Source organism: Acidocella sp. (assembly GCF_035535915.1).
Taxonomy (GTDB): domain Bacteria; phylum Pseudomonadota; class Alphaproteobacteria; order Acetobacterales; family Acetobacteraceae; genus Acidocella.
In genome coordinates this window covers 1-43490 of the sequence record NZ_DATLPB010000031.1, presented here as the reverse complement: position 1 = coordinate 43490, position 43490 = coordinate 1, and the positions used below count along the sequence as shown (strand labels likewise).

Annotated in this window: 38 protein-coding genes; 18 read left to right on the top strand and 20 right to left on the bottom strand. The window is 61.6% G+C overall.

What is annotated here, in order from left to right; all coding sequences use genetic code 11:
- From VNC39_RS04500 to VNC39_RS04485, 4 genes are all read right to left on the bottom strand, one after another.
- The coding region (locus VNC39_RS04500) for a redoxin domain-containing protein (RefSeq protein WP_325396606.1) at nucleotides 1–479 on the bottom strand (479 nt) is incomplete at its 3' end.
- Between the two features lie 138 nt (nucleotides 480–617).
- Nucleotides 618–1952 (bottom strand): MFS transporter, encoded by a 1335-nt coding sequence (locus VNC39_RS04495; RefSeq protein WP_325396604.1) that lies wholly within the window; start codon nucleotides 1950–1952, stop codon nucleotides 618–620.
- A 200-nt stretch (nucleotides 1953–2152) separates the two neighbouring features.
- Nucleotides 2153–3322: an FMNH2-dependent alkanesulfonate monooxygenase gene (gene ssuD / locus VNC39_RS04490; protein WP_325396602.1), complete on the bottom strand. Its 1170-nt coding sequence runs from the start codon at nucleotides 3320–3322 to the stop codon at nucleotides 2153–2155.
- An 11-nt stretch (nucleotides 3323–3333) separates the two neighbouring features.
- Nucleotides 3334–4275 carry an aliphatic sulfonate ABC transporter substrate-binding protein gene (locus tag VNC39_RS04485; protein ID WP_325396600.1) on the bottom strand — a complete coding sequence of 314 codons (942 nt, stop codon included), beginning with the start codon at nucleotides 4273–4275 and terminating at the stop codon, nucleotides 3334–3336.
- 170 nt (nucleotides 4276–4445) lie between these two features.
- Between VNC39_RS04485 and VNC39_RS04480 the strand changes: the two genes are divergently transcribed.
- Together VNC39_RS04480 and VNC39_RS04475 are read left to right on the top strand one after the other, a co-directional pair.
- A complete protein-coding gene (locus VNC39_RS04480) occupies nucleotides 4446–5171 on the top strand; it encodes an ABC transporter permease (protein ID WP_325396598.1) in 726 nt (241 codons plus the stop codon).
- 11 nt (nucleotides 5172–5182) lie between these two features.
- Complete coding sequence (locus tag VNC39_RS04475) at nucleotides 5183–5932, top strand: ABC transporter ATP-binding protein (protein WP_325396596.1); 750 nt, start codon at nucleotides 5183–5185, stop codon at nucleotides 5930–5932.
- Between the two features lie 152 nt (nucleotides 5933–6084).
- Here the strand turns inward: VNC39_RS04475 and VNC39_RS04470 are convergent, their stop codons facing one another.
- The 3 genes from VNC39_RS04470 to VNC39_RS04460 form a co-directional block, all read right to left on the bottom strand.
- Nucleotides 6085–6717, bottom strand: a complete 633-nt coding sequence (locus tag VNC39_RS04470; RefSeq protein WP_325396594.1) for an SCO family protein — start codon at nucleotides 6715–6717, stop codon at nucleotides 6085–6087.
- A 103-nt stretch (nucleotides 6718–6820) separates the two neighbouring features.
- Nucleotides 6821–8101: an MFS transporter gene (locus VNC39_RS04465; RefSeq protein WP_325396592.1), complete on the bottom strand. Its 1281-nt coding sequence runs from the start codon at nucleotides 8099–8101 to the stop codon at nucleotides 6821–6823.
- 279 nt (nucleotides 8102–8380) lie between these two features.
- Nucleotides 8381–8641, bottom strand: coding sequence for a hypothetical protein (locus tag VNC39_RS04460; protein ID WP_325396590.1), 261 nt, complete (start codon nucleotides 8639–8641; stop codon nucleotides 8381–8383).
- Between the two features lie 348 nt (nucleotides 8642–8989).
- Here VNC39_RS04460 and VNC39_RS04455 point away from each other — a divergent pair, with 348 nt between their 5' ends.
- Entirely contained in the window at nucleotides 8990–10867 is a 1878-nt protein-coding gene (locus VNC39_RS04455; RefSeq protein ID WP_325396588.1) for a methyl-accepting chemotaxis protein, read from the top strand.
- Between the two features lie 299 nt (nucleotides 10868–11166).
- A complete protein-coding gene (locus VNC39_RS04450; RefSeq protein WP_325396586.1) occupies nucleotides 11167–11676 on the top strand; it encodes a c-type cytochrome in 510 nt (169 codons plus the stop codon).
- Between the two features lie 47 nt (nucleotides 11677–11723).
- On the opposite strand, the gene VNC39_RS04445 is transcribed toward VNC39_RS04450, so the two are convergent.
- On the bottom strand, nucleotides 11724–12101 hold the full coding sequence (locus VNC39_RS04445; protein WP_325396584.1) for a hypothetical protein: 378 nt from the start codon (nucleotides 12099–12101) through the stop codon (nucleotides 11724–11726).
- Between the two features lie 247 nt (nucleotides 12102–12348).
- Between VNC39_RS04445 and VNC39_RS04440 the strand changes: the two genes are divergently transcribed.
- The 6 genes from VNC39_RS04440 to VNC39_RS04415 all read left to right on the top strand — a co-directional run bounded on the left by VNC39_RS04440 (nucleotide 12349) and on the right by VNC39_RS04415 (nucleotide 20766).
- Complete coding sequence (locus VNC39_RS04440) at nucleotides 12349–13122, top strand: AraC family transcriptional regulator (protein ID WP_325396583.1); 774 nt, start codon at nucleotides 12349–12351, stop codon at nucleotides 13120–13122.
- Nucleotides 13123–13149: 27 nt separating this feature from the next.
- Nucleotides 13150–13602 (top strand): DMT family transporter, encoded by a 453-nt coding sequence (locus VNC39_RS04435; RefSeq protein WP_325396581.1) that lies wholly within the window; start codon nucleotides 13150–13152, stop codon nucleotides 13600–13602.
- A gap of 171 nt (nucleotides 13603–13773) precedes the next feature.
- Nucleotides 13774–14646 (top strand): DUF2189 domain-containing protein, encoded by an 873-nt coding sequence (locus VNC39_RS04430; RefSeq protein WP_325396579.1) that lies wholly within the window; start codon nucleotides 13774–13776, stop codon nucleotides 14644–14646.
- Between the two features lie 328 nt (nucleotides 14647–14974).
- Entirely contained in the window at nucleotides 14975–18196 is a 3222-nt protein-coding gene (locus VNC39_RS04425) for an efflux RND transporter permease subunit (RefSeq protein WP_325396577.1), read from the top strand.
- Complete coding sequence (locus VNC39_RS04420; protein WP_325396575.1) at nucleotides 18189–19370, top strand: efflux RND transporter periplasmic adaptor subunit; 1182 nt, start codon at nucleotides 18189–18191, stop codon at nucleotides 19368–19370. Before VNC39_RS04425 ends, VNC39_RS04420 begins: the two co-directional genes overlap by 8 nt.
- The gene (locus VNC39_RS04415) at nucleotides 19360–20766 is read left to right on the top strand and encodes an efflux transporter outer membrane subunit (protein ID WP_325396573.1); all 1407 of its coding nucleotides are present in this window, start codon (nucleotides 19360–19362) and stop codon (nucleotides 20764–20766) included. The genes VNC39_RS04420 and VNC39_RS04415 overlap by 11 nt, the downstream gene beginning before the upstream one ends.
- Nucleotides 20767–20914: 148 nt before the next feature.
- Here VNC39_RS04415 and VNC39_RS04410 read toward each other — a convergent pair whose 3' ends face one another.
- A complete protein-coding gene (locus tag VNC39_RS04410) occupies nucleotides 20915–21271 on the bottom strand; it encodes a copper resistance CopC family protein (protein WP_325396571.1) in 357 nt (118 codons plus the stop codon).
- 65 nt (nucleotides 21272–21336) lie between these two features.
- On the opposite strand from VNC39_RS04410, the gene VNC39_RS04405 reads away from it, so the two are divergent.
- Both VNC39_RS04405 and VNC39_RS04400 read left to right on the top strand, forming a co-directional pair.
- Nucleotides 21337–21603: a hypothetical protein gene (locus tag VNC39_RS04405; protein WP_325396569.1), complete on the top strand. Its 267-nt coding sequence runs from the start codon at nucleotides 21337–21339 to the stop codon at nucleotides 21601–21603.
- A gap of 68 nt (nucleotides 21604–21671) precedes the next feature.
- Entirely contained in the window at nucleotides 21672–22103 is a 432-nt protein-coding gene (locus VNC39_RS04400; protein WP_325396567.1) for a hypothetical protein, read from the top strand.
- A 109-nt stretch (nucleotides 22104–22212) separates the two neighbouring features.
- Here VNC39_RS04400 and VNC39_RS04395 read toward each other — a convergent pair whose 3' ends face one another.
- Nucleotides 22213–22404: a hypothetical protein gene (locus VNC39_RS04395; protein ID WP_325396566.1), complete on the bottom strand. Its 192-nt coding sequence runs from the start codon at nucleotides 22402–22404 to the stop codon at nucleotides 22213–22215.
- 244 nt (nucleotides 22405–22648) lie between these two features.
- Between VNC39_RS04395 and VNC39_RS04390 the strand changes: the two genes are divergently transcribed.
- Nucleotides 22649–24883 carry a two-component system response regulator gene (locus VNC39_RS04390; RefSeq protein ID WP_325396564.1) on the top strand — a complete coding sequence of 745 codons (2235 nt, stop codon included), beginning with the start codon at nucleotides 22649–22651 and terminating at the stop codon, nucleotides 24881–24883.
- A 150-nt stretch (nucleotides 24884–25033) separates the two neighbouring features.
- Nucleotides 25034–27493 carry a hybrid sensor histidine kinase/response regulator gene (locus tag VNC39_RS04385; RefSeq protein ID WP_325396562.1) on the top strand — a complete coding sequence of 820 codons (2460 nt, stop codon included), beginning with the start codon at nucleotides 25034–25036 and terminating at the stop codon, nucleotides 27491–27493.
- 47 nt (nucleotides 27494–27540) lie between these two features.
- Here VNC39_RS04385 and VNC39_RS04380 read toward each other — a convergent pair whose 3' ends face one another.
- The 3 genes from VNC39_RS04380 to fghA all read right to left on the bottom strand — a co-directional run bounded on the left by VNC39_RS04380 (nucleotide 27541) and on the right by fghA (nucleotide 30793).
- Nucleotides 27541–28533 (bottom strand): crotonase/enoyl-CoA hydratase family protein, encoded by a 993-nt coding sequence (locus tag VNC39_RS04380; RefSeq protein WP_325396560.1) that lies wholly within the window; start codon nucleotides 28531–28533, stop codon nucleotides 27541–27543.
- 623 nt (nucleotides 28534–29156) lie between these two features.
- Nucleotides 29157–29573 carry a CBS domain-containing protein gene (locus VNC39_RS04375; RefSeq protein ID WP_325396558.1) on the bottom strand — a complete coding sequence of 139 codons (417 nt, stop codon included), beginning with the start codon at nucleotides 29571–29573 and terminating at the stop codon, nucleotides 29157–29159.
- 377 nt (nucleotides 29574–29950) lie between these two features.
- Nucleotides 29951–30793 carry an S-formylglutathione hydrolase gene (fghA, locus tag VNC39_RS04370; RefSeq protein WP_325396556.1) on the bottom strand — a complete coding sequence of 281 codons (843 nt, stop codon included), beginning with the start codon at nucleotides 30791–30793 and terminating at the stop codon, nucleotides 29951–29953.
- Between the two features lie 160 nt (nucleotides 30794–30953).
- Between fghA and VNC39_RS04365 the strand changes: the two genes are divergently transcribed.
- On the top strand, nucleotides 30954–32441 hold the full coding sequence (locus VNC39_RS04365) for an ATP-binding protein (protein WP_325396554.1): 1488 nt from the start codon (nucleotides 30954–30956) through the stop codon (nucleotides 32439–32441).
- 296 nt (nucleotides 32442–32737) lie between these two features.
- Here the strand turns inward: VNC39_RS04365 and VNC39_RS04360 are convergent, their stop codons facing one another.
- From VNC39_RS04360 to VNC39_RS04345, 4 genes are all read right to left on the bottom strand, one after another.
- Complete coding sequence (locus tag VNC39_RS04360) at nucleotides 32738–34153, bottom strand: multicopper oxidase family protein (protein WP_325396552.1); 1416 nt, start codon at nucleotides 34151–34153, stop codon at nucleotides 32738–32740.
- A 186-nt stretch (nucleotides 34154–34339) separates the two neighbouring features.
- On the bottom strand, nucleotides 34340–34633 hold the full coding sequence (locus VNC39_RS04355; protein WP_325396550.1) for a DNA-binding protein: 294 nt from the start codon (nucleotides 34631–34633) through the stop codon (nucleotides 34340–34342).
- Complete coding sequence (locus VNC39_RS04350) at nucleotides 34581–35462, bottom strand: bifunctional helix-turn-helix transcriptional regulator/GNAT family N-acetyltransferase (RefSeq protein WP_325396548.1); 882 nt, start codon at nucleotides 35460–35462, stop codon at nucleotides 34581–34583. Before VNC39_RS04350 ends, VNC39_RS04355 begins: the two co-directional genes overlap by 53 nt.
- An 80-nt stretch (nucleotides 35463–35542) precedes the next feature.
- Complete coding sequence (locus tag VNC39_RS04345) at nucleotides 35543–36346, bottom strand: methyltransferase (RefSeq protein WP_325396546.1); 804 nt, start codon at nucleotides 36344–36346, stop codon at nucleotides 35543–35545.
- A gap of 516 nt (nucleotides 36347–36862) precedes the next feature.
- Here VNC39_RS04345 and VNC39_RS04340 point away from each other — a divergent pair.
- Nucleotides 36863–38284 carry a catalase gene (locus VNC39_RS04340; RefSeq protein WP_325396608.1) on the top strand — a complete coding sequence of 474 codons (1422 nt, stop codon included), beginning with the start codon at nucleotides 36863–36865 and terminating at the stop codon, nucleotides 38282–38284.
- A gap of 582 nt (nucleotides 38285–38866) precedes the next feature.
- On the opposite strand, the gene VNC39_RS04335 is transcribed toward VNC39_RS04340, so the two are convergent.
- Both VNC39_RS04335 and VNC39_RS04330 read right to left on the bottom strand, forming a co-directional pair.
- On the bottom strand, nucleotides 38867–39175 hold the full coding sequence (locus VNC39_RS04335; RefSeq protein WP_325396544.1) for a hypothetical protein: 309 nt from the start codon (nucleotides 39173–39175) through the stop codon (nucleotides 38867–38869).
- A 9-nt stretch (nucleotides 39176–39184) separates the two neighbouring features.
- The gene (locus tag VNC39_RS04330; RefSeq protein ID WP_325396542.1) at nucleotides 39185–40033 is read right to left on the bottom strand and encodes an HNH endonuclease; all 849 of its coding nucleotides are present in this window, start codon (nucleotides 40031–40033) and stop codon (nucleotides 39185–39187) included.
- A 452-nt stretch (nucleotides 40034–40485) separates the two neighbouring features.
- Here VNC39_RS04330 and VNC39_RS04325 point away from each other — a divergent pair, with 452 nt between their 5' ends.
- Both VNC39_RS04325 and VNC39_RS04320 read left to right on the top strand, forming a co-directional pair.
- Complete coding sequence (locus tag VNC39_RS04325) at nucleotides 40486–40800, top strand: 2Fe-2S iron-sulfur cluster-binding protein (protein ID WP_325396540.1); 315 nt, start codon at nucleotides 40486–40488, stop codon at nucleotides 40798–40800.
- Nucleotides 40801–40922: 122 nt separating this feature from the next.
- A complete protein-coding gene (locus VNC39_RS04320; RefSeq protein WP_325396538.1) occupies nucleotides 40923–42137 on the top strand; it encodes an NAD(P)/FAD-dependent oxidoreductase in 1215 nt (404 codons plus the stop codon).
- A 127-nt stretch (nucleotides 42138–42264) separates the two neighbouring features.
- Here VNC39_RS04320 and VNC39_RS04315 read toward each other — a convergent pair.
- A partial coding sequence (locus VNC39_RS04315; RefSeq protein WP_325396536.1) for an amidase occupies nucleotides 42265–43490 on the bottom strand: 1226 nt, incomplete at its 5' end.

Genomic DNA, 43490 nt, shown 5'->3' with positions numbered 1-43490 from the left:
ATGATCTCGTCGAAATTGCGGCCGGTCGTCATCGGATAGGTCATCATCAATTTGATCTTCTTGTCGGGGCCGATGATGAAGACGGAGCGCACCGTGGCATTGGTCGCGGCGGTCCGTCCTTCCGACGTGCCGGCCTCTGCGGCCGGCAGCATGTTGTAGAGCTTCGCGACCGTGAGGTCGGTATCGCCGATCATCGGGTAGTTAACGGCAGCGCCTTGCGTTTCCTCGATGTCAGCGGCCCATTTGCTGTGGTTTTCCACGGGGTCGACGGACAGCCCGATGAGCTTGGCATTGCGCTTGGTGAATTCCGGCTCGATCCTGGCCATGTATCCCAGCTCGGTCGTGCACACCGGCGTAAAATCCTTGGGATGAGAAAAAAGTATGGCCCACTGGTCGCCGATCCATTGATGGAAATTGACGGTTCCCTGAGTGGTTTTCGCCGTGAAATCCGGCGCGGTATCATTGATTCGCAGCGACATTTTGCTCTCCCGAAACTGGATCTGGTGCGTTGAGCTTAGAGTATTATGGCCTCGCGTGGAATCGTCGGACGCCCCGGAAGGGCACGAAATTGCGCGCCCTCCCGCCGGAGGCGTCCGCCCGGCAAAGCGTGGCAGCGATCAGCTCGGCGCGGTTGACACGTGAAGCGCCGCCCGCCGGCGGACGCCGGCCCGCGTGCCGCCGACGACCGCGAGGGAGAGAAACGCGGCGGCGATCAAATAGAGGGCGGGAATGAGGTCGCTCCCGGTGGCGTGGATCATCCAGGTGATGGTGAGCGGCGAGAAACCACCGAAGATTGTGACCACGACATTGTAGGAGATGGCCATGCCGGTGGACCTCACCGAGACCGGAAAGAGCGAGGCGAGCATGCCCGGCGCCAGGCCGGCGAGCAGGCCGAACAGAGTGAGGGCAACGAGCTGAGCCTCGAGCAGGCGGGTGAAGCTGGGCCCGGCGAGGACGTAAGCGAACAAAGGATAGGAGACCAGGGCGGTGACCGCCGTCAGGCAGAAAAACATCCGGTAAGCCCCGACCCGGTCGGCGAGCCAGCCGCCCAGCATGCAGATGAAAATATCGAGCGCCGAGGTCAGCACGACGCCGAACAGATCCTCCCAGAGCGGGAGGTGCAACTCGCGGACGACATAAACCGGCAGATAATTATTCCACACATAGGTGTTCGCCGTGCCGACGATGACGAGGCCGAACGCGCACACCAGCGGAACGCCGAAGCGCGACAGAACGGTGCGCACCGGGGCCTTCACCAGATCGGGCGTGGCGTCCTGCAAATGCTGAAATTCCGGGGATTCCGCCAAGCGGTAGCGGATATAGAAACCGAACGGGCCGACCAGCGCGCCGATCAGGAAGGGCAGGCGCCAGGCCCAGGCATGGATGGTGGCGGGCGGGAAGGCCGTAATCACCAACAGTCCGATCCCCGCGGCGAAGACACGGCCAACCGCCTGCGCGGACATCTGGAAACTGCCGAACAGCATGCGCCGATTCTCCGGCACATATTCGACGAGCAGGGCGGTTGCGCTGGCGAACTCGCCGCCGATCGAAATGCCCTGGACGATGCGCCCGGCAATGACGATCAGCGGCGCGGCGATGCCGATGGTCGCGTAGGAGGGGGTGAGGCCCAGGGTCAGGGTGCCGAACGCCATCATGCCGATCAGCAACGAAAGCGCCCGGCGTCTTCCATGCCGGTCGGCATAGGCGCCGAGCACGATGCCGCCGACCGGCCGCACCACGAAACCGATCGCGAAGGTGGCGAAGGTGAGCATGATGGACAGGAAGGAAGAGGTTGGGAAGAAGGCCCGCGAAATCATCGTGGCGAAATAGCCGTAGGAGACGAAATCGAACCATTCGAGGCCGTTGCCGATCACGGAAGCGATGACCACCTTCCGGAGGGCGGATTTCGCGACCGGGTTTTGCGAAGCTGTCGTTCTAGCAATGCGATCCAATTACGTCTCCAATTTCAGCCGCCCGGGTAGGGTAGGAAAGGGAGGATAAGGAAAAGGTTATTTTTTGTGAACAAAAAGTAGCAAAAAACTCTGTTTGTTCTGGTTTGTGCTGATTTCGTAGGCATGGGGTTAATTTAACGGCATGATTGCGTCGCTTCTGATTGAAATGGCGTCATTTTTCTTCCTTGCGGCCTGTGTGCCTACCCGGCGGCGCGGGCTCCGGGGGCATAAAAATTGCCGACCATCTCCCCGAACGGGCCATGATTGGCGGTGCCGGTGGGGGGCATGACGGAATGGCGGATCGGGAGTCTTGGAAAGACCAGTTCCGCGAAGCGGTAGGCCTCTTCCAGATGCGGATAGCCCGAGAGAATGAAATGGTCGATGCCGAGTTCCATATATTCGTGGATTCGCGCCGCCACCTGGTCCGGGTTGCCGACCAAAGCGGTGCCGGCGCCGCCCCGCACCAGCCCGACCCCGGCCCAGAGATTGGGTGAAACCTCCAGCCGCTCGCGGGAACCGCCATGGAGCGCCGCCATGCGCTGCTGCCCTACCGAATCCATGCCGGCAAAGCGCTGCTGCGCTTTGGCGATGGTTGCATCGTCGACATGGCGGATCAGATCCTCCGCCGCTTCCCAGGCCGCCTGCGTGGTTTCCCGCACGATCACATGCAGCCGGATGCCGAAATTCAGCCGGCGCCCGCGCGCCTCCGCCGCCTGCGCCACGCGGCGGAGCTTTTCCGCGACCAGGGCAGGGGGTTCGCCCCAGGTCAGATAGGTGTCGACCAATTCGGCCGCGACATCGATGCCGGACTCCGAGGAGCCGCCGAAAAACAGTTTCGGGTGCGGGCTCTGCACCGCGGGAAACAGGATTTTTCCGTTTTCGATGCGCAAATGTTCGCCGGTATAATCGACCGTCTCGCCGTTCAGGAGCGATTTCCAAATCTTCAGGAATTCCCGGGTGATTTCATAACGGGCATCGTGGCCGAGAAAGATGCCGTCGCCGGTATTCTCGGACGGGTCGCCGCCGGTGACGATGTTGATCAACAACCTGCCGCCGGAGATGCGGTCGAACGTTGCGGCCATTCGGGCGGCGAGCGACGGGTTGAGCAGGCCGGGCCTAAACGCGATGAGATAGCGGAGCGTGTCGGTCAGCGGCACCAGCGACGAGGCGACCACCCAGCTATCCTCGCAGCTGCGGCCGGTGGGGATCAGAACGCCATAATAGCCGAGCCTGTCCGCCGCGCGTGCGACCTGCGAAAGATACGCGTGATCCACGTCGCGGGCGCCGATCTGCGTGCCGAGATAACGGCCATCGCCATGCGTCGGCAAAAACCAAAGAATATTCGCATCATTTGCAGGTTGCAGGGACATTCATGTTCTCCTCAAGCGTTCCAGGCGGCGTTGGAAACATCGATTCGGTTGGGAATCAGGCCAAGCTTGAAAAACGCATCGGCGATTTTCTGTTGCCCGACGAAAATCTCAGGAGTGAGCCCGTACACGCCATATTTCTGGCGATCGAACCAGGTTTTCAGCACCGGGGCGGGCAGGCCGATTTGCGGCGCGATATCCGCCGCCGACTCGGCGATATGCTGCGCCTCCCAGGCTTCCACTTGGTTGATCACGTCGATCGCCGCCTTCAAGGCATCGGGATGGCGCGTGGCAAAATCCCGTGTCGAGGAATAGAAAGCGCGGTTCGGCATCAAGCCGGTGCCATCGGTGAGCACCTGCGCGCCGGCCGCCTGCGCTCCGGCATAATACGGGTCCCAGATCGACCAGGCATCGACATCGCCGCTGCTCAAGGCCGCGCGTGCATTGGGCGGCTGCAGAAATATTTTCGTGACCTGCTGATAAGGCACACCGGCCGTGGCGAGGGCGGCGGCGAGCAGATAATGCGCGCTCGAGCCCTTGGCGACGGCGACTTTTTTGCCGGCGAGGTCATGCACCGAGCGCAGCTGGCTTCCGGCCGGTTTCAAGATCGCGACGGCGCGCGGGCTCGGATTGGTCGCGGCCACATAGACGATTGGCGCGCCGGCCGCCTGGGCAAAAATCATGGGCGGCTCGCCGGTGAATCCGAAATTCACGGCGCCGGCATTGAGCGCTTCGAGGAGCGGCGGGCCGGAGGTGAATTCGGCCCAATCCACATCATAACCCAGCCTGTTCAGTTTTTGTTCGAAAACGCCCTTGTTGCGGGCCAGGACGAGGGTAACCGAGGCCTTCTGATAACCGATCCGCAACACGCCTCGTTGCGCTGCCGCGGCATAACGGCGCGTCATCAGCATCGGGGCGGCCAACGAGGCGGTGACAAGAAGAGAACGCTTACGCATGGCTTTGCTCCACACTACCAACAAAATCCAAATTGCATATAAAATCTATATATGCAATAGGATTTAATGGTAATGTGAGGGGTGCCGTGATGCCAATTCTATCCCAGACAATTTCCGCATCGCCGTCTGCCTGGCGTCCACCCGCCGGTTTGCGCCGCGCCGTGGCCCCAATGGCGTTGCTGGCCCTCTGGCAGGCGGTGGCCGCGCTCGGCTTCACCAGCCCGCAAACGATGCCGGCGCCATCGCTGATCCTCGCCAGCCTGTGGCAGTTGATCATGTCCGGCCAGCTCGGCCCGAACCTGCTGGCCTCGCTGTTTCGGGTGTCGGTAGGTCTGGCGGCGGGAATTGCCGCCGGCATCATGCTCGGCCTGGCGGCCGGCCTCAGCCGCTTGGGTGAGGATTTCATCGACCCGACGGTGCAGATGGCGCGCACTTTGCCGCACCTCGCTTTGCTGCCGCTGATGATCCTGTGGTTCGGCATCGGCGAGACGCCGAAAATCGTCATTATCGCCCTCGGCGCCAGTTTCCCCATCTATCTGAATTTGTTCGCGGCGATCCGCGGCACGGACCGCAAATTGTTGGAGGCGGCCGGCATGCTGGGCCTCTCCGCGTGGGAGGTGATCTGGCATGTCGTGCTGCCCTCGGCTCTGCCGAATTTCCTGGTGGGGTTGCGTCAGGCGCTCGGGCTGGCCTGGATCAGCCTGGTCGTGGCCGAGCAGATCAACGCCACCTCCGGCATCGGCTATCTCGTGATGAACGCGCAGGAATTTCTGCAGACCGACGTGATTTTCGACGGTTTGCTGGTTTACGCAGCACTCGGCCTCGCCACCGACCGTCTGGTCCGTAGCCTGGAACGAAGGCTGCTGGCTTGGCGCCCCGCCCTGCTTGCAAATTGAGGGAGAATTTCATGAACGCGATCACCGACGCGGCCGTCCGTGCCTCCAATCTCCCTGAAGCCAGCACTGACTATGCCGTCGAACTGCGCGGCCTGACACGCCGCTTCGGTACGAACGTCATCTTGCAGAATCTCGACCTCAAGATCCGCTCCGGCGCGTTCGTCGCTTTGCTCGGCCGCTCCGGCTCGGGCAAATCCACCTTGCTGCGCACGCTGGCCAGGCTCGACCCGGCGACGGCCGGTACGCTGCGGGCTCCGGCCGCCACGACCGCCGTGTTCCAGGAACCACGGCTGCTGCCATGGAAGCGCGTGTGGCGGAACGTGGCGCTCGGCCTGCGGGTGGCAGCCCCGCGCGAGCGTGCCGAGGCGGCGCTCGACGAGGTCGGGCTCTCGCATCGCCACCAGGCCTGGCCTCTCACTTTGTCAGGCGGCGAGGCGCAACGCGTCGCCTTGGCGCGCGCGCTGGTGCGCGAACCGGAGCTGCTGCTGCTCGACGAACCGTTCGCGGCGCTCGATGCTTTGACGCGGTTGCGCATGCAGCTTCTGGTCAGCGCCTTGTGGCAGGCGCATCGCCCCGCCGTGCTGCTGGTGACGCATGATGTCGACGAAGCCCTGCGCCTCGCCGACAGGGTTTTGCTCCTCGACCAAGGACGGATCGCACTGGATATCGACGTCGATGCGCCCCGGCCACGCCACCATGACGGCGCCGCATTCATGGCGCAACGCGCGATGTTGTTGGCGGCGCTTGGCGTTGTGGAGTGAAGGAAGAAAGCAGGCGCTTTTTGAAAAAAGCGCCGCAAAAACTTTTGTTATGCTGGGCCATGGGCTGTGTCGCCGAAAACGCCCATGGCCCAGAGTCATAAAGTTTTTTTGCTACTTTTTGTTCACAAAAAGTAGTTCTTATTTTCCTTGCCTTAATTGATTCGTGCCAGCCAATTCAAAACACCCCGATCCGGCCTGGCATTCATGGCATGCCGCAGATCGGCGGAGATGCCCTGAAAATCGGGATGTTTTGATAAATCGAGGTCGGAGATCGCGAAATCGGCATTGCCCTGTGGCGTAAACACGTAGATCAGCGACGAGTGAACGACGACGTATTTCTCGGGGTCCGGAGAGGGATGTACGGCGAACACGACGCGGTAGCGCCGCGCGAGGCGGTAGAGCTGGTCGGCGTTTCCGCGGAGCCCGATGAAGTGCGGATCAAAAAGCGCCAGGTATTGCTTGAGAAGAGGCAATGTATCCCGGTTCGGGTCGACCGTGACGAAGAGCAATACGACATTCTTCGTATCGGCTTTGAGCAGGTTGAAGATCGTTTTGACTTTGTAGAGCGTGTCGGGGCAGACATCCGGGCAGTTGGTATAGCCGAAATACAGCATCACGACTTTGCCGCGGAAATCCTGCTGCGTGGCGATCCCGCCGGTGGCGGTGTCGTGCATTGTGAATGCGAGCGGCGGCACCAAACCGCGGACGCTGATATCGCCGGGCGCGAGGCGTCCGCCGGGCGCCTGGCTGGCCGAAGCCGGAAAAGCCAAGGCCAGCAGGGCCATCAGGCACCATGGGCCGAGCCGGATGCCGCGCATGTTTTGCTCCTCCCCGTAGCCGGGCGCGCCATTGTGGCGCGTCCCGGCACGATCTGATGATGTTCAGCCTCTATTCGGCAAGCGAAGCATGCAGTACGTCAAGATGCGTGTCGGAAATTTCGTGCTGAACGACGAACATGTAGGACGCCGCCGAGACGAGCGAGATCACGGCACCGACCACGAGAGCGATGACGAAGGAGCCGCTATGCTGCACGATCAGCCCGGTCACGGTCGGTGCGAGCGCGCCGCCCAGATAGCCCCCGAAATTCATCATCGCGCCGACCGACGCGGTGAGGTTCGGCGGCACGGCCACCGAACTCAACGCCCAGGAACAGGTGCTGGTGACATAGAGCAGGAAGATCGCCGCCGAGATGCAGGCGATGGCGAGCATGTTGCTCTGCACATAGGCCGCCGCGATGGTAAAACAGGCGGTGCCGACCAACGCAAGCGCGGCGGGGATCTTGCGGCTGTTCAGCGCGGTTTGCCCGGCGCGGATCAGGCGGTCGGCGCTGTAGCCGCCGGCCATCGATCCGGCGATGCCCCACGCGAACGGAATCGCCGCGGCGATACCGGTATATTTCACGCTCATGTGGCGTTGGATCTCGAGATAGCCGGGCAGCCAGGCCATGTAGATCCACGTCATGTAAATGCAGCCGAAATAGCCGATGATCATGCCCCAGGTGGTGCGGAACCGGAACAGCATCTTCCATTCGCGGAACGTCACCGGGCTGCGCCGCGTCGCCGGGTCGCCTTCGGTGCAATAGGCGATTTCCTCGTCCGTAAGCGCGACCTGCGAGGGGTTGCGGTAGCGCACGAACCAGATTGCCGCGACGATAAGGCCCACCACGCCCATGATGATGAACATCCAGCGCCACCCGAAAGCGAGCATGAGGGCTGTGAGCAGCGGCACGCCGAGCGCGGTGCCGAGCGGCCCGGCGCTGTTCCAGATGCCGGACGCCAGCCCACGGTTTCGCGGATTGAACCAATCCCGTGTCACCCGCGTCGCGGTCGGGAATTGCGGCGCTTCGCCGGCGCCGAGGAAGAGGCGGGCGACATAGAAACCGCCGAAGCTTGAGACCAGACCGCTCGCGACCTGGGCGAGCGACCAAAGCGAAAGTCCGGCGGTGAGCAGCACGCGGGGGCGGAATCGGTCCACCAGCGCGCCGGAGGGCAGTTGGGCAAAGGCGTAGGCCCAGAGGAAGGCCGAAAGCAGATAGCCCATATCCGCGATCGACAGGCCCAGATCGTGGCGGATGAGCGGATTGCCGACCGCCAGGGTGGCGCGATCGATATAGTTGATCGCGCCGGCGATCAACAGCATGGTCAGCGCGCTGCGCTGAATTTTTTGCACCCTTTTGGGCGTTGGTGCTGGCTGTGACATTGTTTCCCCATTTTATTGTTGTTGGAACTTTCTTGACCGTCACGGCGGATCGCATTGTTTCCACCCCGGATTCGCCTGTCAGCGTATTATTCCTGGCGTACCCCCGCGTTTCATTGGCTCCCGGCGACTCCCGCGCAACGCGGAGGGCTTAAGGAGAGACCCCTCCTTAACATAATCTCGTTGGCGGGGAGCATTTTTTATGGCTTTGCACCAGGCATTGGTTGATGCGGCGCACAATGCATCGTGCGCCTATTGGGCGGCGTCGCCGTGGGATGAGGGCTCCAGGCCGACAATGTGCACGTTCTCGATGGCCTGCGGCAGGTTGCCGACAGCGTAACGCAACCGGGCGATCTGCCCGTCGCTCAGCTGGACGGTGGCGAGGCACGCACCATCGCCTGGCCCGAATGTCATGACAGACGTGACGGTGATGTTCGCCCGCTCGAGCGCTGGAATGGAATCGCTCGCCGCCCGAAGGACATCCAGCGCGAGAGGGGTGAGGAGGCAAATCACGGCGGTCCCCCTTTGGCACGATTTCACCGTTCAGGGAAAGATGCGCCAGCGGCGGCACACCGCCGCCTGGAGGCGAAGTTTGCACTGGTATCGCCTCATTTTGGCGTCAAAATCGTCTCTCGCGCCGGCCAGAAATAGCTGCTGCACCGCATAATTTAAAAATTGTGCAATAGAATCAGCCGGTATGAGATTGTATTGATGCCCCCCGAAGCCGAGCGGTTCGATCGCCGGTGTTTGGCATGCGGAGGCAGGGTAGGGTATGACTAACATGACGCCATGGCATCAGCCTGAGTTGTGCAAGCCCATTGCGCGTGCGGCGACCCGTTGCCTCTTTGAAGGCGGATATTCATGAAAAATATTCCGATCATTGGGAAAATTCTTGCGATACTCGTCGCTTTTGGCGTCTTTGTCATCGCGATTTCCTTCTATACGGCCAGCGGCATGCGGCTGATCGCCAACCGTTACACGCATCTGAACGATCACCAGGCGGGGGCCGCTCTTTACCTGGCGCGCAGCAGCGAAAGTCTCGCCACCATCCGCGCCAGCATCGCGGAGTTCATGATTTCGACGATGGATGCGAGCAACCAGCAGGATCTCGCCGCCATCAACGTGAATGAACAGAATTTCGGCAATGACATGGAGAAGGCCGCTGCGCTGGATCCGGCGGATGCCGCCGCGATTCGGGCGCTGAAGCGGCGCGACACGCAGAGCATCGACAATAGCTGCCTGAACGCCGTCAACCAGGGTTTGAACGCCATGGATGATCCCTCGATGCTGAGCGCGCAAACCGTATTCCTCAAGGAATGCTCGCCGATTTTCCCCGGCCTCACGCGCGGCATCGCGGTGGAGGCGAATCACATCGCCGCCGAGGTCACCGCCGATGAGACCGCGCTGCGGGGACAGACCGGAGGCACCATCAAGGCCACCTTCCTGGCGATTTTCGTCGGGCTCCTGCTGATCATGTTGTCAGCCACCTTCGCCGTGCGCGCCTGGGTCACCGCGCCGGTGAGGCGGTTGCAAACCGTGATGGGCAGATTGTCCGGTGGCGATCTGCAAGCCAAGGTCGACGGCGCCGAACGGAAGGATGAAATCGGCGGGATGGCCCGCGCGGTTCAGCTCTTCAAGGATGCGGGCCTTGAGAAGATCCGCCTGGAGGGGGAGGCGGAGGAGGAGCGTGCGCAGGCGGAAGCGGAACGTCGGCGCCACGAGGCGGAGCGCGGCGCAGCGGCGGCGCAGGTGGCCTTGGTGGTCGAGGCGCTGGCGGCGGGCCTGGAACGGCTTGCCGACGGCGATTTGCTGTTCCGTCTCGGGACCTCGTTCAGCCATGAATACGAGGTGTTGCGCACCGACTTCAACGCGGCGACAGACCAGCTGCGGGAAACGATGCGGGCGATTGCGGCCAACACTGCGGGCGTGCAAGCGGGCGCGGACGATATGAGTCAGGCCGTCGACGATTTGTCGCGGCGGACCGAGCAGCAGGCTGCGAGCCTGCAGGAGACCGCCGCCACGTTGGATCAGATCACCGCGACTGTGCGCAAGACGGCCGAAAACGCGCACGAGGCGCACATGGCGGTGGTGGCGGCCAAGGAAGATGCGGAACAATCCAATGGCGTGCTGCGCGAAACCGTGATGGCGATGACCGAGATCGAGGCGTCGGCGAAGCAGATCGGCACGGTCATCGGCGTGATCGACGACATCGCTTTCCAGACCAATCTTTTGGCCTTGAATGCGAGCGTGGAAGCCGCGCGGGCCGGCGATGCGGGGCGCGGCTTCGCCGTGGTCGCAAGCGAGGTGCGCGCGCTCGCCCAACGTTCCGCGACGGCGGCCAAAGAGATTAAGGCGTTGATCTCAGCCTCAGGCCGCGGCGTGGATGCGGGGGTGCGGCTGGTGAACCAGACCGGCATCGCCTTGGAGCGCATCGTCGCGCATGTCGGGCGGTTGAACGAGCTGGTGAACGATATTGCCGCGGCCACGCGAGAACAGGCAACCGGGCTCGGCCAGGTCAACGGCGCGGTCAGCCAGATCGACCAAGTGACGGGGCAGAATGCCGCGATGGTCGGAAAATCGACCGAAGCCAGCCTGGATCTGGCCGCCAAAGCCGCGGAACTGGCCAGCCTGGTCGAGCGGTTCCAGATCGGCAAGCGCGCGAAACGGGAAGTTGCGGTGCCCCGGAAAGCTGAGCTGTTGTCATTCGCTCCGAGCCCGGCGCCGTTCGGTGCCGAGTAGACGCCACGGGCCGTTCAAACGGCCTCTATGCGTTTAAGTGTCGGCAAGATCTTGGGAGTCGCACGACACGGCTTGCCGAAAGATCGGCCTCTTTTGTTCGATATACAAATTATTTGTCCTTGGAAAATTTACCTTATTCAAGGGGAAAACATCACGCATTATCTCTTTGGCGCATAGTATAAATGCGTGGTTTTTAATTGGGTTGTTTTCAAGTTTAAAGGCTGGAACTTGAATTTTTCATTGACGCATAGGCTTTCGTGGCTAAATAGGAGGCCGGCAAAAACGATCTGAAAGTTGTCATGAAAATTTTGGTTCGGGGCGTCGTGGGCCTCTTGGCGGTCGGCGTTTGCGGCGTCGCGGCTGCTCTCTTGTTCATTGATTCCGGCATTTACGATGTGACGGCAATGACGCCTCATACACGCCTGGTCGCCTGGGCTGTACATCAGACCTATCAACACGCGATGGAAAGAGATTCAGCGGGCATCACAGTGCCGGCCGATCTGGAAACCGCCGCCAACGTGCAAGCCGGCGCGCATCTTTACCTCGCGACGTGTGCGATGTGTCATGGTGCGCCGGGCATGCCGCCGGGCCCGCTGCGGCGGGGCATTAATCCGTCCGCCCCGTTCCTGCTCGCGGCCACCCGTAAGAACCAACCGAACCAGATGTTCTGGGTCATCAAGAATGGCGTCAAAATGACCGGCATGGCGGCTTTCGGGAAGAGCATGACGGATCAACAGATCTGGGACCTCGCGGCATTCCTGCAGAAAGGGCGCGGCATTTCGGCGGCGGATTATGCCAAGCTGAATTAAGCCACAATGTGGTGCCGCTTTGGCTTGAAAAAGCGGCGGCTCCTTGGCTAGCTGGCTATAAAATCGCTGACCCAGCCGATGATCGTCGGCGCGATCAGGCCGATGATCACCCCGGCAACCAAAGCCCCGGCGATATAGAGCCTCTGACGCATCAGGGGTGCCGGCCTGGCGACGATCTCGGCGAGCTTCTGTCGTTCTAAGCCCAGGAACTTTGCTGCCGAGAGGGCATCCGCAGCCGCCGAACTGAGCGTCGTTGTGCTGTAGCCCAGCCGCATCAACGCTTCGTTCTGTTTGTCGGTATGTTTGTCGACTTTGTCCTTCAGCTCCCGGAGCGCTGCGGCCAGATCGGTTTGATCGTGGGGCGCCAGTTCGCCGAAAGCTTCGATTCTCTGTTCTGTCATCGTGTCACCGGCCAATTCTCGCATTCACGCCGGAAAACCAGGCTTCACAAACGGCGACTCGGACCATCATGAAGCTCGGTCGGGCGCTACTATAAGTTGTAAACTTGTGCGGCAATGACACTTATTCGGTGCGTTATGTCAAGTAGCCTGCCCGATAATCGGTCGGCTTGCACCGCGATCAGGTGCCCGACGCAGGCGGTAATTGCCGGCCGCGCGGCAGGCATCTAAACGAAGGATCAGACACTTCGGCGAAGATCGATGGGTGGTGGAAATGGACGAACGGTTGCGGATCGATCGAGCGGCGTGCCGTGAGCTTTCGACCGGACCGTGGCTTTACCGGCGGCCGGCGGCACACGAAATTGTCGAACTGGCGATGGTTCGGGGGGCGGAGGTGGCGTTGCCGACGCACTTCCATGACGAGGATCAGATCACCTTCGTCCTGTCCGGCCGGCGGCGTTTTCGTGTCGATGACGAACTCATCGCGCTTTGCCCGGGGCAGGGACTCTTCATTACTGCCGGCACGCCGCACAGTTCCCTGCCGGAACCCGATGGCGTCGTTTGCTTCAATGCCTATCTGGGCGCGGGGGTGAGCGCGCTCTCCGGCCTGGTCGAGGACATGGCACGCCATTGGGCGCGGGATGGGCGCTTTTCTCTGGCGGCCCTCAAGGGGCTGGTTCGCGCGCACCGGCAAGGCGTGGCGGGTGGGGGCGGCCCACCCCGGATGGTTTTGCCCTTCGACGCGCATGGCACGATCCGGGAGGCGGCGGAACAGGCCCGTATGAGCCGCGAGGGATTTTCCCGCCGCTTTCGCCGCACCCGCGGCGTTACGCCAAGTCAGTTCCGGTCGCTCATGAAGCTCAATCAGGCGCGGCTTCTGCTGCGCGCCGGCCTGCCTCTCGCGGCGGCGGCCGCCGAGGCCGGCTTTGCCGATCAAAGCCATCTCGGCCGTTGTTTTCGGCGCGCCTTCGGGGTCACGCCAGGCGTTTATCGGGCGGGGTGGGAGCGATCACATCCGTTCCAGACAGGGAGTTGGTCCGGCTTTTAGAGTCAGGGGCGTTGTTTGGAGCCAACCATGCCATCTGCCCTTGATTTTACCCGCTATCTGCTCGTGATCGGCGCCGGGACGAGCCTTGCCCTGCAACAGGTGGTGAACGCGAAGCTGCGCACCACGCTCGGCTCTCCCTGGTGGGCCGGGTTCGCCAGCTATCTTGTCGGCATGCTGGTGATGCTGGCGCTCGCGTCGCTGGCGCCGGGGCCGCGCCTGTCGCTCGCCGCGGTGTCGCGCACCACCTTGCCGGTATGGAGCGGCGGCCTTTTCGGCGCGATCTTCATCATCACGGCCATCCTGAACGTCCCGCGTTTCGGCGCGGCGACCGTTCTCGCTCTTGTCGTCGTCGGGCAGATGATCGGTTCGCTGGCCTTCGACCAGTTCGGGTTGCTCGGGCTGCCGCAACAACCTGTGAGCCTGGCCCGCCTTGTCGGGGCCGGGTTGTTGATCGTTGGTGTCGTCATGGTCCGCAGCTAAGGCCCGTGCCGCTCGGGCGCCTCAGGCCCAGCGTAAACAAAAGTTTTTGCGGCGCTTTTTTCAAAAAGCGCCCGCTTTCTTGCTTGGAACGTCCACCCCCTAGCGTGCTATTATTCATGGCACATCGAGCCCATGCGGCGCGACAGACCGCATGGCTGGAGGATCCGTGCCATGCATATACGCAATCCCATCGAATGGGCCGTGGCGCAGCTTGAAACCCCTTCCATCCTTGGCAGCGCGCCGCCCGAGGCCTATTGGCCGGCGACGCGGCAGGAAGGCGCGCCGGAAGTGCAGCAAATCACCCTGGCGGATCTGCGGGAGTCGGTGCGGCGGGGCCTGCATGATTTCGCCGCCGGCCGTGCCGACTGGATGTTTCTCTGGCTGATCTACCCGATCCTTGGCTTGTTCATCGCCCTCACCGAGGCCCGAGGGGGCTGGTTGCCGCTGTTGTTCCCCACGGCCGCGGGCTTTGCGCTGATCGGGCCGTTTTGCGCGGTCGGCCTCTACGAGATGAGCCGGCAGCGTGAGATCACCGGCAAGCTCAACTGGCTCGACACGTTCAACGTGCTGCGCTCGCCCTCGATCGGCGCGATCGCCGGCTTGGGCCTGTGTCTCATCGCCGTGTTCCTGGCCTGGCTGCTGGTGGCGCAGGAGATTTACGACGTGACTCTGGGGCCGGCGCCGCCCGCCTCGGCGTGGCGGTTCATGCAAGATTTGTTCACGACGCCGGCGGGCTGGGCGATGATCGGCATGGGCTGGGTCGTGGGCGTGATCTTCGCGGTCGGCGCCCTGGCGATCAGCGTGGTGTCGTTTCCCTTGCTGCTGGACCGGCCGGTCGGGCTGGTGACCGCGATCGCGACGTCGGTGATGGCGGTGCGGCGCAACCCGGTCCCGCTCGGCTTATGGGGGGTGCTGGTGGTGGTCGCTCTGCTGCTCGGCGCGGTGCCGTGTTTCATCGGGCTGGTCGTGGTCCTGCCCGTCCTCGGTCACGCCACCTGGCATTTATACCGAAGGATCGTCCGGCCGCCGGCAATACAGGTTTAGCGCTCGCCGGAGCGGCGCCTCGAAGGGCGTCGCCGGCAGAGGCGTGCAAAGACGATGGCCACCAACATTGTAACGAATGATTTTAGAGTGCCCGTCTGGGGTGACAATTCTGTCCTATTTATGATAACGGTACGGAACGGTCAGAAAAGCTTGAGGGAATATCATGTCGGAAAACCTGAGCAGAAAATTCATAACAACTTGAAAATTAAGATAAATTTTTGTGATGCGCCGCGTCGATCATAGTTTGTAAATCTTTCTGTCAGGTTGAATTGACTATATTTCTTTACGCCACCAGTGAGTCGCGCAAGCCGTGCGGGAGCGCGAAGCTGTGACGTGGCTGGTCCGTATCGCCCTCTCGCGCCCTTACACTTTTATTGTTCTGGCGATCGTCATCCTGATCCTCGGACCGCTGGCAGCGATTAACACACCCACAGACATTTTTCCGAGCATCCGCGTCCCGGTGATCGGCGTCGCCTGGACCTACACCAACCTGTCGCCGGACCAGATGGCGGCGCGGATCATCACGCCCTATGAGCGCGTGATCTCCACGACGGTGAACAATGTCGAGCATGTCGAGAGCGAGTCGCTGCCCGGCATGGGCATCGTCAAAATCTATTTTCAGCCGAACGTCGATATTCGCACCGCCACCGCCCAGGTCACATCGATCTCGCAAACGATCCTGCGGCAGATGCCGCCGGGCACGACGCCGCCGCTGATTTTGAACTACGACGCCTCGACCGTGCCGGTGATTCAGGTGGTGACGTCGAGCAAGACGCTCAACGAGCAGCAGATCCTCGACCTCACGCAAAATTTCATGCGGCCCTCGCTCAGCACGATCGCGGGCACCGCCATTCCCTATGCCTATGGCGGCAAGGTGCGCCAGATCCAGGTCGATCTCAATCCGCAGGAGCTGCAGGCGCGGGGCTTGTCCGCCCAGGATGTGCAGAACGCCATCACCGATCAGAACCAGATTTTGCCCGCCGGCACGGTCAAGATCGGTTCGCTCCAATACACGGTGAATCTGAACGATGCGGCGCCGACCATCGCGGCGCTCAACAATCTGCCGATCAAGACGGTCAATGGCGCCACGATCTATGTGCGGGATGTGGCCAATGTGCGCGACGGCGCGCCGCCGCAGCAGAATATCGTGCATGTCGACGGCCAAAGGGCGGTCCTGACATCGATTTTGAAGACGGGATCAGGGTCCACCCTCGCCGTCGTCCAGGGCGTGAAGGATTTGTTGCCGTCCATCGAGGCGACAATGCCGCCCGGCTTCAACATCAGCACCATCAATGACCAGTCGCTCTTCGTGAAAGCCGCCGTGTCCGGCGTGATTCGCGAGGGTGTGATCGCCGCGGCCCTGACCAGCCTGATGATTCTGGTGTTTCTGGGCAGCTGGCGCTCGACGCTGATCATCGCCACGTCCATTCCTTTGTCGATTCTCTGTTCCGTGACGGCGCTTTCCGCGATCGGGCAGACCTTGAATATCATGACGCTGGGCGGCCTTGCCCTGGCGGTTGGCATTCTGGTGGACGACGGCACGGTCACCATCGAAAATATCAACTGGCACCTGGAGCAAGGCAAGGACGTCAGAACCGCGATTCTCGACGGCGCCCAGCAGATCGTCACGCCCGCCTTCGTGTCCCTGCTGTGCATCTGCATCGTGTTCGTGCCGATGTTCTTGCTGAAGGGCGTGGCGGGCTATCTGTTCGCCCCCATGGCGGAAGCCGTGGTGTTCGCGATGATCGCCTCGTTCTGTTTGTCGCGCACGCTCGTCCCCACGCTGGCGATGTATCTGCTCAAGCCGCATGACCTGGCGCATGCAGGCGCCGACGGACAAACCCACGGGGCTTTGAGTTTTTTCGCGTGGTTCCGGAAGGCATTCGAACAGCGTTTCGAGCGGCTTCGCGAGGGCTACCGCAACCTGCTGGCGATGGCGCTCGCGCATCGCAAAATCTTCGTTCCGGCTTTCATCGCGGTCGCGCTCGGCTCCTTGGCGCTGGTGCCGTTCCTGGGTGAGAATTTTTTCCCCTCCGTCGATTCCGGGGAGATCGCGTTGCATGTCCGTCCCCCGGTCGGCATGCGCATCGAAGATGCGTCGGCCGTGTTCGGCGAGGTCGAACAGCGGATCCGTCAGGTCGTTCCGCCGGCGGAGCTCGGTTCGATCGTCGACAATATCGGCCTGCCGACCAGCTCGATCAACACGATCTATAACAATTCGGGGCTGATCGGTTACCAGGACGGCGATATTTTCGTCAGCCTGAAAGCGGATCACCGGCCGACAGCCGGCTATGTGAGGCAGTTGCGCAAGATCCTGCCGGTGGCGTTTCCGGGCACGACCTTCTCTTTTCTGCCGCCCGATATCATCAGCCAGATCCTGAATTTCGGCTCCCCCGCGCCGTTGGATGTGCAAATTGTCGGGCAGCGTCTGGCGGCCAATCAGGCCTTCGCGGTCAAGCTGGTGCGGCAGATGAGCCGGATTCCCGGCATTGCGGATGTGCGGATCCAGCAATCGGCGGATAATCCGCAGCTCAATGTCAATGTTAGCCGCTCGCGGATCGACCAGTTCGGGCTGACCGAACTCAACGTGACCAACAGCGTCGCGACCGCCCTGGCCGGCACGGGGCAGACGGCGCCGGCCTATTGGCTGGACCAGACGAGCGGCGTGGAATACCCCATCGTCGTGCAGGCGCCCGAATACCGGGTCGACAGCCTGTCCGACCTTGAAAACCTGCCGATCACCGGTTCCGGGCAGCCGGGTGCTTTCCAGGTCCTGGGCGGTGTGGCGCATATCAGCCGCACGCAATCCGATGCCGTGGTGGACCATTACAATATCGCGCCGGTGATCGATATTTTCGCCACGACCCAGGGCCGTGACCTGGGCGGCGTCGCCGCGGATGTGCAGGCTGTGGTGAACCAGGCGAAAAAGGATCTGCCGCGCGGATCGCAGATCGTGATTCGGGGGCAGGTCGCCACCATGCACACCGCCTTTACCGGGCTGCTGCTGGGATTGCTCGGCGCGATCGTGATGATCTACCTGCTGATCGTCGTGAATTTCCAGTCCTGGCTCGATCCGTTCGTGATCATCACGGCATTGCCGGCGGCGTTGGCGGGCATCGTGTGGATGCTGTTTACCACCCATACCACGCTGTCCGTCCCCGCCCTGACCGGCGCGATCATGTGCATGGGCGTGGCTACGGCAAACTCGATCCTGGTGGTGAGTTTCGCCCGCGAGCGCCTGGCGGCCGGCAGCAGCGCCGCGGTGGCGGCGGTCGAAGCCGGCGTCACGCGTTTCCGTCCGGTGCTCATGACCGCACTGGCGATGATCATCGGCATGTCGCCGATGGCGCTGGGGCTGGGGGAGGGCGGCGAGCAGAACGCGCCGCTCGGCCGCGCCGTGATCGGCGGCCTGATTTTCGCCACCTGTGCGACCTTGATGTTCGTACCTGTGGTCTTCAGCATCGTGCATGGCCGTTCGGGCCACGCCGACACATCATCCAACAAGGGTCTTTCCCACAAGGAAGAGACCAGCGGAGGTGCTCATGCCTGAGCCGGATGCTCTGCGCTATACGATGCCGAAACGGCTGAAGCTGTTCGGCGCCGTGATTTTGCTGTTAGCCATCTGCATTGTCGCGATCGGTCTGCTGGACCGGTCGCACGCCAGCCAGCAGCTCGCGGCGGCCACTTCGGCGGAAGCCGTTCCAACCGTCAATATCGTTCAACCAAGCTCAAGCGGCCAACGCGTCCTGGTGCTCCCCGGCAATATACGCGCTTTTTACGAGGCGCCGATTTTTGCTCAGGTGAGCGGATATCTGCAGAGTTGGTCTGCCGATATCGGCACGCGGGTGAAAGCCGGGCAGCTCCTGGCGGACATCAGCACGCCGGATCTCGATCAGCAATTGCTGCAGGCCCGGGCCGATTTGCAGGTGGCGTCGGCCAATGAGCAGCTCGCTTCGGTGACCGCGAAGCGCTGGGATGCGCTGCTGGCGCGGGACGCGGTGTCGCAGCAGGATGCCGATGACCGCAACGGCGATCTGCAGGCCAAGATCGCCCAGGTTACGGCGGCCCAGGCGAATGTCCATCGCTTGGAGGCCATGGAGGCGTTCAAGCGAATCGTCGCGCCGTTCGATGGCGTCGTCACGAGCCGCGCGACCGATATCGGCCAGCTTATTTCCGTGGGAAGCCCCACGCAGCAGCCGTTATTCACGGTGGATGACGAGCGCCGGCTGCGCGTCTATGTGAGCGTGCCGCAATATTATACGGCGGATATAAAGCCCGGCATGCAGGCAAGCTTTACGGTTCCGCAATATCCACGCAAAATGTTTCACGCGACTTTGACATCGACGGCCGATGCCATCGCGACCGGCAGCGGCACATTGCTGGTCCAGTTTCAAATGGACAATACCGGCGGGCTGCTGCGGCCAGGCGACTATGCCCAGGTGCACATCGCCCTGTCCGACAATGATCCCGCGATCACGGTGCCGGCCAGCGCCCTGTTGTTCCGTGATTCCGGCATGGAGGTGGCGGTGTTGGGGCCGCACAATCATGTCGTGATCCGTCCGGTCTCGCTCGGGCGGGATTTTGGCGCCACGGTCGAGGTTGCCGACGGTTTGCACCCCGATGACTGGGTGATCGCCAATCCGCCGGATACGCTCGAGGCGGGCGACTTGGTTCAAGCCGTGAAGCTTAAATCTCAAGGCATGTCGGGCGGCAATGGCAGGTGACTTCAGATGGGGAGCGGTGGCTTTGCTGGTCACGCTCGCGGGTTGTTCACTGGCCCCGAACTACGTGCCGCCGTCGCTAACGACGCCGGTCGCTTACACCAACATGGGGCCATGGACGCCCGCCAGCCCGGCTGACACCAAATCACGTGGCGCGTGGTGGCTTATTTACGACGATGCCACTTTGTCGCGGCTTGAGACGGAGCTGGATGCCAGCAATCCGACGCTCGCGATCGCGCTGTCGCGCTACGATCAGGCGCAGCAGGCTGTGAACCAGGCAGAAGCGGCTGAGTATCCCCAGATCGACGTTTTCGCCAGCGGCACGCAGAACCGCCAGTCGGACCACCGGCCGCTTCGCGTCAATGGCCCTGATTATTACGAAAATGATTTGCTGCAGGGATCGTTTTCCTACGAGCTCGACCTGTGGGGCCGTGTGCGCAATACCGTGGCGGCCGGCAAGGATGAAGCCCAGGCCACCAAAGATGACGCCGCCTCGGTGCAGCTCAGCCTGGAGGCGACCCTTGCCGATGCCTACTTCAATTTGCGCGGGCTGGATGCGCAGGAGGCTCTGCTGACGAAAACCGTCGCGGCCTATGCGCGTGCTCTGCAACTGACGCAAGCGCAGCATGGCGGTGGCATCGTCTCCGGCCTCGATGTGGGCCAGGCCCAGACGCAATATGACACGGCGCAAGCACAATTGACGGACGTCATCGCGGCCCGGGCCTTGTTTCAGAACGCGATTGCCAGCCTCGTCGGGGTGCCGGCGCCGTCATTTTCGCTTCCCCCCAATTCCGCTTTGCCGTTGCCCCCTGCGATCCCGGTGGCGGCGCCCTCCGTTTTGCTGGAGCGGCGCCCGGATGTCGCCGCGGCGGAACGGCGCGCCGCGGAAGCGAACGCGCAAATCGGCGTCGCCCGGGCGGCGTTTTTCCCGACGGTGAGCATCGATGCGTCCGGCGGCTTTGAGAGTGACGGCGGCGGGGTGAATTTATTGAACCTCTCGAACAGCATGTGGTCGCTCGGCCCCTCGCTGGCGCTGACGGTCTTCGACGGCGGATTTCGCAAGGCGGCGGTGAAAATCGCGGTCGACCAGTTCAACCAGGCGAGCGAGGCGTATCGGGCGACCGCTTTGACGGCATTCCAGGAGGTCGAGAACGAACTGGCGCTCTGCAACGATCTGGCGGTGGAAGCCGCACAACAGAACGCCGCTGTCGCCGCGGCGGACCACACATTGAGCCTCTCGCTGGACTTATACACCGAAGGGGCCGTCACCTATCTCAACGTGGTGACGTCGCAAACCGCCGATCTCGACGCCCAGAGCGCGGCATTGGCGGTCGCCACCAGGCGCCTTGTCAGCAGCGTCGATCTGGTCAGGGCTTTGGGCGGCGGGTGGAAAGGGTAAAGGAAGTAAGGAAGCGCTACTTTTTGTGAACAAAAAGTAGTTTTTCGTCAGTTTGGCCCGTGCCGTTTCATCGCCACAGGCCCAGCGTAAACAAAAAGTTTTTTGCGCCGCTTTTTTTTCAAAAAAGCGGCTTCTTTCCTTCACTCTCCTAAGGTGAAACCGTAAATTTGAAGCTTCCCTGCGTATGGTGCGTATCCACGGCCACGGCGTGCCAGGTTACGCTGTAGGTGCCGGGCGCGGTGATGTGCAGTGGCACTGACATCTCGTTGCGGTGTCCGGGCACTGCCTGAGGCTTGCCGTTCACCACCGTGCCGGTCGCGCTCGTCACGGTCACAGCGCAGAACGGGACCTCCAGCCCCTCCGTATAAGTCATCAGCAACTGGGCGGGTGCGGTGGCGACGATGCTGCCGACGCCTGGATCCGCCTTCAGCAGGAAGGCGTGGGCGAAAGCGGGCGACAAGCCGGCCAGGCTCGCCAGCAGGACAGAGGCGGTGAAGAGTTTCATAGCGCTGTTCCGATCAGGGGTTTGCCGATGGAGTTGGGGAACATGTCGTCGAAATAGGATCATCGATGAGCAAGGTGTTCACGAAGACCCGGGCACCGGCCACCGCATGCGCATTGGCTTGGGAGCAGATCGCCGCTGTAAGAATCACAGCGGGGACAATGACGCGTACTTTAAACCACGGATCCAAACTTGTTTACTTCCCGGCCTCTTCCACGGAGGCTTACACCCAACATTCCCACATGGGAATGTTGGGTGTAAGTTTTTATGCAAAAAATATTGCGGTGCCGCACCTGGCTACTGATCTTTCGGAGCTATTGGCAGCGACGAAATAATCGGGCATGCATCGCGCGCGCAACGCAAGATTGTGCGGCGCTCTCGTCAACCGCAGGAGGATTTCACCATGTATCTTAAACGAATTGCGACGCTCGCCGGCATTGGCGCCCTCTTCTCTGCCGGTCTGGCGCTCGCCGCCACGCTGCCGGCCAATATTGAGACGATGCAAACCAAAATTGGCACGGTTTACGCCACCACCGGCGGCAAGACCGTTTATGAGTTCAAGAAGGACAGCCCGCATTCGCATTCGTCCGCCTGCTATGCCGGCTGCGCGGCCTTGTGGCCGCCGGTGGCCGCCCCGGCCGGTTTCGTGCCTGCTGCCCCCTGGGGCGTCGTGGCCCGCCATGACGGCACGCCGCGCCAGCTCACCTACAAGGGTTATCCGCTCTATACCTGGAGCAAGGATGCCAAACCGGGCGACGTCACCGGCCAAGGCGTGAAAGACTTCTGGCGCGCGGCCCGGCCCGGCGCCGCGGCGTCCTGGGCGCCCGCCAAGTAACGAAGGCCGGTACAGCCACGCGGGCCCGTGCTGCTTCGGCGCCACGGGCCCGTATGCGCACAAGTTTTGCGCCGCTCTTGGCCGAAACCGCGGCGCCGCTCTTGCGCCGTTAGGCGTGCTCCTGGCCGGCGCCTAACAGGCCGATACCGACGATCAGCAAGGCGAAAACCGGCCCGGCCAAGAACAGATCCTGGCGATGCAGGAGCGCGCCGAGCCCAAGGCAGGCCATTAACACCAGCACGCCCGCTTCGCTGGCGAGGGCCACCCAAAAACAAATACGATCCCGTGGACGCAGAGACATCAAGCTGTCCTTTCTTTGTGCAGTAAAAATCATACGCCCCCCGGCATCGCCGCAAAGAAGCCGTGACACATTGCAGGCATGTCAAATCCGCTGTCATAAAGCATGAAATATAGTTCAACGCGGTCTATCGGCGGCGCCACGGGATGAGGCCGGGCGCGCACACCGGGACCGGGCGCAACCTCCGGCTGGACACGATTTGAAAATTCCCGCATGTTTCGCGGGCAAATCGAAGAATGATACAAAAATGGTCAGAGGCGAAGCTGAGCAAACGGGTGGGGACGAGGCCGGGCTTGCCCGCCCCGGCGGCCGCGAGCCGCGGCCGGTCAAAACCATCGTGATCATCGACGATTCCGAATCTAACATCAAAGTCTTTTCGAAACTCTCGGAAGTTGCCTGCCCGGACGCCGTGGTCAAAGCCTTTTCCAATCCGCTGGCGGCGCTTGACTGGCTGGAAGAGCGGGAAGCGTCGCTCATCGTCGCCGACTATAAAATGCCGGGGATGACGGGCGCCGACCTGACGCGCGAGGTCCGGCTTCGGCCGCTTTGCGCGGAAACGCCCGTGATCATCGTGACCGCTTATCACGACAGGAATTTCCGCGTTGAAGCGCTGGAGGCCGGCGCGACCGATTTCCTGTTGAGCCCGATCGATTTCAGCGAATTCCAGGCGCGTGTCCGCAATCTGCTCAAGCTCGGCAGCCGGCAGATCGTCGCGCGTGAACGGGCGCGGGTTCTGGAGCAGGCGCTGCTGCAAAGCCGGTATTTGCGCGATCAGGCGCTTCGCGACAGCCATGCGCAGCTGTCCCAGGTGATCGACACCATTCCGGCGCTGATCAGCGCGGTCGACCGCGACGGCACGAGCATTTTCAGCAATGCCTATCAGGCGCAGCTGCTCGGGCCCTCATGGCGCCGCGCCATCGATGAGCGCGACCATCAGGTGCTCGACGCCGGCGAAGCGGTGGCCAGTTACGAGGAACAGATCACCGACCAGAGCGGGCAAGAGCGCACGTTCCTGACCACCAAATCCCCGTTGCGGTCGCAAGACGGGACGGTGATGGCCGTTCTGACCACATCGTTGGACATCAGCGACCGCAAGCGGGCGGAGCAGGAGCGGCTCTTTCTGGCCGAGCATGATCATTTGACGGCGTTGCCGAACCGTCATTATCTGAATCATTGGCTGACGCGGGAGATCGACGCCGCCGGCGCGACCCGGCGCCCCTTCGCGCTGTATCATATCGATCTCGACCGGTTTAAATATATCAATGACGGGCTGGGCCATCATTTCGGCGACCAGCTGTTGCAGGAGGTCGGCAAGCGGCTGCGGCAGACGGTGCGCAACGACGATGTCGTCATCCGGATCGGCGGGGACGAATTCGCGATACTTCAGCTCGGGGTGAAGACCCTGGAAGAGGCCATCCCCTTTGCCGAGCGCATCAAGCAGCTGCTCAAGGAACCCTTCGCCATTACGGGGCGGGAAATCGCGACGAGTGCGAGCGTCGGCGTGACGATCTATCCCTGGGACGGGAAGAGTGCCCAGGAATTGTTGCGCAATGCCGATCTGGCCATGTACCGCGTGAAGGCGAAGGCGCGGGGGCAGGAGGGAACGGAAAGTTTCACCCAATCCATGTTTTCCGAGGTGCGCAACGAGATTCGCCTGCGCGACCAGCTGCGTGGCGCCCTCGAGCGCGAAGAATTCGTCCTGCATTATCAGCCGCAACTCGATCTCAACACCGGCGCCATTGTCGGCGCCGAGGCGCTGATTCGCTGGGCGCCGGCGCAAAGTCCTCTGATCGGCCCGGGCGTGTTCATCCCGCTCGCCGAGGAATGCGACATGATGCGCGCGATCGATATCTGGGTGCTGCGGGAAGCCTGCCGTCAGGCGAAGCTCTGGCGCGCGGCGTGTTCACGGCCGATCAGAATAGCCATCAACCTGTCCACGCAGACATTCCGCGCGCCGAATTTCGGCGCGACGATCATGGCCGCCTTGGCGCAGGAAGAGCTTTCGCCCGCACTTCTGGAGCTGGAGCTGACCGAGGATGTGTGGCTCGGCGCCGGGCGGATCCACCAGGAAATCGAGGCGCTGCGCCGGCTTGGGGTTCGGCTGGCGATCGACGATTTCGGCACCGGTTATTCCTCCTTCGCGCGCCTGTCGAGCCTGCCGATCGACATGATCAAAATCGACCGCTCCTTCATCGCCCATTCCGCCGGCCGCAATAACGCTGAGATCATCAAGGCGGTGGTCAGCCTCGGCCGGGCCCTGGGCGTGGAGATCCTCGCGGAAGGCGCGGAGACGGAATCCCAGTTCGACCTGGTCAGGGAGGCCGGCTGCGACTTCGTGCAAGGGTTCCTGACCGGGCGCCCGATGGCGGCGGCACAGTTCGAGACCGCCATTGTCCAGAGCCAACCGATGCGACATACCGCGCGCGGAGCCATGTCGCACAAAGCGGTGGGCGACGAAGCAGGTGAACCGATCAATGCATGAGCTTCTGAAAGACATTCGCCCGCGCGGGCGGGGCCGCTCTGTTCGCGACGATTTGGCGCTGGTCGTTGTGACGGCCGTTTCGGTGTGCAAATGACACAAGAGGGCGCAAGACGCCTTTTCCTGGCGCCGCTGAACTGGCTCGCGGGGCGTTTGCGCGGGCGCCCCGACAGCGAGCACGAGATGAGTTTCAACAGGCTCGGTTTCGCTGCCATCATCGTTGCCATTCTTATTTCAGGGCAGAAAAACGGCGCGTTCGGCCCCGCCTTGCACAGCATGATCATCTTCATCGTGCTGGCGCTGACGATTCTGGGACACATCATCATATTTCCGAAAATCTGCCAGACGAGGCGGATTCTCGCGTTGCTGCTCGATTGTGGCTTTCTCTCCTGGCAGATCCACCTTGGCGGGCAGAAAGTCGCTTTGTTTTATCCCGTCTATCTCTGGGTAATTTTCGGAAATGGGTTTCGGTTCGGTCTTGCCTACCTCGCCGCAGCCGTGCCGGTGGCAGCAGTAAGCTTTGCCCTCGTCGTCGCCACCACGCCTTTCTGGCGAAATCAGTTGAATCTGTCCGTGGGGCTGCTGATCGGGCTGATCATCCTGCCGGCCTATGCCGGGACTTTGATTCGCAAACTCTCACTGGCGACACGAAGCGCCGAGGAGGCGAACAACGCCAAAAGCCTGTTTCTGGCCAGTGTTAGCCATGAGCTGCGCACGCCTTTGACCGCGATCGTTGGCATGAGCGGGCTGCTGCGCCGCGCCGCGCTGGACGAAGAGCAGCAGGAGATGGTCGAAACCATCAATCTTGCCTCCATATCCCTGCAAACCTTGATTAACGGGCTGTTGGACCTCTCGCGGATCGAAGCCGGGCGCATGCCGAATGTGCCGGAAGAGCTGGATCTGCTGAATTTGCTGGTCGATGTCCGCCGCATTGTCGAGAGTCAGGTCGTCGCCAAAAACCTCAGTTTCGACATCCATGTCACGCCACGGACGCCACCATTCTTATTGGCGAACCGTCAGCATCTGCTCGAGATCATTCTCAACTTGGCGGGCAACGCCGTGAAATTTACCGAGAATGGTGGGGTGGTGATTGCCGTGGACGGTCACCCGGCAGAAGGTTCCGGATCCGGCGTGAATTTAACGATCGACGTATCCGATACAGGCATCGGGATCGCGCCGTATGATCAGACGCGAATTTTCGAGGATTTCACCCAGGCGAACGACATGATCATGAATCGCTTCGGGGGCACGGGGCTCGGTCTGGCGCTCACGAAACGGCGGGTTGAGCTGTTTGGCGGAACGATCAATGTCGAAAGCACGCTCGGAAAAGGCAGCACATTTCACGTATCGATCATGACGCGGGCCGCGACGAATGCCACGGAAGCTTTGCCGGCCGACAAGGTCCATGTAACGCTTGTGGCGCGCAACCGGGAAATCGTAACGCAGGTCCGGAGCGGGCTCTCGGCACTCGGGGTGGCGGTTACAGTCGTCGAGCCCGGTCGCATCGCGCAGGATCCGGCCGCGGGACAAAAGGGCCCGATTATGCTCGTGCACGCGCCCGACTGGGACATTGTCAAACCGGCGATTTCCGCGACGGATGCCACGGTTGTGCTGATTGACGAGGCGGCCGCGCAAGCCTTGCCCAGCGTTTCGACCCAGAAGCGTTGTGTGACCGTTCTTTCGGATGTGTCTTCGGTGAAATCCCTGAACAGGGTGGTGGCAATCGCGCTTCGCCTGACGAACGAGTCCGTGCGCCAAAGATCTGAAGCGCTTGAGGTTGCGGCAAGCCCGCCGCTTACCGAGCCGGCTCGATGCCGGCGCGTGCTGCTGGTGGATGACAACCGGGTCAATCAGCGTGTCTTTACGCGCATCCTGGAGTCCGCGGGGCATGAGGTGCTCACCGCGGAAAACGGCGAAAAGGCCCTCGATGTGCTGGAACATGAGGAGAGCCGCCTCGACGTTGTGCTGATGGATTTCAATATGCCGGAACTGGACGGTATCGATGCGACGAAACTGTTCCGCCTGATGACCCTCGGGAGCGTGCGCCTGCCCATTATCGGACTGACGGCCGATGCGTCGGCCGAAGCCGATGCAAGGTGGCGCAACGCCGATATGGATGGTTGCTTGATAAAGCCGGTAGATCCGGCGGTCCTCTTGGATACGATTGACGCGATTGCCCGGAAGACGTCGGTGATGCGGACCAATACCGTTGCGATTCTTGAAGATCATCCCCGCTTCCGCAAACCGGGCGTTCCGGCCTTGGACGAAACGATCGTCGCAAATCTGCGCCGGCTCGGTGACAGCACATTCATCGACGAACTGTTTTCGGATTTCCTCATCGATGCGACCGACACGATCGAGTCGCTGTCCGCCGCCGCGGCCCAGGGCAATACCACGGTGTTCCGCAATCAAGCGCACGCATTGCAAAGCAGTGCCAGCAACGTTGGAGCCAGGGCTCTGGCGGAGTTGTGCGCCCCCTGGGTTGATCGCCGTGGGGCCGAATTAAGGGCGCGGGCAGTCGATTTCACCACCCGCGCACAGATTGAGCTAAGTCGGACCCGCGACGCCATCAAAGATCTCAACGCCGACCGCGGTATTAGATCGCTGACATGAATTCCCACGCCATGCTCCGTCTTACCCTCGGAGCATGGTCGGTACCGTCATTCCGCCGCCATCATGGTGGAGGCGGGCGCCTGCATCGCCATCAGGCGCCGATCCTGGGCGGCGCAGAGCCGGTCCATCTTGCGCAGATCGGATTCGGTCAGGTTCAAAGCGGCCTCGGCCCAGATGTCGACGACGTCCGTGAGCTCGTCGAGCGTCACCGGGTTCACGCGGCGGCGGGCACGGTAGGTCGCCTGATGCGCGTTAAATTTCCGATCATGACGCGCGATATATTCCTGCACCGCTTGCTGGCCTTCGCCATCTTCGGCCAGAACGTCCACAACCCCCATTTCATGGAGCTCCTCGGCGCTGTAGATGCGGCCGGACAGGATCATGGCCTCCGCGCGCGTGCGATCCATGCGCCGTGAGAGAAAGCTGTACGCCCCCATGCCCGGAAACATGTTGAACAGAATTTCCGGCAGGCCAAGTTTTGCGCTGCGTTCGGCGACAATCAGGTCGAAGGATAGAGCATGCTCGAACCCGCCGCCCAGGGCATCGCCCTGGACCAGCGCGATGGTGACGATGGGAGCGCCAAACGCGATGGTATTGCGGTGAATCGCTTCAACCGCGACATGCCCGTAATGACGAAGGGCCGCCAGGTCGCCCTGACGTATGCGCCGGGCGAAATGACCCAGATCGCCGCCGAGGTTGAAAATTCCCGGAATCGCCGATGCCATGACGAACCAGGAGAAGGGTTTGGGCGCGGACGAGGGCACCATCGTAAAGGCGTTGGCAATCGAATTCTGCATTCTGCCAATGTCATTCATCAACTCATGCGTGTAAGATGGCCTGCCTGTCGGTCGCATAAAGCACCAGAAAGTATCATTCAGCGTGTCGAGTTCTAACTCGAGGTTGCCGTATTGGCTTCTGTCCAGCCCGGGGAATTGTTCCGAAACGGGATCCAGGCCGGACCAGGAAGTTTCGCTGCTCAGCCGCTCGGAGGTCATTTTGCTGAACGCGGACGGATTGTTGGCGGCACTGACGAAGGTCATAGTGAGTCTCCTAAGTTGCCGGCGCACAGGTTTGAGTCCCTTTGGCTCGCTCCCGCACCAGTGGGAGTGAACTTAACAAGGGAATCGGTCTTTTTGTGAACTAAATTTTAAGGTTCGGCGAAACCCCAGGGCGGTGGTTGCATCCTGCAGCCGGGGCGCCGGAGACGGCGATAGAGGTTCTGCGCCTTCCGTTACAAATCCCGTGGCGGGCATGGTTCGAAACGCGGCTGAAATTCGCGGGATCTGCGATGCAGCCTGAAACGATGCCAAAGGCGCTCGTGCCGTCCAAGATGCATCGTTTCGTTATAAGGAGGGTAACAAGCGTCTCAAACTGCTTTGGAAAACCCGTTTTAGGTGCTTTTCCGGAACATGGCGCCGTGCGCAATGCGCATCGAATTTATGTAAGGATGATAGAAAAATTATATTAATCTTTAAAATTAATAACATTAATGAGAAAGCGAGATGTCGCAGCGGTCCTTGGCGGCATCGCCGCCGTGCGGGGGCGCTTGCACTGAATGCTGTTATTGCCGGGTGGTGAGTTTCGCACGCGTCTCCGGAACCTGTCGATTCCGGAGGCGCGCCATCGTGGTTGCCGGCTTGCCTTTATACCAGCACAACCGGCCTTAATGCGCGGCGCTTCGGCTTGAATCGCGCGACGCCAGCTGCGATACGCGTGTTAGCAGATTTTGCGGCCCGCGCGAGGCCAGGTCTGACAGCGATAAAATGCCGACCATCCGCTTCTGCCGGCTCAGAACCGGAATGTGATGGATCCGGTTGGCTTCGAGCTGGTCGATGGCGGCTTCAATGGTGTCATCCTCAAAGCAGTAGGTAACACCTTTGGTCATGACATCCGCCGCTTTCGTCGTCGCCAGATCGGCGCCACCGGCGACCGCGCGGCAGACGATATCACGGTCGGTCAGAATACCGACCAAGCGGTCATTCTCACCGACGGGCAGGCAGCCGATCTTGTGGTCGCGCAGCTTTCGCGCTGCCTCGGTGATCGAAAGCGTCGGCGCGATCCATTCCGCGTGCGACGTCATCACTTCCCGAACATGCATGGGTCTCTCCTTCATCAGATGGCGAAACCATGGGGCGACCAGCCGCCAGGATAACGAAACAAAAATGTCAGCCCGCTCCCCATGGACTCGGGGTCGATTGTCGAGCTTCAGGAAATTGCAGGCGCGCCGACGCACTCGCCAGCCAATAACCTCGGGGCAAATTCATATCACGATCAACGTGCCGAGGCCACAACGCTCTGCTCCGGCGCCTTCACATCGAAGAAAGCAGCCGCTTTTTGAAAAAAGCGGCGCAAAAACGTTTATTATGCTGGGCCATGGGCTTCGTCAGCGCCGACGCCCATGGCCCAGAGTTAACAAAGTTTTTTTGCTACTTTTTGTTCACAAAAAGTAGCCTGTCTTCAGCCGGCCAAGCGCGCCGCGTGCCAGCGCAAATGGTCCTCCATGAAGGTCTGGATGAAATAATAGGAATGGTCATAGCCGGGCTGGCGGCGCAAAACGAGTTCCTGGCCGGAGACCGAGGCTGCTTCCTCCAGGGCCTGGGGGTGAAGCTGCGCGTCCAGGAACTGATCTTTCTCGCCCTGGTCCACGAGGATGGCATAGGGCAAGGCGCGGCGGCGCAGCAGCACGCTGGCATCATACGCGTCCCACGCGCTCCGGTCCGGGCCCAGATAATTGGTGAACGCTTTCTGGCCCCAGGGAACGGCGACGGGGTTGGCGATCGGCGCGAAGGCCGAGACGGATTTGTAGCGGTGCGGGTGCTTGAGGGCGGTGACCAGCGCGCCATGGCCGCCCATGGAATGGCCGAAGATGCCGCGCCGGCCGGGATCGGTGGGGAAATGCGCTTCGATGAGCGCCGGCAACTCCGTCGCCACGTACTGGCCCATGCGATAATGCGCCGACCACGGGGCAACCGTGGCGTCGAGATAGAAGCCGGCGCCCACGCCGAAATCCCAGTTCTCAGCCTCGCCCGGCAGGTTCAGCCCGCGCGGGCTGGTGTCGCAGGTCACCAGCATCAGGCCGAGTTCCGCCGCCAGGCGCTGGGCACCGGCCTTGATGACGAACGTCTCCTCGGTGCAGGTCAGTCCGGCCAGATAATAGAGCGCCGGCACCGGCGCGGTCTTGGCCTGGGGCGGCACGAACACGGCAAAGCGCATCTCCGTGCCGGTCGCCGCCGAGGCATGGCTGTAGAAGCCCTGAACGCCGCCGAAGCAAAGCTGCTCGGATCTGGTCTCGATGGCCATGACGGGAAACTCCTCTCGATGTGAGCGCTGGGGCGCAGCAGCTTTAAACGTCCCCCTAACTATAATCGCGCTCCAGCCGTTTCCAAGCGAGGGCTGGATGCTCGACGGGCCGCGGCGAGGTTGATAAGCCCCTCCGCGCAAGGAGGCTGTGAGTCGGAATATGACGATCGCGATCGGGATGGGACACACAACGGCAGGCGCGCCGGCGACGCTCGACCTCGAGGAGCTGCTGGCCACCCGCCTGCTGGTCCAGGGCAATTCGGGCTCCGGCAAGTCTCACCTGCTGCGCCGGCTGCTGGAACAGAGCGCCCCCTGGGTGCAGCAGACGATCATCGACCCCGAAGGCGATTTCGTGACGCTGGCCGAGCGCTTCGGCCATCTGGTGATCGACGCCGAGGCGCATAGCGAGCAGGGCCTGCAATTGGCGGGTGAGCGGGCGCGCATCCATCGCGTCTCCGCCGTGCTCAATCTCGAAGGGCTCGACGCGGAAAACCAGATGCGCCGCGCCGCGGCCTTCCTCGGCGGCCTGTTCGAGGTCGACCGCGACCATTGGTACCCGATGCTGGTGGTGGTGGACGAGGCGCAGCTTTTCGCCCCGGCCGTCGGCGGGGAAGTGCCGGACGAGGCGCGCAAATTGTCCCTCGGCGCCATGACGAACCTGATGTGCCGCGGCCGCAAGCGCGGGCTGGCGGGGGTGATCGCGACCCAGCGCCTCGCCAAGCTCGCCAAGAATGTCGCGGCTGAGGCCTCCAACTTCCTCATGGGCCGAACCTTCCTCGACATCGACATGGCGCGCGCCGCCGATCTGCTGGGCATGGAGCGGCGCCAGGCGGAAGCGTTCCGGGATCTGGAGCGCGGGCATTTCATGGCGCTCGGCCCCGCTCTCTCCCGCCGGCCCTTGAGCGTGAGCATCGGCCCGACGGAAACCCTGCCGCCCAGCACGACGCCGCGGCTCATGCCGCTGCCGGAGGCGGTGTTGGAGGATGCACACGCCGTCATCCTGGCTGCGCCGCCCGAGACCGTGCGCCCCCAGCGCCGCCCGCTGCCGCCGCCGGCGCCCGACCTGCTCAGCCAGCTGATGGCCGCCGCGCCCGCCGCCGCCGATAATCGCGCCGAAGCCGTGGAGGCGCCGCCGAGCCCCGAACAACTCGCGGAACGGCGCGCCCGGCTGGAACGCATCTTGGGCGCCATCCTGGCTGATCCCGAAGCCGGGTTCCGCGCCATCGGCGTGCTCTATCAGGATTTCCTGGTCCGCTGCCGGATCGAGGGGCTGGGCGCCGGCGCGCCGGACCTCAACAGCTTCCGCCGCATGCTCACCCGCGCTCGCGCCGGCGTGAGCGCCGAGATGGCGGAGGACGCGGTCTGGCAGGATATCGCCGCCCGCGCCGCCATCCTGCCCGAGGACATGCAAGGCATTTTCATGATGCTCGCCCGCGCCGCCCAGGAGAAATGGCCCTGCCCGGGCGACCCGGCGATCGCCCGGGCCTACGGCACCCGCTCCCTGGGCCGCGCGCGGCGCGTGCTGACCTATATCGAGGAGCAGGGGCTGATCGTCTGCCAACAGGACGGCGCCAGCAGGCGGATCGTCACGCTGGTGGAGCTGGCCTGGGCGACGGCGCCGGGTGACCCCAACGCGGATGAGGCGTAAGAAAAAGTGAAGGAAGCAAGCGCTTCTTTTTTGGAAAAAAGAAGCAAAAAACTTTTTTCATCTTAGGCCCGTGCCGTTTCAGCGCCACAGGCCCGGCGTCGATAAAAGTTTTTGCGCCGCTTTTTTCAAAAAGCGGCCACTTTCTTCCCGCGCGCCAGCCCGGCCGAAGCCGGGCCGTTTGGATCTTTCAACGCAGATTTTAGTCGGCACGAAGCGCGAGCATTGCCGACCGTGGCGTCCAACTCCCCGCCCAGCGCGGCGAGCGCGCTTTGGTCGCTTTCGCGCACCACTTCATCTCAGGCGTAGGTGAATACCCCGGCGAATCCCTCATCCAAGTGATCCTGGTGGTGGCAATGGAGCATTGTAGGTCCCGGATCGTCGGCCACGAAATCGACTTCAGCCGTCGTGAAGCGTGGCATGCTGATCGTATCCTTCATCACCCCAGAGGTTACCGTGTCTCCGATCTTGGTGATCTCGAAGTTATGCCGGTGCAAATGGACAGGATGGGTGTCGCCGCTGTTGTTATTTAAAAGCAGCCGGTAGCGCTTACCCTGCTCGACGGTGAATAGCCGATTGGTCTCGGGCCAGGACTTTCCATTGATCGTCCAGCGGTTGAAACGGCCGCGGCCACCCGGGATTTTCTCGAATTTCAAGCTGATCGTCTCATCCGGCGTTGCGAGCGCAGCCGGCCGACCAAAGACCGTGTAATCCCAGGCCGCATTCGCCGGAGAGATCCATCGCGCCTCGCCTCCGTAATTCTCGTACTCGACGACGATGCCCATCCCCATGTTGCGATCCATCGGGTCGGTGGAGCCGAAGACCCAGACGCCGGGGTTGTTCATCTCAACGATGACATCGGCCCGCTCGGCGACATCGAGGGTCAGCGTATCCACGGTCGCCTGGGTGGGGACAGGGTTGCCGTCCAGCGCGATGACAGTGAAACGATGGCCAGGGAGCGCCAGCGAGACGGGCATGGTCGGGCTGGCGTTCAGCAGGCGGAACAGCACCTGCTCGCCTTGGCGCACGCGGACCGGCTCGCCGTGCCCGAGCATCCGCTCCCCAAAAGTGGCGGAGTGGTACATCACCTCCAGGCCATTATTGGCAGGCACCCGCTTGATGAAGTCCTGCATGCTGATCCAGGAGCCTTCCCAACGGCGGGCAGCCAGGAGCACCTCACGATCGTATCGCCCGGGGTCGTTCGCCGGCTCCACGATCACAAAGCCAAATTCCCCCGTGTAGGTGCTGCGATTGAGATTTGCCATCGCCATGGCGTGGCTATGATACCAGCGGGTGCCGTTCGGCTTGGGCGTAAAAGCATAGATCAACGACTGGCTGGCAGGAATGATCGGCGACCCCTCTTCCATCGCTCCATCCTGAACGGATGGAATGAAAAATCCGTGCCAGTGGACGATATTTGGATAGCCGGAGTCATTGATCACCTTGATGGCGACAGGTTTGCCTTCCTGTAGCCGCAAGGTCGGACCAGGAACCGTTCCATTGTATGCGGTGGTTTTGATGATCTTGTTCGGGGCGATTTCCAGCGAGATTGGGGCGATGCGTATCGTGTGATTGACCGCTGCTGTCCCCTCGGCTAGCACTTGGCCGGGCGAGCCAGCCAGAGCCGCCACTCCCATCATGCCTGCGCCCTGCAGCACGCTGCGTCGGCTCAACGGAGCTTCGAACGTCTTCTGATGGTCTTTGGAATCATCCATCACAGTCTCTTTTTAAGCCCAAAGAATTTGGCCGACGCCGAACCGGGCGACTTAGGTTCCTGTCACCTGTGGCTGTTCTCAAAAACGTCAACTTCAAATTTGCGTTGTAGTCGGTCTGTCTTTGCATGGGAATGTCATCGGGCAGCCCGGGTGTTGAACACACAATCATCCGGGAAACGTCGTATCCTATGCGGTAGGACGAAACCCAACGCGCAAGCCAAGAGCCTTGGCAACCTTCATCACGGTTGCGAGGGTTGGGTTGCCATCGCCGGACAGTGCCTTATTCAACCCTTCGAGGCTCATTCCAACGTCTCGCGCGAGTTGGCTCATGTTGAAGTCCCGCCCCACTTGAGCGGCGGCTCTCTTCCCACGAAGGGCGATCCGGAATTGACCAAGCTCAGTTGCAAACGAGTAGACAAAGCGTTCCTCAATGCGGACAGAGTTGTTTTTCGAAAAAAGTGTCCGGATAGGGATCGTCATTGAACCGGTCGATTTCGGTCCATCCCGTCCGCCGATAAAGTTGCTGCGCCTCAGGCAAGGCTCGATTCGTGTCGAGGCGGAGCTTTTCGATCGACAAGTCAAGGGCAATTTTCTCAACAGTCGTCATGAGACGCCGCGCCAGCCCAAGCCCACGCGCCGACGGCGCTACCCAGAGCCTCTTTACCTCCGCGATGTCACCCCCGCTACCCTTCAGGCCGACACACCCGATAGGCAAACCGTCCGATGCAGCTACGAGGAACGTACCGCGCGGGCGCATCATGTCTTTTGACGCTGGATCGCGCGAGCGCGACACCTCAAAGCCGCTCTCGAAGCGACGTGCTAGTTCGGCATAATATTCGCCCAGGCAATATCTCGCTTCACTACTCCTAGGATCAGTCTCCTTAATCGCGATGCGATCACGTCCGAACGCAGATGCAACAAGATCCATGGCGCGCAAAAGCTCTTCCGGCTGGGAGTGGCGCACGAGCAATGTCCGGGCTTGGTGGTTAGACAGAGCCTCATAAGCATCGAACTCGGATTGGCCGATTTCTGTCAGTCGAACGATACGACGGCGCGCGTCCTGCGGATGCGAAAATGTTTCGATCAGTCCCTCTTCCTCCAGGCCGCGCAACAGACGACTCATCAACCCTGAGTCGAGCCCGAGATAGTCGCGGATGGAGCTTACCTCCGTGTGCCCATGCCCGATCGCATTGAGCACGCGAGCGACGCCAAGAGGACGGCCACGGCCGAGAAAGGAATTATCGAGCGCCCCGACTTCCGAGGTGACGGCACGGTTGAACCGGCGGACGCGGGCAACAGGATCAAGCACGATAATATCAGACTATAGTCAGGTAAGTTGAGGTGTCAATCTACTCCGTCAGGCAATGAGTCGTAGTTTGCCGGCCAAGCTTAGCCCCGCAGCATGCCATAGACCACTTGATAGCTGGCAGTGCAGCCAGCCTGAAATTGGCTCAGAACCCGGCGGAACTGAGCCGGCGGGAGCGGTTTGTGGCCCGGCGCGGGCTGTCCGGCGCCGAGCTGCTTTAAAGATCGCGCAAAGGCCTGGCCATTGGTGTGGTGGTCCCGGATGGTCTCGACTTCGACGGTGCCGGCACAATGTTTTGGCCAGGGGAAGCGTTCCACCGGGGGGTAAGGGTGCAGCCCGTGCCGAAGGCCCACGGTCTCATGGGCTGCGCGCCACTCGGCAAAGCTCTCCGCGCCGAGGGTGGCGAAGGCAAGTCTGCCGCCAGGGACAAGTCGGTCAGCCAGCCGGGCGATGCCGCCGCGTAGATCGGTGAACCATTGTAGGGCGAGCGACGAGGCGATGAGGTCGAAATTGCCGAGCGCAGGGTCCGGGGCTTCGCCATCCATGCGCCGGTAGCTGGCGCGCGCGCCTAGGCGCAGGCTGGCGCGTTCCAGCATGACCGGAGAGATATCCGTGAGAACCAGCTCTGCCTGTGGATATAGCGCGGCGAGATGCGTGCTAAGCAGCCCGGTACCGCAGCCGATTTCCAATATGCGGTCTGGTGGGCAGGGCCGCGTGGCGGCGATGCGCATGGCAAGACGTTCAGCAACCTGCCGCTGCACGCCAGCCATCTGATCATAAGCCGCGGCGCCAGCGGAGAATGATGCGGCGACGCGCTCTTTCATGTTCGCGCTGACCAAGGTGTTGAGAGATTCAGGGAGATCGGCGTGGCTCATGGCCTGGGACATGAACGTTTCGTCCGGCGCGCACAAGGCCAAGCAGGTGGCACTTCTCACAGCAAACGCTGCGCTGAAAACTGCCGAAGTTCCCATTCGGAGAGTGCGGGGTTTTAACGGCTCATCACCCTTAACGTGGGCGCAAGGGCCTCGTCGGGGAACCGGCTGATTCGGGTGCCGTACCGCGAGCGGGATTTGGTCGGGCGGATGGCGCTGCGCTCACGTCCGTCGAGCAAGGTGGTGACGGAGTAGGGGCCCTAGCGGCGGGGCGTGTTCATCGTGAAATATAATTCTTTGGTTACTTTGCCGTCATATAGGGGCGGGCCCGGAACCAGAAAATGGCCGTATCCCCTTGTTATGACGTTCTCATAGGCATCACCTATTTGTCCCATCCAGTGTTTATATTTCGGCGGCCTTTGGAACCCGGATAGTGACTGCCCCGGCCCTTAAGCGAGGCGCGTGTCACGATCGTCGTGAGGGGCGCCGGTTTGAATGACATGGAGACAAACGGTGGCTGAAAATAAAGGCATGACCCATGCGACCGGCGCGCCGGTCGCGGACAATCTGAACACCATGACGGCCGGTCCGCGCGGCCCCGTCCTGCTTCAGGACATCTGGCTGCTCGAGAAGCTGGCGCATTTCGACCGTGAAGTGATCCCCGAGCGCCGCATGCACGCCAAAGGCTGGGGTGCGTACGGCACGTTCACCGTCACCAAGGACATCACCAAATACACGAAGGCGAAACTCTTCTCCGCCGTCGGCAAGAAAACCGACGTTTTCGTCCGTTTCTCGACCGTTGCCGGCGAGCGCGGCGCGGCTGACGCCGAGCGCGACATTCGCGGCACCGCGATCAAGTTCTACACCGAGGAAGGCAACTGGGACGTTGTCGGCAACAACACGCCGGTGTTCTTCTTCCGCGACCCGATGCGCTTCCCGGACCTCAACCACGTCGTCAAGCGCGACCCGCGCACCGGCCTGCGTTCCGCCGACAGCAACTGGGATTTCTGGTCGCTGCTGCCCGAGGCGCTGCACCAGGTGACGATCGTGATGTCCGAGCGCGGCCTGCCCAAGAGCTTCCGCAACATGAACATGTACGGCAGCCACACCTACTCGATGATCGACGCGGCCAACAAGCGCGTCTGGGTCAAGTTCCATTTCAAGACCCAGCAAGGCGTTCAGAATTGGACCGATGAAGAAGCCGTCGCGGCGGTCGGCAAGGATCGCGAAACCCATGGCCGCGATCTACTCGAGGCGATCGAGCGCAAGGAATTCCCGCGCTGGACCCTCAAGATTCAGGTGATGACCGAAGAACAGGCGCGCAGCCACAAACACAACCCGTTCGACCTCACCAAGGTCTGGCCGCAGGCCGAGTACCCGCTGATCGAAGCCGGCGTGCTGGAATTGAATCGCTGGCCGGAGAATTATTTCGCCGAGACCGAGCAGGCCGCCTTCTCCCCGGCGAACGTCGTCCCGGGCATCGGCTTCTCGCCTGACCGCATGCTGCAGGCCCGGCTCTTCTCCTATGGCGATGCGCAACGCTACCGTCTGGGCGTGAACTTCAACCACATCCCGGTGAACGCGCCGAAATGCCCGTTCCACAGCTATCACCGCGATGGCGCGATGCGCACCGATGGCAATCTCGGCGGCACCGTGAGCTATTGGCCGAACAGCAAGGGCGAGTGGGTCGACAACAACCCCCACGCGACGGAACCAGCACTGCCGCTCGAAGGTGATGCCGCGCATTGGGATCACCGCGTGGACGAAGACCATTTCGAGCAGCCCGGCAACCTGTTCCGGAAGATGAGCCCGGCGCAGCAGCAGGTGCTGTTCGAAAACACCGCGCGCGCCCTGGGCGATGCCCGCATCGAAGTGAAGCAGCGCCATATCGCCAACTGCACCAAAGCAAACCCCGCCTACGGCGCCGGCGTGGCCAAGGCGCTCGGCCTCTAACGCTCGAAACAGCAAAAGCCCGCCCGGTTTTTTCCGGGCGGGCTTTTTAGGAAGTAAGAAAGAGACCGCTTTTTGAAAAAAGCGGCGCAAAAACTTTTGGTTACGCTGGGCCTGGGGCGGTGAAACCGGCACGGGCCAAATGCGCGAAGAAGGGCAAGTCCTGTTCCTTTGTTCGATCCGAAAAGCGCCTGTTCCTTCGTCCCGACCTGCCATCGGCATGCTGCCGCGCGGAGATGTTGTCAGGGATGGCCTCGCTTGGAGGCCACCGCGAAGCGGCGTGCAGCGTCCTTGACAACATCGAGCACGGTAGCATGCTAGTGCGAGGTCGAGGCGTGCCAGCGGCGCATTCCCAAACGTGGTAAGACGGGCCGAAAGCGGTCTATCTGTTTGCGGCCCGCAATAGGCCAAAGCTGACATTGCTCTAGTTGCGAGTAGCCATGCCTGTCGAATCCGGATCGGCCATTGAATACGCAGGCCCTCAATTAGGGAACCAGACGTTCACTAGCAGAGTGAGGGATGAATGACTTCGCATCCGTTTAGTGTGAGTGCGGCTGGGTGACAAGTCGGTTTGTCGGTCTCCACCTATATTCCATCATCGACTGGTGGACCACCAGCGATAAGCTGCCAGTAAGTTCCGGCGTTTTTATAAAGCTGAGCTCTTCCCCAGCCAATCTTTGGTGACGACTTTAGAGCGCATATAATGCACAAACACCCCCATTGTAGTTGGTTTTTTTTGGAAGCGGGGCCATCAATCATGTAGGTTTCCTCAAACATCGGACGAGAGCAAACCTGACAGTTCTCAACGTATTCTGCAAATCGAATGTCTGGCCAAGAAGATTTTTCTTGGCTTTCTATTTTTGAAAAATGCTTGAAACTTTCTTCATAGTTCAACACAAAAATTCACCTTATGATCCCTAGAAAAAGCGGTGAGGCCGTCACCCGTCGGGATGTCGGGTCAATTGCATTGATATGCAATATCCCAGACACCGAAGTCATGTCACCTCTGAAGGTGCTAAACGAGCTACTGGTTGTGATCCATCGCGGGTCAATAAGGCAAACCATACGCCACTCATCAGCGTGGTCACGATAGAGTACGCTCTCGCCTCTTTCCCATTTCGACTCTATTCCATCAGAGTTGCAGACACCTTTTGCGTAAAACCCTTGTTTTAACACAAACCAATATGTTCCGATCTTAATATCGGCCCACTCTGTATTTCTATCGAGGGTGCGGGCATAAAGCTCTTGTTCACTCAGTACGTGCGCATACTGAGCCATCACTCTTCCAGCTTGGAAATTCAAATCGTAAAATGACTTTGCGCTCTCAAAATTAAAAACCGGAATGGGGATCGAATGAGCGGCTGCATACATGTCCACCCGAGGAACATTAATGTAAACTAGATAGTCATAAGTTGGTTTTATCGACAACGATGGCCCCAACCGTTCATCGACCCAGTTATAATGCGAATTACGAATTTCGCGAAGTAGAGAGTCGTGAACGGGCTGCTGATCCACCTCCGAGTGGCAGTTCTTACAGAGTAGGATTAGATTGTTAGCATTATTTCTCTCATTTTTGGATAAATTGCTGTTAGATCTGGGGCCGAAATCTGAACGGGAGTAGATATGGGCGTCATCCCCCAATCTTGCCCGCTCGCAAAATTCATTTTCTTTAAATAGAATTTTTTTGCACTTATTGCAACGACCAGCTGATTTTGCGATGATCCAACGGCGATTTCCATCACTTACGTGCACCTTGGACTCCCTCTCTTAGATCTGTAATCTGCCATCGACTCTCCCGTATTTCAACATTTCTATCGATAATAGCTTCGGATAAGTGACGAGCTTTGCCGCCCTCAGGTTGCTCATTACGGCATCATTAGTTTGTGCTCGTCGGTCATGAATGACGTAATAAACCTCGATTAGCTTCCTGAGCGCACTCGCGCCCGTCTAATTGGCGTCCGCTTTCGGTGGCCCGATCAATGGCCGGGAGTGGCCACAATGGGCGCACAGCTGACAGAGCCGGACGGCGCTGAACGTCCGTTTCAGAGATTACCTACCGGGCCAGCCCATGCCCGACTCGGGTCGAAAACCAAAATTGAACCTGAGACCCACCAATTTTTTCGCCTCTTCTGGTTCACAAAAACTAGCGCCTTCCTTTATCTGCTGGCAGCCCTGGCGCACATGCCGTGGCGAAGGAGGGTTCGATGCCGACATTGTTCATCACTGATCTCGCCGGGGTCGAGCATCGGCTTGAGGGGGCGGCCGATGACGATCTCATGCACATCGTTCGTGACGCAGGCCTGCCCTTGCGGGGCGAATGCAATGGCTCGCTGGCTTGCGCCACTTGCCACCTCATCATCGATCCCGTCTGGTTCGAAAAATTAACGCCGCCGGATGCGGATGAGCTGGATATTCTGGATTACCTGGCCACTGTCACGCCCACCTCCCGGCTCGGCTGCCAGGTCCATCTTACAGCGGAGCTGGACGGGCTGCGCGCCGCCGTCGCCGAGCCTGACTGACGGAAGGGGCGCTTGGCCCGAAGCGGCGAAACCGGCACGCCCCAAGTTTAAAAAAGTTTTTTGCTTCTTTTTTCAAAAAAGAAGCCCTTGCTTGCCTTGTCCTAGCTTGGTCATAAGGGCGCGTGGATCAGCAAAAATCTTCGCCTTATCGTGTCGCCGTCATCGGCGGCGGCCCTGCCGGGCTGATGGCCGCCGAAATAATGGCGCAAAATGGCCTGGCGGTGACTATGTTCGACCGCATGCCGAGCCTCGGGCGGAAGTTGCTCATGGCCGGGCGGGGCGGTCTCAACATCACCCATTCGGAACCGATGGCGCGTTTTCTGCCCCGTTACGGCGAGGAAGCGGACTGGGTCGCGCCCTGGCTTGCCGCCTTTCCGCCTGAAGCCGTGCGGGATTGGTGCGCAGGGCTGGGACAGCCCACCTTCGTCGGAAGCAGCGGCCGGGTGTTCCCCACTTCCATGAAGGCCAGCCCCCTTCTGCGCGCCTGGATCCGGCGTTTGGAAGGTCTGGGCGTGCGGATGGTGACCCGCGCGGAATGGACCGGCTGGGTGCCCGGCCAGGTGCGCTTCGCCGACGGCACCGTCCATGACGCCGATGCCGTGGTGCTGGCTCTGGGCGGCGCCTCCTGGCCCAGATTGGGAACGGATGGCGGCTGGACCGCGATTCTGCCCGATGTCGGCATCGCCCCGCTGCGCCCGGCCAATTGCGGCTTCAAGGTCGCGTGGTCGGCCCATTTCGCGGAACGCTTCGCGGGCACGCCGCTCAAGCGCATCGTCTTGTCCTGCGGCGACAGGTCGGTTCCAGGCGAAGTGATGATCACCAAAGACGGAGTCGAGGGCGGCGCCATCTATGCCCTGTCGGCACGTGCACGGGAGCTGATCGCGCGTGGCGGCGGCGCGGAATTGCACATCGATCTGCGCCCCGATCTGAGTGAAGACATGCTGACAGCCCGCTTGGCGGGCTCGGTCCGCGAATCCCTCTCCAACCATCTGCGCAAGCGCGCGGGCCTGTCCCCCGTCGCCATCGGGTTGGTGCGGGAAGCACGCCAGGCCGGCAGCACATCGTCCCTGGCAGCCCTCATCAAATCCCTGCCGCTCCGCCTCGTGGCGCCCGGCAGTCTGGCGCGCGCCATTTCCACCGCCGGCGGGATCAGGCGGGAAGAGCTGGACGAACATTTGATGCTGCGCGGCCACCCCGGCTTGTTCGCGGCGGGCGAAATGCTGGATTGGGAAGCGCCAACCGGCGGCTATCTGCTGCAAGCCTGCCTGGCCAGCGGCCGGGCGGCGGCGCAGGGGGTGCTGGCTTGGCAGGCGCAAAAGGAAGCAGCCGCTTTTTGAAAAAAGCGGCGCAAAAACTTTTTTTATGCTGGGCCATGGGCTGTGTCGGTGCCAACGCCCATGACCCAGCATAACAAAGTTTTTTTGATACTTTTTGTTCACAAAAAGTAGGCCTTTCTTGCTTGCCTCACACCGCCGGGCGGCGGGGAGGGCCGAAACGCCGTTCCAGCGCCCGGCCGAGGGCGAGCATCGGCGCTTCGTCGAATAACCGTCCCCAGAGGCATAGCGCATGCGGCACCTCGCGCACCATCGCTTCGTCGGGCTGCTCGGCCGCGGGGAGGTAGCGCGACAGCCCGAGCGGGTCTCTGGGGGGTGAGGTGAAGAAGCCTGCCGGCAGGCAGAGGCAGGGATGGCCGGTGAAATTGGTGATCACGAGCATCGGCCCGGTCAGGCTCGGCCCGACCACCACGTCCACCTGGGCGAACACGGAATCCATCTCCATCATCGCCAGCCGGCGCAGCCGGTCGAGCTGCATATGGTCGACGGCGGAGAGAAAACGCGCCTTGCGGAAATCGTTCGGCCAGGCTTTCGCGTCCTGCCAGGTCAGCAGGTCGTCGCGGTCGCTCAGCGTCAGCTCCTCGAACGCGGCGGCGGCTTCGGCATGGAGCAGGCTGAGCAGCGAGCTATAAGGTAGCTCGCGGCGGGTGAGGGGGATCGGCTCCAGGCCCAGTGCGCGGATGTTGTCCAGCGCCTGGTTGTCCGGCTGCGGCGCATCCTTGCTGGAGAAATCTTCGGGGTAATAGCCGACCCGCAGCCCTGCGATTGGCATGTCGGACGCGTAGCCGAACGGCATGGGAATCTGGAACGCATCCTGCGGGTCGGGCTGGTTCAGCACGCTCAGCACGGTCGCCGTGTCCTCCACCGTGCGGCCGATCGGGCCGATCTTGTCGAGCGACCAGCAGAGCGGCATGGCGCCGCGGCGGGAGACGCGCCCGTAGGTCGGGCGCAGCCCCGTCGCGCCGCAGCGCGTGGCGGGCGAGACGATGGAGCCGAGCGTTTCGGTGCCGATGGCGAACCCGACCAGGCCGGCGGCGGCAGCAGAGGCGGAACCGGCGCTGGAGCCGCTGGAGCCTTCCTGCGGATTCCACGGGTTGCGCGTTCGCCCGCCGAACCAGAGATCGCCATAGGCCAGCGCGCCGACCGCAGTCTTGCCGAGCATGATCGCGCCGGCCTCATGCAGCAGGTCGGTGACGAAGGCGTTTTCCGCCGGCACGCGGCCCTGATAGGGTTCCGCGCCCCAGCTCGTCTCAATCCCTTCCGTGTCGATGATGTCCTTCATGCCATAGGGGATGCCGTGCAGCGGGCCGAGATTTTTCCCCTGCGCCGTCATCAAATCGAGTTCGGCGGCGCGGC

Excerpts from the sequence above, each read along its gene's own strand:
- VNC39_RS04455 (WP_325396588.1), top strand. The coding sequence starts at position 8,990 with ATGAAAAATATTCCGATCATTGGGAAAATTCTTGCGATACTCGTCGCT.
- VNC39_RS04475 (WP_325396596.1), top strand. The coding sequence starts at position 5,183 with ATGAACGCGATCACCGACGCGGCCGTCCGTGCCTCCAATCTCCCTGAA.
- VNC39_RS04450 (WP_325396586.1), top strand. The coding sequence starts at position 11,167 with ATGAAAATTTTGGTTCGGGGCGTCGTGGGCCTCTTGGCGGTCGGCGTT.
- VNC39_RS04445 (WP_325396584.1), bottom strand. The coding sequence starts at position 12,101 with ATGCGAGAATTGGCCGGTGACACGATGACAGAACAGAGAATCGAAGCT.
- VNC39_RS04440 (WP_325396583.1), top strand. The coding sequence starts at position 12,349 with ATGGACGAACGGTTGCGGATCGATCGAGCGGCGTGCCGTGAGCTTTCG.
- VNC39_RS04325 (WP_325396540.1), top strand. The coding sequence starts at position 40,486 with ATGCCGACATTGTTCATCACTGATCTCGCCGGGGTCGAGCATCGGCTT.
- VNC39_RS04410 (WP_325396571.1), bottom strand. The coding sequence starts at position 21,271 with ATGAAACTCTTCACCGCCTCTGTCCTGCTGGCGAGCCTGGCCGGCTTG.
- VNC39_RS04470 (WP_325396594.1), bottom strand. The coding sequence starts at position 6,717 with ATGGCCCTGCTGGCCTTGGCTTTTCCGGCTTCGGCCAGCCAGGCGCCC.
- ssuD (WP_325396602.1), bottom strand. The coding sequence starts at position 3,322 with ATGTCCCTGCAACCTGCAAATGATGCGAATATTCTTTGGTTTTTGCCG.
- VNC39_RS04360 (WP_325396552.1), bottom strand. The coding sequence starts at position 34,153 with ATGGATGATTCCAAAGACCATCAGAAGACGTTCGAAGCTCCGTTGAGC.
- VNC39_RS04355 (WP_325396550.1), bottom strand. The coding sequence starts at position 34,633 with ATGACGATCCCTATCCGGACACTTTTTTCGAAAAACAACTCTGTCCGC.
- VNC39_RS04390 (WP_325396564.1), top strand. The coding sequence starts at position 22,649 with ATGGTCAGAGGCGAAGCTGAGCAAACGGGTGGGGACGAGGCCGGGCTT.
- VNC39_RS04375 (WP_325396558.1), bottom strand. The coding sequence starts at position 29,573 with ATGACGTCGCACGCGGAATGGATCGCGCCGACGCTTTCGATCACCGAG.
- VNC39_RS04380 (WP_325396560.1), bottom strand. The coding sequence starts at position 28,533 with ATGACCTTCGTCAGTGCCGCCAACAATCCGTCCGCGTTCAGCAAAATG.
- VNC39_RS04415 (WP_325396573.1), top strand. The coding sequence starts at position 19,360 with ATGGCAGGTGACTTCAGATGGGGAGCGGTGGCTTTGCTGGTCACGCTC.
- VNC39_RS04435 (WP_325396581.1), top strand. The coding sequence starts at position 13,150 with ATGCCATCTGCCCTTGATTTTACCCGCTATCTGCTCGTGATCGGCGCC.
- VNC39_RS04395 (WP_325396566.1), bottom strand. The coding sequence starts at position 22,404 with ATGTCTCTGCGTCCACGGGATCGTATTTGTTTTTGGGTGGCCCTCGCC.
- VNC39_RS04400 (WP_325396567.1), top strand. The coding sequence starts at position 21,672 with ATGTATCTTAAACGAATTGCGACGCTCGCCGGCATTGGCGCCCTCTTC.
- VNC39_RS04365 (WP_325396554.1), top strand. The coding sequence starts at position 30,954 with ATGACGATCGCGATCGGGATGGGACACACAACGGCAGGCGCGCCGGCG.
- VNC39_RS04340 (WP_325396608.1), top strand. The coding sequence starts at position 36,863 with ATGACCCATGCGACCGGCGCGCCGGTCGCGGACAATCTGAACACCATG.
- VNC39_RS04405 (WP_325396569.1), top strand. The coding sequence starts at position 21,337 with ATGAGCAAGGTGTTCACGAAGACCCGGGCACCGGCCACCGCATGCGCA.
- fghA (WP_325396556.1), bottom strand. The coding sequence starts at position 30,793 with ATGGCCATCGAGACCAGATCCGAGCAGCTTTGCTTCGGCGGCGTTCAG.
- VNC39_RS04480 (WP_325396598.1), top strand. The coding sequence starts at position 4,446 with ATGGCGTTGCTGGCCCTCTGGCAGGCGGTGGCCGCGCTCGGCTTCACC.
- VNC39_RS04430 (WP_325396579.1), top strand. The coding sequence starts at position 13,774 with ATGCATATACGCAATCCCATCGAATGGGCCGTGGCGCAGCTTGAAACC.
- VNC39_RS04345 (WP_325396546.1), bottom strand. The coding sequence starts at position 36,346 with ATGTCCCAGGCCATGAGCCACGCCGATCTCCCTGAATCTCTCAACACC.
- VNC39_RS04485 (WP_325396600.1), bottom strand. The coding sequence starts at position 4,275 with ATGCGTAAGCGTTCTCTTCTTGTCACCGCCTCGTTGGCCGCCCCGATG.
- VNC39_RS04420 (WP_325396575.1), top strand. The coding sequence starts at position 18,189 with ATGCCTGAGCCGGATGCTCTGCGCTATACGATGCCGAAACGGCTGAAG.